We start from the raw sequence: 55,521 nt of genomic DNA on the forward strand, positions 1-55,521 counted from the left end.
CCCGGCAAATGCCGCTTCGCACGCGGCAACTGCCGAAAAAGGTGGCGATCGCGGTGGCGAGACCGCCACACTGGACCTACCGCGACGCAGCGCCGCCAGGGGAGGCAGCCATGACCGTCCACGAAACCGCCTGGACCATGACCAGCGACGTGACTCCCGAGTGGGCGTGCCGGGAAACCGGAGACGGCCCGCGCCGCTGGCGGCTGAGCTGGCTACCCGACCGGCTGCTCACCCGCGAACAGGCCCGCGCCGGTATGGAACTCGACGAACTGCTCAGCGACCCCGCCGCCGTCGGCGACCGGTTCGCCCACGCCAGGATGGCCGAGCGCGCCGACCGGCTCGGAATCCTGTGGGAACAGGCGTTGATCCTGATCTCCAAGCGGATCCTGACCCGGTTGCGCACCCGCGAGGGCGAACCCGTGCCGCAACCGCCCGGCTGCCCCGGCCCGGCGGCACCGGAAACCGAGGAGCCCGAGACCCCACTCGACTGGCTCGAAGCCGAACCCGCCTGACCGTTCAGGCGGTATCGGATTGCGCCCGTGCGGGGCGGCCTGCGTGGTGAGCCTGCGCTGCCGCCTCCGGCCGCTGACCCGCTCAGGCGGTGTCGGCCTGGGGTTGGGGCCCGCGGTGTTCGGCGCCGACGGCCTCGGCGAGGCTGGTGTAGCCGTCGCGGCACAGCAGCTCGGCCAGGCCGCGGTGGATCTTCCTGGTCCAGAACGGGCCACCGTAGATGAAGCCGGTGTAGCCCTGCAGCAGGCTGGCACCGGCCAGGACCCGCTGGTAGGCCTGCTCGGGGGTTTCGATGCCGCCGACCGAGATCAGCGCCAGCCGGTCGCCGACGCGGCGGTAGAGCCTGCGCAGCACCTCGAGGGAGCGGTCGGCCACCGGCGCGCCCGACAACCCGCCCGCGCCCATCGCGGCGACGTCCTCGGGGTCGGTGTGCAGCCCGTCGCGGCGGATGGTGGTGTTGGTGGCCACGATCCCGGCCAGGCCCAGCTCCACGGCCAGGTCGGCGACGGCGTCGATGTCCTCGTCGGACAGGTCGGGGGCGATCTTCACCAGCACCGGCACGCTGCGACCGCCGTCGGCGACGGTCTCGAGCACGGTGCGCAGCAGCGGCCGCAGCGACTCGACCGCCTGCAGGTCGCGCAGGCCGGGGGTGTTGGGGGAGCTGACGTTGACGACGACGAAATCGGCCAGCGGACCGAGCAGGGCGGCGCTGGTGGCGTAGTCGGCGGCCGCGCCCGCGGGCTCGACGACCTTGGTCTTGCCGATGTTGGCGCCGATGGGCACGGTGGCGGTGCGGGCGCGCAGCTGCTCGGCGGCGCGGGCGGCGCCGTGGTTGTTGAACCCCATCCGGTTGATCAGGGCGCGGTCGGCGGGCAGCCGGAACAGCCGCGGCGCCGGATTGCCCGGCTGGGCTTGCGCGGTGACGGTGCCGATCTCGGCGAATCCCCACCCGAAGGGCCCCCACACGTCGACACCCTCGGCGTTCTTGTCGAATCCGGCGGCCAGCCCCAGCGGGGCGCGGAAGGGCACCCCGAACACGGTGCTGTGCAGGATCGGGTCGTCGACCACGGCCAGGCGCCGCACCAGCGCCCGGGTGGGGGCGAAGCGGGCCGCCACCCGCATCGCGGCGAAGGCGAGATGGTGGATGCGTTCCGGCGGCACCAGGAACATCACACGAAGCAGCAGCGCATACATCCGGCCGGTCACATCCCCGGTTCCGGCTGGGGTAGTAGCGCCGACTTGCGGCGGCGCAGCAGCACCTTGCGGCTGCCGTCGGTGTAGGCGCGCACGCGGGAGAGCTCCCAGCCGCCGAACTCGGCCTGGATGGCCAGGCGCATCGAGGCGGTCACCCGGGTCACGTCCTTGGGCAGCCGCAGCGGCACGTACTCGTAGTCGTCGCTGTCGCTGCCGGTCTCCCAACCGGCAGGCAACGCTGTGCGGGAGCTCCTGGACGCCATCACTGCCCTCTCTTCAGCCGGTCCGCCGGAATCCGCTGCAGGCCCTCACCGGCCGCGGATCCGACATACAGGTCACCGGTGCGGTCGTCGACGGTCACCGTGTTCGGCTGCCGCACCGTGGGGTAGCGGCCCACCTCCTGCGGAATACCCGTCGACAGGTCGAACCCGACGACCTCGTTGCTCTGCGTGCACGTCACCCACACGGTCTCCGAGCGGCGATCGTAGGCGAGCGCGTAAGGCGACGATCCTACCGGGAAACGCTGACGCAACACGAGCGGTCCGGTCGTGTAGACCAGCAGTTCCCCGTCGGCGGTGTCGGTGACCAGCACCCGGCCGAAGTGGTCGGCGATCATGTTCGCCGCGCCTTCCCCGGCCCGCAGCGCCAGCCCGAGGTGGTCGGCGCCGGGGCTGATCTCGGTGACCGAACTCTGGCGGCGGTCCAGCACGGCCAGCCGCTCCCCGGCCCGAACGACCACGTCGGCGGAGACCAGTCCGTCCAGGCTGTGCTCCACGCGGCCGTCGGCGGCGATCGTGCTGACCTCGCCGTCGGCGGCGCCGACGACCAGGGTGCCGTCGTCGGCGCGGGCGACCGAGCGCAGCTCCCCGGGCACGGGGATCTCGCTCTGCGCGCCGGTGGTGGCGTCCACGCGCACCACGCGGTCGCGCATCGGAATCAGCACCTCCCCGGGGGCGCCCTGCGCGAGCGCGACACCGGCGGCGGGCAGGGTGATCGTCTGCGCCGGCACGTCGGGGACATCGCCGGCGGCGGCGGGGTCGATCAGGAGCAGGGTGGTGGCGGCCTCGCCGCTCGAGGCGAGGACCGCCAGGCGGCCGGTGCCGGATTCGGCGAGCAACGCGCGGACCGGATCGGCCGGACCGAACACCGTGCCTTCGGCGGGGACGGTGGTGGCCGGGGCGGGCGCGGCGGTCGCCGGTTCGCGGGTGGGCACCTTGGAATCGGCGTCCTCGGCGGAGCAGCCGCTCAGCACCAGCAGCGCCACCGCGCCCAACAGGGTCGCCGACATCGTGCCGCCTGGGCGCATCCCACCGAACTCCTTCACCACCGGACCGAACCGCGACACTCCATCTGACCATGCGGGCCCGACACACCGGCCGACCGGGTCCGGCGGGTCGCGGTGTCGGTGACCGGCGTTACGGTGAACAGCAACAGCGTCCGAGCCAGGGAGATCGAATGTGACCGCCGAGCAGCGAGCGGGGTTCACCGTCGAGGATGTGACGGTCGGCCGGTTCGCGCACGGTTTCGGCACCACCGAGGACGGGCGACCCTTCGCCTTCCGCACCGTGCGCGCCACGCTGACCCTGGAGATCTACCGCGCCGACCTGGACACCGCGGTGCCCGCCCCCGAGGACGTGGTCGCCGTCGCCGAGGCGACGGTGACCGATGTCGACCTCGACGACGAACGCAGCGTCGTGGCCCTGGTCCGGGATCTGATCCCGGTGGCCGCGCCCGACGGCGACGGCCGCGGTGTCACCGTCCGCGCCCTGCTGGGACGACTGGGATCCGTCCTAGATGGTATGTAGGTAGTGATGCACTCCACACGATCGACCCGAACCGCGCTCGCCGCGGCCGCCCTGCTCACCGTGGGCGTGGCCGCCGCCTGCAGTTCGGGCCCCGACGAGGCCGCCGTCGACGCCGCCCGCTCCAAGGCCGTCGCCGCGCTGTCCTCCTCGGCGGCGGCGACCTCGAGCGAGATCGCCAACCGGCACATCCCCACCGCCGCCGAACTCGACGCGCAGATCAAACGCGCGCTCGATCCGGCCCTGCCCGACAGTGAACGCACCGCCCTCATCGAGGACGGGGAGGCCTTCCGCGACGCCATCCCCGACATGTACCGGGCGTTGCAGGACAATCCGCGCGCCGTCTACGGCGTCACCGACCCGGTCTTCGACAACCGCGACGGCACCCTGACCGCGACGATGAAGCTCGACAAGGACGGCACCGGCACCGCGGTGCGCACGACCGTCGTGCACTTCGTCTACCTGGACGGGCGCTGGAAGATCTCGCGCACCGACCTGTGCGGCATCCTGCGCTCGGCCGACTATCGCACGCCCGCCTGCGGGTAGCGCCCGGCGCCATGCTGCATGCGGGGTCCCTGCGGTGGGGGCGTTTCGTCCACCGGCATCGCTTTCTCGTGCTCGCCGTCGTCGCCGTCGCGGTGCTGCTGTCGGGTTACTTCGGCCGCGACCTGAACCAGCGGTTCACCCAGGAGGGCTGGTTCGACGAGGCCAGCGAGTCGGTGGCGGCGGCGAAGCTGGCCGATTCCACCTTCGGCCGCGACACCGACAGCGACCTGATCCTGCTCTACACCGCTCCGGCGGGCCGCACCGTCGACGACGCGGAGGTGCGCGGGCCGGTGACCGCCCACCTGGCCGAGCTGCTGGCCCGCTATCCCGACCGCGTCCTCAAGATCGACAGCTACTGGGACAGCCCGTTCGCCGCCCAGGCCACCGACGCCTCCCGCACGCACGCCTTCGCCAGCGTCGGGCTGCGCGGGGACGGCACCGCCACGGTGGAGAACTACCTGGCGATCAAGGACGCGCTGGCGGCGAACGACCCGGGCGGCGGGCCGGGCGGCACGACGGTGCAGCTGGCCGGGTTGCAGCCGATCGTCGAGGGCATCAACATCGGCATGCAGACCGACATCCACCGCGCCGAGCTGATCGCGTTGCCGTTGGTGGCGATCCTGCTGTACTTCGTGTTCGGCGGGGTGATCGGCGCGCTGTTGCCGGTGCTGATCGGCGGCATGACGATCCTGGGCACCCAGGGCATCCTGCGCGCGCTCACCGACCACATCGATGTCAACGTCTTCGCCAACGCGGTGATGACGCTGGTCAGCCTGGGGCTGGCCATCGACTACGGGCTGTTCACCGTCACCCGGTTCCGGGAGGAGCTGGCGGCAGGCCGCAGTGTCGAGGAGGCCACCGCGCGCACCGTGGCCACCGCGGGCCGCACGGTGCTGTTCTCGGCGGCGATCATCGCGGTGAGCCTGGCGGCGCTGTTCATCTTCCCCAACGGGGTGCTGCGCTCGGTGCCCTACGGCGGCATCAGCTCGGTGCTGCTGGCGGCGGTGCTGTCGGTGACGGCGCTGCCCGCGGCGCTGGCCATCGTCGGGCGGCGCATCGATTTGCTGGGCTGGCACCGGTTCGCCCGCGGCAAGACCGACGCCGAGATCGATGCCGGGTTCTTCTCGCGGCTGGCGCGGTTCGCGATGCGCAGGCCGTGGGCGGTGTCGGTGTCGATCGTGCTGGCGCTGCTGGCGTTGGCGATCCCGTTGCGCCACATCGAGTTCGGCGGTATCAGCGAACGTTATCTGGCCCAGGACAATCCGGCCAGGGTGGCGCAGGAACGCTTCGACGAGTTGTTCCCCGGTTTCCGCACCGAGCCGCTGAAATTGGTGGTGGTCGGCGCCGACGCCGCCCAGCTCGGCGAGATCCGCCACGCCGCCAACCAGGTGCCTGGCCTCACCGGCCGTTTCGAACCCGCCGCGGCGACCACCGACGGCATCAACGTGCTCAACGCGGGCCTGGTCGACAAACGCGACGCCGACGCGGTGATCGCGGCGCTGCGCGCGATCCCCGAACCGCCGGGGGTGCAGGTGATGGTGGCCGGGGTGCCCGCGCTCGAACGCGACAGTATCAACGGACTGCTCGAGGGGCTGCCCGCGCTGCTGGCGATCCTGGTCACCACCGCGCTGCTGATCATGTACGCCGCGTTCCGTTCGGTGGTGCTGGCGGTCAAGGCGGTGGTGATGAGCGCGCTGAGCCTGCTGACCACGCTCGGCATCCTGACCTGGATCTTCGTCGAGGGGCACGGGGCCGGGCTGTTCCATTTCACCCCGGGGCCGTTGATGTTCGCGGTGCTGGCGTTGATCGTGACGGTGATCTTCGGGCTGTCCACCGACTACGAGGTGTTCCTGCTCTCGCGGGTCGCGGAGGCCCGTGCGGGCGGCGCCGACCCGCCCGAGGCGATCCGCTACGGCATCGCCCACACCGGCAGCGTCATCACCTCCGCCGCCGCGATCCTCATCGTGGTCACCGGCGCGTTCGGGTTCTCGGATCTGGTGCTGATGAAATACATCGCCTACGGCATGATCGCGGCACTGCTGATCGATGCCACGGTGATCCGGCTGCTGCTCACCCCGGCCGTGCTCAAACTGATCTGGAGGTGACCATGCGCCGCGCCGCCACCGACGTCGTCCTGCTGGTGATGTTCCTGCTGGAGCTGGGGGTGATCGCGGGCGCGGCCTGGTGGGGGTTCACCCTGCCCGCCGGTCCGCTGACCCGGGCCGCGGCCGGTGTGCTGGCGCCCGCGGTGTTCATCGCGATGTGGGCGCTGTTCGGCGCCGCGGCCGACGCGCGCTTCCCGCTCACCGGCGGCTGGCGTGTGGCCCTCGAGTGCGTGTGGTTCGGCGGCGGCGCGATCGCCTGGGCGGTGGCGTGGCATCCGCTGGCCGGCATCGCCTTCGCCGGGGTGTGGGCGGTCAACGCGCTGGCGCGGGTGCTGACGCAGGGCACCTTGACGGTGCGGATGTCCCCGCGCGAGAAGGCGATCGCGCGCGAGCTCGACCGCGAGGACGAGGGTCGCTGAGTCTCGTTGCGGCGCACCGCTTCCGCTTGTAGGCGGTTTCGCGCTGGTGCGGAGTTGTCCGCGGCGCTTTCCGCTCTCAGGGGTGGGCGCGCATTCCGGTGAGGGTGAGGGTGACGAGGCGGTCGGCGCCGGGGCGGGGCAGGTGTTCCCGCGCCCAGGCCGCGGCGTTCATCAGGGCGAACAGGTCGTCGGCGGTCACGTCGGCGCGGACCGCGCCCACGGTGCGGGCGCGCGCGAGGATCGCTTCGCCGAGCGCGTTCATGCGGGCGCAGGACTCGTGCAGTTCCGAGCCCTCGTCGCCGAGCCCGTCGGCCAGCAGCGCGGCCAACCCCTGGTAAGCGGCGGCGTGCTCGATCACCGCGTGCACCCAGCGGGTCAGCGCCGCGCCGGGGTCGGGGTCGGCGAGCAGGTCCTCGGCCGCGGCGAACAGGGCCGTGTTGCGCTCGCGCAGCAGCGCGCCGACCAGGGCGCGCCGGGTGGGGAAGTGGCCGTAGAGGGTGCCGATCGCGACACCGGCGCGGCGGGCGATCTTCTCCAGCGACGCGTGCGCGCCCTCGGCCCGGAAGACGGCGTCGGCTTCGGTGAGCAGGCGTTCGTAGTTGCGGCGGGCATCGGCGCGCGGTCTGCGGGTGCGGTCCATCGTCTCCCTTGCCAAGTCGAGGCACCCTCGACTTCAATAGGTCGAGGCACCCTCAGGTTATCCGGTGGGCGGGTGCCAGATCGGCGAAGGGACGACGCCAGTGATCCTGGTGACCGGAGCGACCGGCTCCATCGGCAACCATCTGGTCCGCGCACTGCACCGCGACGGCACTCCGCTGCGCGCACTGGTCCGCCACGACGCCGGCGGACGCGCACTCGGATGTGACTATGTCGTCGGCGATTTCGACGACCCGCGCGCGCTGGCCGCGGCGCTGGACGGGGTGGACCGGCTGTTCCTCAACAGCACCGGCGCCATCCCGGTCGACGGCGAACAGCCGATGATCCGATGGCACCGAGCCGCGATCGACGCCGCGCGGGCGGCCGGTGTCGAGCACGTGGTCAAGGTGTCGGTGTGGCACGCCGCATCGGGCGCGCCGCTGTCCCGAGGTGCGCACTTCGAAACCGACGAGTACCTGAAGGCCAGTGGCCTGGGCTGGTCACTGCTGCGACCGACCGGTTACATGCAGAACTTCCTGTCCCCGGCCGCGTTCACCGCCGACGGCAAACTGGTCGCCTCCTACGGCGAAGCCCCCGTCGCCTACATCGACTGCCGCGACATCGCCGCCTGCGCCGCCGCCCTGCTCACCGCCCCGGCCCCCGGCAGCTACGAACTGACCGGCCCGGCCGCACTGACCGACGCCGACATCGCGGCCACCCTGGCCACCGCCCTCGACCAGCCGCTGTCGTGCGCGCCGCTACCGGCCACCGCCCTGGCCGCCGCCCTCGTCGACCGAGGACTGCCCCCGCGCTTCGCCGCGGACCTGGCCGTCCTGGTCGGGCAGGTCGCCGACGGCGACCAGTCCACCACCACCTCCACCGTGGCCGACCTGACCGGCCACCCACCCCGCACCTTCGCCCGATTCGCCACCGACCACCGCCCCGCCCTCCTCGCGGCAGTCGAAGCCGCCCGATCCCAGCCCTGAACCGGCACGGGCCCGCAGCCGCGAGGCAGCTCGCCAGGTTCGAGCACCGGTGCTGCGGCGACCACCCACCCCGCAATCAACCGCTCTCGCAACCGATCCCGTCGTTGTCCCGGTCGAGGTCGTACTCGTCGGGACCGACGACCCGCACCCGCCCGGTGTAGGCGGGCCCGTTACCGCTGCCGCCCGAAACCGACACCGCCGCGCACACCAGCGGCGCTGCCAGTATCCGGAGGGCGCGACCGGGCATGGTTGCCTCGTCGAGAAGGAGGGTCAGGGTTGTGCCCTGTTCATCGTCGGCGAGCAACCCGGTGCTACGCGGTCGCGCTCGGCCCTAGTTCCGGACGGGAAGGACGAGTTGGGCGCCGGTGACGGGGTGGTCGAGGACTTCGACCGGGTGCTGGTAGACGCGGGTGAGCAGGTCGGTGGTGAGGACGGCTCGGGGTGGGCCGTCGGCGGCGACGCGGCCGGAGTCCAGGACCGCGACGCGGTCGGCGTAGGCGGCGGCGATACCGAGGTCGTGCAGGACCACGACCACGGCGGCGCCGTCGCGGGCGCGGTCGGCGGCCAGGCGCAGCACGGCCTCCTGATGGCCGAGGTCGAGGGCGGCGGTGGGTTCGTCCAACAGCAGCGTCGGCGTGTCCTGGGCCAGTACGCGGGCCAGCGCGACGCGGGCGCGTTCACCGCCGGAAAGGGTGGGGAACGCGCGCCCGGCCAGGTGCGTGACGTCGGCGGCGGCCATGGCGGCGGCGATCAGGTCGTCGTCGCGGTCGGCGCGTGGCGTGCGCACCCACGGCGCGCGTCCCATCGCGACGACTTCGCGGGCGGTGAACGGGAACCCGACGGTGTGGGTCTGGGGCAGTACCGCGCGCCGGCGCGCCATGTCCAGCGGAGACCAGTGGGTCAGCGGATGCCCGTCGAGTTCGACACCGCCCGCGGCAGGTGTCAGTTCCCCGGCCAGGGCCGCCAGCAGGGTGGATTTGCCCGCGCCGTTGGGGCCGACGAGGGCGACGATCTCCCCGGCGGCGACGGCGAAATCGACCTGGTCGAGCACCCGGCGCGCGGGCCCGGACCCGCCGCGGCGCTCCACCACCAGCCCGCGCGCACGCAGGGTGACCTGCCCGCGCACGGGCGCGGTGGGCAGCTCGTGGCCGCGGGCGAACAGCGAGCCGAGGCGGGAACGGTCGAGGTCGGTGCTCACGGGCGCTTCCTTGGCGGCGATGCGGGCGACGGTGCGGTGCTCGGGCTCATCCCCACCCTCCGGCACGGGCGCGGGTGCGGCGCAGCAGCCAGAAGAAGAACGGTCCGCCGACCAGGGAGGTGAGCATGCCCAGCGGCAGGTCGGCGTTGTCGACCAGCGAGCGGGCGCCCACGTCGGCGGCCAGCAGCACCACCGCGCCGACGACGGCGCTGAGCGGGATGAGCACCCGGTGCGCGGGCCCGACGATCATGCGCACCAGATGCGGCACGATCAGGCCGACGAACATGATGATGCCGGTGAACGCCACCCCGGCGGTGGCCAGCACGGCGACGATGACGATCACGTTGCGGCGCAGGCGTTCCACGTCGACACCCAAGTGCCTGGCCGCGGACTCGCCGAGCGCGAGCAGGTCCAGCCGGGGCGCGACCAGCACGGCGGCGGCGACCCCGCAGGCGGTGAGGATCGCCACCACGCCGACCGATTCCCAGGTGGCGCCGTTGAGGCTGCCCAGCTGCCAGAACACGATCTGGTCGCGGGCGGCGGGGGAGGCCACGAACAGCAGGAACGCGATCAATCCACCGGCGAAGGCGTTGATCGCCACACCGGTGAGCACCAGCGTCACCACTTCGGTGCGGCCGTTGGCGCGGGCGAGCACATAGACGAGCATCGTGGTGAGCAGTCCGGCGACGAACGCGGCCGCGGCCACCGACCACGCCGCCACGAACGCCCCGCCGAGCACGATCGTCGCCCCCGCGCCGACCGCCGCGCCCGAGGACACCCCGATGACGCCCGGTTCGGCCAGCGGATTGGCGAACACCCCTTGCAGCAGCGCGCCCGCGGTCGCCAGCGCCGCACCGACCAGCATCGCCAACAGCACCCGCGGGAACCGCACCTCCCAGAGGGTGACGTCCCCGGCGGGATGAGCGGGCATCGGACCCCAGTCCAGGCCGATGCGGTGCAGCACGCTACCGAGCACTTCGGCGGGAGTGGTGGGCACCTGCCCGATGGTGGCCGAGGCCAACGCCAACGCCACCAGTGCCAGGACCGCGACGGCGAAAGCGATCACCGCCCGCGACCGGGTGCGGCCCCGCGGCACGGGTCCGGCCGCCTCGGGACCGGCGACGGGAGCGGCGGTGCTCGCCGGGCGCGCTCCGGTGCGGTCGGTGAGTTCGGGGGCCGGACGCGGTGCGCTCATGCGGGCACGGTGCCGTAGACGGCGGCGCTGAGCGCCTCCACCACCCGGCCGGTGTTCGGGCCGAAGCTGAGCAGCACCGCATCGGACATGTCGACGATCCGCTTGCTGCGCCCGGCCGGGGTCTGGGCGATGCCGGGCACCTTCAGCAGTCCCTCCACACCGCCGACCGATTCCAGTCCGTCGGTCATCACCAGCACCACATCCGGCGCCGCGCCGATCATGGCTTCGCTGGTGATCGCGGTGAACGGTTCGGTGAGCCCGGCGGCGGTGCCCGCGTCCTGCCCGCCGATGGCGGTGATCAGTTCGTCGGCACCGGAACCGGGACCGGCCAGCATGGTGATGGCGGTGCTGCGCAGGTACAGGAACGCGATGCGCAGCGGCTGGTCGGGGGCGGGCACCGCGGCCGAGGCGGCCTCGATCTCCTGCCGGGTGCGCTGGGCCAGCGCCTGCCCCTGAGCGGGCACCCCGAGCGCGGCGGCGACGGCCTCGATCTGCGGCACCACCCCGGCCATGGTGCGTTGCGGGTCGAAGTAGACCACGGTGACGCCCGCGGCCCGCAGTTGCTCCCGCACGGCCGGGGCGGCGCTGGTGGTGTCGGTGAGGAACACCGTCGGGCGCAGCGCCAGGATCGATTCGACGTTGAGCGACCCGCTGCCGCCGGTGACGTTCGGGACGTCCCGCACCGCCGGGAAGGCCGCCGAGGTGCTGCGGCCCACGAGCCGGTCCCCGAGACCGAGCGCGTACACGGTCTGGGCGAGCGTGCCGTAGCGGTCGGCGGCGATGATCCGGTCGGCGGAGGTGACGGTGACCTCGACCCCGTCGAAGGAGCGCACCGTCACCGGCAGCGCGGGGCTGGGCGCGGGGCCGACGGGGACGGGGTCGAGATCGGGCAGCGTCGCGGTGGCCGGGCCGCGCCCGGCGCCACTGTCGGCGGTGTCGGACCCGCCGCAGGCGGTCACGCCCGCGACCAGTGTCACGGCCAGCGCCGCCAGCAGCATTCGCATCGACAGCACTCGCATCGACAGCACTCGCATCGACAGCACTCGCATCGACAGCACTCGCATCGACCTCGACCGGACACCGTCGCGCACCATCATGTAGGCAAGCCTAATAGGACGCCCGGGATGCTCGGTCCGCTCAGTCCGTGCGTGCGCTCACATCGTCGAGCGCGGCGGCGATGGCGCGCGGCAACTCCAGCGTTTCCGCGGCCAGCACACCGGTGAGCTGACCGATGTCGCGGGCGCCGACGATCATGCTCGCCACGCCGGGCCGGTCCCGGATCCAGGCCAGCGCCACCGCCAGCGGCGAGGTGCCCAGCCCGTCGGCGGCGGTGACCACCGCGTCGACCACGCGGGTGGCGCGTTCGTCGAGGCGGCGGCGGATCTCGGCGGCGGTCGCCTCGTCGGCGCCGCGCGAATCCGCGGGCACCCCGTCGCGGTACTTGCCGGTGAGGATGCCTCCGGCCAGCGGCGCCGAGGCGATCACCCCGACCCCGTGGTGGGCGGCGGCGGGCACGAAATCGGTTTCCGCGCCGCGCGCCAACAGCGAATACGGGGTGTGCGCGGTGACGATCGGCGCGATCGCGGCCAGGCTGGCCAGCTGCCACGCCGAGAACCCGCGCACCCCCACATACCGGGTCTTGCCCGCGCGCACCGCCTGCTCGAGGGTGTCGGCGACCTCCTCGAGCGGGGTGCGCGGATCCCAGGCCGCCACATGCCAGATGTCGAGATGATCGGTGCCCAGCTCGAGCAGGGTGCGGTCGAGCTGGCGCAGCAGCCCGCGGCGGGAGGCGTCCACCCACGGCCGCGGCGCCGACGGCAGATCCGTGGCCGCCGGCGTCACCCCCGGCTGCACGCCCGCGCAGCCGCTGAGCACCAGATCCTCCCGCGACACCAGATCACCGAGCAGGTCGGCCAGGATCCGCTGCGCCGCGCCGCCGGTGTAGGACGGGGAGGTGTCCACCAGCGTGCCCCCCGCCTCCGCGAACGCCGACAGCTGCACCGCGGCGTCGTCGGCGTCGGTCTGGGCACCCCACGTGTGGGTGGCCAGCCCGATCCGCGACACCCGCAGCCCGCTGCGCCCGACCGTCCGCTGTTCCATCACCTGATCCCCGTCTTCGTCACGCGCCAAGCGTAAGGCGTGGGCCGCACGGGCGGGCTCACCCGCGCCCGTGCAAGCCTGTACTGTCGCTGCGTGATCGCGGCGCCCACCCGGCGCCGAGCCGGTCGCGGAACCAATTGCCCAGCGGCATAAGGATTTTTCGGGCAGACAGCAGGAGGTTGTGTGGGCGAGTCGATGACCTGGGTGCAGGCGCTGGTGCTCGGGCTGGTCCAGGGATTGACCGAATTCCTGCCGATCTCCTCCTCGGCGCACCTGCGCATCGTGTCCTCGGTGTTCTTCGGCGAGGACGCCGGCGCCTCCTTCACCGCCGTCACCCAGCTGGGCACCGAGGCCGCGGTGCTGGTGTACTTCGCCAAAGACATCTGGCGCATCCTGGTCGCCTGGACCACCACGCTGTGGGACAAGGCGCGCGCCGCGACCGGGCCCCGGGTGCCGATCCACGACCGCCCCACCACCCGGCTGCCGGTGCTGACCGCCGACAACGAGCACCGCTTCGCCGCCGAAGCCCAACGCGAACTCGACTACCGCATCGGCTGGTACGTGATCATCGCCACCATCCCGATCGGCGTGCTGGGCTTCCTGTTCAAGGACGAGATCCGCACCGGCGCCCGCAACCTGTGGCTGGTGTCGTTCATGCTGATCGCCTTCGCGCTGGTGATCGCCGCCGCCGAACACTACGGCGCCAAACGCCGCCCGATCGAACAACTCACCACCCGCGACGGGCTGGTCATGGGTTTCGCGCAGTGCCTGGCGTTGATCCCCGGTGTCTCGCGCTCGGGCGCCACCTCCTCGGCGGGGCTGTTCCTGGGGCTGGAACGCGAGGCCGCGGTGCGGTTCTCGTTCCTGCTGGCCATCCCCGCGGTCACCGCCTCGGGCCTGTTCAGCCTGCCGGACGCGTTCGAACCCGCCGGCGAGGGCCTCAACGCCTCGGGCCCGCAGCTGCTGGTGGCCACGATCGTGTCCTTCGTCGTCGGCTACGCCTCGGTGGCGTGGCTGCTGAAGTTCGTCGCCCGCCACTCGCTGAACTGGTTCGTCGGCTACCGCATCGTGCTGGGCCTGGTGATCATGGGCCTGCTCGGCGCCGGGGTGATCTCGGCGACATGAGCGCGGCGATGCCGGTGCACCCAGGCCACGCCCGCCCGGCGGCTAGGCTGGCGCCATGACGGTGATCCTGTTGCGCCACGGTGTGTCCACCTCGAACACCGCCCGCACGCTGGCGGGGCGCAGCGCGGGTGTCGACCTCACCGAACGCGGCCAGGAGCAGGCCCGCGCGGTGGCCGAACGGCTCGGCGGCCTGCCCATCCGCCACATCGTGCATTCCCCGCTGCTGCGCTGCCGGCGCACGGTGGGCCCGCTGGCGGAGAAGCTGGGCCTGGACCCGCAGGACGACGACCGGCTCATCGAGGTCGACTACGGCGACTGGACCGGCAAGGCGATCGCCGACCTGCTCACCGAACCGCTGTGGAAGGTGGTGCAACGGCACGCCTCGGGAGCAGTGTTCCCCGGCGGTGAGGGGCTGGCGCAGGTGCAGACCAGGGCGGTGGCCGCGATCCGCGAACACGACCGGGTCTTCGCCGAACGTCACGGCCACGACGTGCTGTGGGTGGCGTGCACGCACGGCGACGTCATCAAATCGGTGCTCGCCGACGCGCTCGGCCTGCACCTGGACGGGTTCCAGCGCATCGTGGTGGAACCGGCCTCGCTCAGCGTCGTCCGCTACACCCCGCACGCGCCGTACGTGTGGCGGCTCAACGACACCGGCTCGGACCTCTCGGCGCTCGAGGCGGTGCGGGAACCGGCCCCGAACGCCGACTCCGACAAGGACCGTCCCGACACCTCCGGCCCGGTGCCCGGCGGCGAGATCGGTGCTACCGGTGGTGCGGATAATGGGAATGCGGAGCGGTAGAGCACCGCGCGCCGCGGGTAGTCGATCAGGGTCAGTAGCAGGAGGTGCAGATGGCACGAGCAATCCATGTATTTCGCACCCCCGATCGTTTCGTCGCCGGGACCGTCGGTGAGCCGGGCGATCGCGCGTTCTATCTGCAGGCCGTCGAACAGCCGCGGGTGGTCAGCGTGCTGCTGGAGAAGCAGCAGGTGAAGGTGCTCGCCGACCGCATGGGTCTGCTGCTGGACGAGGTCGCCCGCCGTTTCGGCGCGCCGGTGCCGCCGCAGGCCGAGGACGTCTCCGACACCGACCCGCTGGTCACCCCGATCGACGCCGAGTTCCGGGTCGGCACGATGGGCTTGGGCTGGGACGCCGACGCCGGCGCGGTGGTGGTGGAACTGCTGGCCATCACCGAGACCGAGGTCGACGAGTCGGTGGTGCTCGACGACACCGAGGAGGGCCCCGACGCGGTGCGGGTGTTCCTGACCCCGGTGCAGGCGCGGGAGTTCGCGCTGCGGTCGGCGAAGGTGATCGCCGCGGGCCGTCCGCCGTGCCCGCTGTGCGGGGAACCGCTGTCGCCGCGCGGGCACATGTGCGTGCGCACCAACGGATACAAGCGCGGAGAGATCTTCGGCGCGGCCGAACTAGAGGAGTGATGCGTGGCGGGCGGCGACGACGGGTTCCACAGCGGTGAGCTGAGCGTGATCGGGCGGATCAGCACCGCCTCCAACGTGACCCTCGTCTGCGAGGTCGTCGGCGCCGAGACCGCCCAGGGCACGCCGCTGCGGGTGGTGTACAAGCCGGTGCGCGGCGAGCGGCCGCTGTGGGATTTCCCCGACGGCACGCTCGCCGGCCGCGAAGTCGCCTCCTATCTGGTGTCGGAGGCGATCGGCTGGGGCGTGATCCCGCAGACGGTGCTGCGCGACGGCCCGTTCGGGCCCGGCATGGTGCAGCGCTGGGTGGAGTCGGTGGACCACCACACCGGGCGCGGCGACCGGCTCGACCTGGTGGACCTGTGCCCGCCCGCGGCGGTGCCGGACGGGTTCTGCGAGGTGCTGCGCGCGATCGACGAGACCGGCGAGGAGGTCTCGCTGGTCCACGCCGACGACCCGCGCCTGCAACGGGTGGCGGTACTGGACGTGTTGCTCAACAACGCCGACCGCAAGGGCGGGCACGCGCTCGAGGGGGTCGACGGGCAGGTGTACGGCGTCGACCACGGGATCTGCCTGCACAGTGAGCACAAACTGCGCACCGTGTTGTGGGGGTGGGCCGGGCAGCCGATCGATGCGGCGCTGGTGGAGGACATCGCCGCGTTCGCCGACACGTTGCCGGGGCCGTTGGCCGACGAGCTGGCCGTCCACATCACCGACGCCGAGATCGACGCTCTGGCCGCGCGCACGAAGGATCTGCTCGAACGGCCGGTGATGCCGTTGCCGCGCAGCACCCGCCCGATTCCCTGGCCCGCGTTCTGAAACGTTCACTTCCGGCGGATCGCAACCGTTGACGGCGCCCGGACCGGCCGGTACCGGCTGGTCGCGGACCCGGCCGGACGGGCAGGCACCGTCGCGGCGACCGGGGTGTGCGCCGGGGCGCGCGCGGCGACCTCTACCCTCGAAGTCATGCAGTCCTGGTCCGATACCGCCCTACCGACCGTCCCCGGAGCAGGGCCGCCGTTGCGGTTGTACGACACCGCCGACCGTCAGGTGCGCCCCGTCGCCCCCGGTGCGACGGCGACCATGTACGTCTGCGGCATCACCCCCTACGACGCCACCCATCTCGGGCACGCCGCCACCTATCTCACCTTCGACCTGGTGAACCGGGTGCTGCGCGACGGCGGTCACGACGTGCACTACGTGCAGAACGTCACCGATGTCGACGATCCGCTGTTCGAGCGCGCCGCCCGCGACGGGGTGGACTGGCGGGAGCTGGGCAGCCGCGAGATCGAGCTGTTCCGCACCGACATGGCCGCGCTGCGGGTGCTGCCGCCGCGCGAGTACGTCGGCGCGGTCGAATCGGTCGAGGAGGTGGTCGAATTCGTGCAGAAGCTGCTGGCCACCGGCGCGGCCTATGTGGTCGACGACCCCGACTTCCCCGACATCTACTTCCGCACCGACGCCACCGAGCAGTTCGGCTACGAGTCCGGCTACGACCGGGCGACGATGGAGCGGTTGTTCGCCGAGCGCGGCGGTGACCCCGATCGTCCCGGCAAGCGTGACCCGCTGGATGCGTTGCTGTGGCGTGCCGCGCGGCCGGGGGAGCCGTCGTGGCCCGCGCCGTTCGGTGCGGGCAGGCCCGGCTGGCACATCGAGTGTTCGGCGATCGCGTTGAACCGGCTGGGCCCGGAGTTCGACATCCAGGGCGGCGGCAGCGATCTGATCTACCCGCACCACGAATATTCCGCCGCGCACGCCGAATCGGTGGTGGCGGGTCGCCGCTTCGCCCGCCATTACGTGCACGCCGGGCTGATCGGTCTGGACGGGGAGAAGATGTCGAAGTCCCGGGGCAACCTGGTGCTGGTGTCGACGTTGCGCAAGGACGGGGTGGATCCGGCCGCGATCCGGCTCGGCCTGCTCGACGGGCACTACCGGCAGGACCGGATGTGGACCGACGCCGTCCTCGAGGCGGCGCTCGCGCGGCTGGCGCGCTGGCGCTCGGCCACCGCCCTGTCGGCGGGCCCGGCCGCCCACGACACGATCGCCCGGCTGCGCCAGCACCTGGCCGACGACCTGGACTCCCCGAAAGCTCTTGCCGCGGTCGACAACTGGGTCACCGAAGCGCTCGACTACGGCGGTTCGGACAGCGGCGCGCCCGCCGCGATCGCCGAGGCGGTGGACGCGCTGCTCGGCGTGCGCCTGTGACGGTCCGGTTTGCTCACCGGGGATCCGGCGTGATGTGGTGCTGAGGTGTGCAGCATCGATCCTCGTCGTCTGATCGGACGCGCCGCCGCCCTGGGCGCGGGCCTGCTGGGTGGGCCGGCGCCGCTGCAGGCGGTGCAGCCGGGGTCGCCGCGGTGTGTGGCCGCGCGGGTGCGGTTCTTCGGCGCCGACGTGGTGGACCCTGTCACCGGTGCGGTGCGCGCGGATCGGGTGGTGCTGTCCTGGGTGGGGTGCACGACCTACGCCGTCGCGATCGGCGGGGCGGTGCTGCTGCTGGATGCCTGGGTGCCGCGGCTGACCAGTTCCGGGTATGTGCCCGCGACACCGCAGGATCTGGCGGATCTGCGGCCGGAGGCGATCTTCATCGGGCACGGCCACTTCGACCACGCCGGGGACGCGGGCCGCATCGCCCAGGCCTGCGGCGCCACCGTCTACGGCACCGCCGAGCACTGCGCGGCGGTGCGCGCCCAGGTTCCCGAGGCGAGTTTCCCGACCGTCGGGCTCGGTGACGCGCAGACCCCGATCGGGCGGCGCGAGGACCGCACGGTCGGGCCGGTGTTGCTGACCGCGGTGCGGCATCTGCATTCGGCCCGCACCCCCGCCGATCCGGCCGCCGGTTCGCCGCGGTTCTTCCCGCTGCCCGAACCCGGCCCGATCCTGCGGCATCCGCCCACGCCGGCGGATCTGCGCCGCACGGTGCCGCGGCTGCTCGACGCCGAGGGCGGGGTGCTGCTCTACCAGTTCCGTATCCCCGGGTTCAGCCTCACCTGGCACGACTCGTCGGGGCCGCTGACCGAGCGGGCGCCGCAGGTGTTCGACGTGCTGGCCGGGCTGCCCGCCACCGACGTGCACATCGGCGCGGTGCAGGGCTACAACCAGCTCAGCAACGGCCTGCGCGACCCACGCACCTACATCGAGGCCCTCGCCCCGGCACTGTTCGTGCCCAGCCACCACGACAACTGGTTGCCCGGATTGACCTCCTCGGCGGCGGCCTACGAACCGCCGCTGACCGCGGAACTGGCCCGCATCCCGGCCGGGCGACGCCCGGAGCTGCGGTCGCTGCGGGATCCGGCCGATTACGTCAATCCGGGACGGCTGACCTTCGCGGTGTAGCGCCGCGGTTCGTAGCATGGCGGTATGACCGAGCGGAAACCCGTCGAGCACACCTTCGAGTCGTGGGTCGACAAGCAGATCCGCGAGGCCACCGAGCGCGGCGAGTTCGCGAACCTGCGCGGCGCGGGCAAACCGATCCCGGGCGCGGGCACCCCGGTGGACGAGAACTGGTGGATCCGCGACTATCTGCGCCGCGAGGGCGCCCCCACCGACGGGCTGCTGCCCGATTCGCTGCTGCTGCGACGGGATCTGGAGCGATTGCCCGCGACCGTCGACGAGCTCGACAGCGAGACCGAGGTGCGCGCGGCGGTGAGCGCCCTGAACCGGCGCATCGCCGCATGGATCCGCACACCCACCCCGCCCCAGGTACCGCTGACCCTCGCCGACGCCGAGGAGGTGGTGGCGGGTTGGCGGCAGCGCCGCGCACGCAGGACCACCGGTGTGTCAGGTGTGTCGAGGCCCCGTCCAGAGTCCGGCGGCGGGCCCGCATCGCGGTCGCGTCGCGGTTGGTTTCTGATCCGCTGGTGGCGGCGCCTGTCCGGCTGACCCGGCCACGCGGACCGGAACGGTTCGGACGCCCCGCTCGCCCTTGCTCGATCCCGTCTCGCCGGACGCATGGTGTCTACACTCGGCGGCCGTGACGGTGACCCCGGTGTACAGCATTGCCAAGATCTTCACCGCGGCCGCGGTGCTGCGCTGTCTGGACCCGGAGCGGGAGATCGGCGCGGTGGCGCCGGTTCCGGCGCGGCTGGCAGGGTTGCGGGTGGGGGATCTGCTGACGCATCGCTCGGGGCTCGGCGATTACGGCGCGTGGCCGGAGTATCGGCGCGCCGTGGCCGAGCGCGGGGACGCCTGGTCCGAGGAGGTGATCCTCGAACGGGTGGAGCTGGCGCGGCCGGGGCTGTTCCGGTACTCCAATCCCGGCTATCTGCTGGTGCGCCGCGCGCTCGAGGAACAGCACGGCGACCGCTTCTTCCCGGTCCTGCGCCGCCTGGTGCTCGACCCGCTCGAGCTGCCCGCCCACCCGTTCGCGTCCCGGGCGGACTGGGCGCACTGCACCGTCGAGATCCCCGCCGGCGTGCGCGCCTACGATCCGCGCTGGGTCTACCCCGGCACCTTCTGCGCCGATGTCACCGATACGGCGGCGGCGCTGGCGCGGCTGCTGTCGGGCACGCTCGGCGCCGAGCTCCCGACCGTCATGTGCCGCACCCACCCGGTCGACGCGCCCGGTCACCCGCTGTCCGACCCGGGATACGGCGCGGGCCTGATGACCTCCGGGAACCCGCCCGCGATCGTCGGGCACGGCGGCGGCGGACCGGGTTTCACCCTGTTCGCCGCCGCCCGCGTCGACGGTTCGGCCGCCCACGGCACGGTCGAGGCCCGCGAGTGCGACGACGCGCCGTTGATCCGCCGCTGCCTGGCCGCCCTGCGCTGACGGGCGCTCACTGCCAGGTGGCGGTGTCGGGGTCGATGCCGTGCGCGCGGGCGGCGGCGTCGATGCTGCGGCGCAACCAGCTCGCCAGGCCCGCACGGATGCCGTCGTAGTGGGCGGTGAAGCTGGGATCGGTGTCGAACATGCGCCCCAGGCACACCTGCTGGGCGCGATCGATCGGAAAGTAGGCGCCGAAGATCGCCCGATGCCGGTCGACGAGGTCGTTCGCCTCGGGACTGCCGGGCGCGATCCCGGCGTCCATCGCCGCGCCGAGCGCCTGCTCGAGATCGGTCATCTCGGCGGCGACGGCCTGCCAGTCCTCCGGGCTGCGGGTGGCCGCGCGCTCGGCGAACTGCTGCCACTGCGGGCCCGCCCCGTAGCGGCGGCGGGCCTCGGCGGCCCAGCCGGGATCCCAGCGCGGCCCGAACAGCGCGGCCTGCTGCTCGGCGGTCAGCAACAGGCCGCGCTCGTGCGCCTCGATCATCCGGTCCAGCCCGGCGGCGAGCTGCTCGAGCCGGGCGATCCGCTCCCGTACCTGGGCCCGTTGCGCACGCAACGCGGCGGGCACCTCGGTGGCCGAGTCGTCCAGGACGGCGCGGATCCGGTCCAGGCCGAGCCCGAGTTCGCGGTAGACGACGATGCGGTGCAGCCGTTGCAGATCCGCGCCCGTGTAGAGCCGGTACCCGGTGGCTGTGCGCAGCGACGGCGGTGCCAGGCCGATCTCGTCCCAGTGGTGCAGCGCGCGCACGGTCACTCCCAGCCGGGCCGCGGCCTGGCCGACGGTCAGGCCGTCACTGTCCTCGGGCATGCTCTGCATTGTCGCCCGCAACCTCCTCCGGGGCGGTGATGCCCACCGCCGCGAGATTGCGGGCCTCCGGCCCGGCCGGGTCGAACGGCTTGGCCGCGGTCATGATCACCCGCGCGTTCTCCGGCGTGCGCACCTCGATGTCGCGGGTGTTCCACGGGGTGTCGCGCGGGCCGTCGACCGAATCCGGGCGCAGCGCACGGCAGGCCTCGACCAGGGAATCGATCTGGTCGAGCACGCACGCGAAACTCACGCTCATCGCCGGTGGTTGCGTCGCGGCCGCCGACGCCGGCACCAGCAGCACGTCCTGGAACGCCCACCGGCGCAGATGCGCGACCGCGCCGGGGATGGTGAACAGCTCGATGAAGCCCAACCCGCGGGTCCAGAAGTCCAGCGACGCCGCCACATCGGTGGTCGGAATCGTCACGAACGCGGGCATGCCGTAGATGCCGCGGAACGGCTCCGGCGCGACGACGTCCGGGCCCGGCGTGGGAACGGGGCTGATCTCGAAGGCATTGAAGTAGTCGCTCATGCACCCCACCTTCGACCCTCACGCAACGTCAGGGTCAAGCCGAACACGAACAGGTTCGCGCGTTCCCGCGGCGCTTCGGAAACCGCCGAGGCCGACGACAAAGACCGGGCGTGAACGCTTGCTTGGTCTTCTCACGACGTCGGCTCGGTCAGCGGTGTAGTCGATAGGTGCGGGCAGTGAGGCGTTCCATCGTGCTGCGGGGGAGTATCCGGTGGAGTGCGAAGGCGGCCGGAGCGTTGCTGCCGACGGCGTAGAGCGGGCGGGGGCGTGCTGCCGTCACCGCGGTGAGGATCGTGCGTGCGACCCGGTCGGGGGTGATGCCGGCGGCTTGTTTGCGGTCGAGTGTGGTCACGAAACGCTGGAATTCGGCGGTGTGTGGCGAATCGTCGGCGAGGTATTTCGTGCGTCGTTCACGGAGGCCGGAATCGACCTGCCCCGGTTCCACAGTGGTGAGCCAGACGCCGTACGGCGATTCCTCGAACCGTGCCGCGGTGGCGAATCCACGGAGCGCTGCTTTGGTGGCGACGTAGGAGGAGCGGTAGGGCAGCGGGAAGCTGGCCAGCATCGAACCGACCATCACCACCCGCCCGGCCCGGCGTCGGCGCATGCCGGGCAGCACCGCTCGGGTGAGTGTGATCGGGCCGAGCACGTTGAGTTGGAACAGCCGGGCCACGGCGTCGTCAGGCAGGTCGGTCAGCGGCCCGGCTTGGCTCTCACCGGCGTTGTTGACCAGGACGTCGACGTCGTCCAGCGTTGAGACGAACTGTTGGATGGAGTCGTGGTCGGTCAAGTCCAGCGGCCGGTAGTCGATGCCCGGCAACAGATCTCGGTCCGGGACGGCGTGCGGGTTGCGGCTGGTCCCGATCACCCGGTAGCCGTGGTCGGACAGGGCCGCGGCGGCGGCCCGGCCTATTCCCGACGATGCGCCGGTCACGACGGCGATACGTGTAGTGGACATGTCCATCCTGATTATTCGTCGGCCGATGGCCGTGCACGGTTGCCCGCGCAGGCGACGGGATTTCTCGGTGGGGTTCAGTGGAAGGCGGCGCGGAACGATTTCAGTCCTTGCAGACAGTTGTTGCGCAGGGGCTGGGGGTCGGAAACGGAGACGTGGTTGATCCGCGGGACCATCGCGTGTAGCAGGGTCTGCATTTCCATTTTGGCCAGTTGCATGCCGACGCAGGTGTGTGCTCCGTTTCCCCAGCCCAGATTGCTACCACGGCGGTCCAGCGAGAACTGCTCGGGCCGGTCGAAGCGGCGCTCGTCGCTGTTGGCGGCGGCGTAGATCAGGGCGACGCGCTCACCGGCGTGCAGTGCGACCTCGCCGAGCACGGTGTCGACGGCGATGGTCCGGGTGAAGGCGCGCACCGGGGAGGCCAGCCGCACCGCCTCGATCACGGCTCGGGGGATGAGGGCCGGATCGGCGCGGATCTGTTCCCACACCTCGGGCTGTGCGCCCAGGCTCCATAACAGTTGCCCGGTCGCCAGGATGGTGGTGTCGAGGCTGGGCGCGACGAAATCGATGATCATGTTCTTGGCTTCGAGCCGGCTGATCCGGCCGCGGTCCGCGGCGTCGAAGACGCTGGCGGCCCATCCGTGCGGGGTGACGTGTTTCCTTCGTAGCCGCAGGGTGTAGAGGTAGAGCCCCAGAGCACTGGTGGCGGCTGTGCCCGCGCGCGGGTTCGCCGGTCCCAGCCCGTCGAAGGTGGCGCGGCCCCACGTCAGCATTTTCGCCGCGCTCACCCGGACCCCGACGAGCTCGGCGACCACCTGGACGGGTAGGCGGGTCGCCAAGTCCGCTATTCCGTCGAAGGATTGCCGTCGACGCAGCCGCTCGACGGTGGCCACGGCTTCCTGCTCCATCGCCGGTAGCGCGGGGCGGATCGCCCGCGAGGCCAAGGACTGCATGAGGATCGCGCGACGGTTGGTGTGGGCTCGGTCGTCGCTGGCGAGAGTGGTGTAGTGACCCAACGTGTTGGCGATCGGGTTGGCGGCCACGCCGTTACCGCTGCGGAAGGTGAGGTCGTCGCGCAACGCCGCGCGGACGTCGTCGAATCGCCCCATGGCCCAGAGCCGGTGGCGCGGCAGCCACACCAGAGGCCCGGCGTCGCGGATCCGCCGGTAGACCGACTGTGGGTCGGTGACGACCTGCCTGCCGTAGAGATCGACGTCGACGACGGGCGCGCCACGGTATGTCGAGGGCCGCGACGCCGGGGTGAGCGGCCCGCTCATCGGATCTCCGCGGCTGCCGAGGCCGGATGTGGCGCCGTCGGATGCTCAGGGTTCATCGTCGATCGCTTTCGTGAGGATGTCGCTCGCCCGCCGGGGTGGGAGGAGGGTGAGGATGTCGGGGATTCGGGAGGGGGTGCGCGCGGTGGCCATCACGACCCGGTCCGGGCGCAGCAAGACCGCGAACGCGGAATGTGTGCTGAGCCACCGGGTGAGGATCTCGACGCCGGTCGGTGGCCAGTCCAGGACGCTGAGGTCGAGGTGGGTGACCCGGTCGGGGACGGTGCAGGTCGGGGGCAGCGGTCCCCGCGTCAGCAGCGCATAGCCGGGGCCGAGGACCTCGTCGAAACGGGCGCCGCCACCCTCGCCCGCGATGACCGGTTGAGGACACAGTCGCCCGTTGAGCCGATGTCGGATACCCCGTCGCTCGACCAGGGGACCAGCCGCCAGCGGCGGTGAGACAGTCGCGAGCAGGGCCTGCGACACTCCCGGAATGCGGCACAACAGCCCCAGCGAAGCACGTCGCACCGCGGCCGCGCGGTCGTGGCCACCGGTGAGCATCCATCCGACGGCAACGGCCGTGCGGATGGTCCGGGTCGCATGTGGGCGGCGTTCGGCGGTATAGGTGTCGAGAATCGACTCCGGCGCGGTGCCGCTCAGAACCTCGGCGAGTTTCCAGCTCACGTTGAACGCGTCCCGTAACCCGGCGCCCAAGCCTTGCCCGATGAACGGCGGGGTCTGGTGTGCGGCGTCGCCGGCGATGAACAGTCGTCCTCGACGCCAGTGTTCGGCGACGCGGGCACGGAAGGTGTACTCGGCGTGACGAACGATGTCGGCCCGGTCGAAGGTGTCCGCGTCCATCCAGGGCCGCAGCAGTCGGCGCAAGTTGTCGGCGGCTGCCAGCTCGTCGGCCCGTTCGCCCGGCTCGATGCGGAACTCCCATCGATACCGGGTACCGGTGACGGGCATGAAGGTCGCGGCACGCCGCGGGTCACAGATCTGCTGGACACCTCCCCACACCGGAAGGGGAGCCGCGGTCCGCACGTCGACCACGAGCCAGTTCTGTTGGAAGTGCAGGTCACGCAGGCCGGTGCCGATCCGGTCGCGGATCAGGCTGCGCGCGCCGTCGCAGCCGATCACCGCGGCAGCGGTCAGCCTGTGCGTTTCGGTGTCGGTGGTGTACTCGACAACGGCCGAATCGCCGTGGTCGGCGGCGTCGATCACCTCGCATCCGCGTCGCAGGTCGACGAGCGGGTCGGCGTGGGCGAGGTCGAGCAGTATCGCCTCGAGTTCGGGCTGGTCGAACATGCTCGCCTGCGGAAAACCGTGGGGGCCGTTCATCGAATCGCGCGCGAACTCGGCCAGCACCGTGTGGTTGTGATCGAGCAGGCGCATTCCGGGCATGGGACGACTGATCTCGGCGAATCGCTCGTAGGCTCCGACGGCAGCGAGAATCCGGCACACCTCGTCGTCGGCGTGGACCGCGCGCGGCAGCGGGTAGGAGGTGGGGTGGCGCTCCAGAACAACGGTGGCGATGCCGTGTCCCGCCAGCAGCAGCGCCGCGGTGAGGCCGACCGGGCCGGCGCCGACGATGACGACCGCGACGTCGACCGGGTTGGACGATCGAGCCATCACCTGTATCGGACCCGGTTACGCTGCCGGCCCAGGTCGAGGGCGCCGTCGTCGGTGGCGATCCGGGCTTCGACGATGTCGCCGTCGCGGAGATAGCGAGGGTTGGCCGCCTGTTTGCGGAAGAAGATCTTCCACTTGAGGTGCGGGGGCAGCAGCGCGCCGAGCAGTTCGACGGGTTTCGCAGGTGCGGACAGCGCGGTCCCGCCCGGCGTGCCGGTCAGCAGAACGTCTCCGCGGTCGAGACGCTGGAATCGACTGAGCGCGTGCAGGGCCTGGAGGGGTTCGACGAGCATGTCGTCTCCGACGACACCGTTCTGTCGGCGTTCTCCGTTGACCCACAGCTGTAGCCGCAATCGATGGAATTGCGCCCATTCGGGTGGGTCGAGCAACACCAGTCGCGGACCGGCCGGGGTGAATCCGGGGTAGGACTTCGATTCGTAGAACTGGGTTTTGGGCAGTTGCACGTCCCGGGCGCTCACATCGTTGGCGATGATCAGTCCGGCCGCGTACTCGGGCAGGTTCTCGGCGGTGATGGTCGTTCCGACCGGCACCGCGGCGCCGAACACGATGCCGATCTCGACCTCGTAGTCGAGCAGTCGCACGTGGGCGGGTTTGACGATGTCGTCGTAGGGTCCGCAGATCGATCCGGAGGATTTGCGGAAGAAGGTCGCCGATACCCGTCCGGGGTCGATGTTCGACTCGCGGGCATGGCTGGCGAAGTTGACCATCTGGGCCACGACACGGCACGGCGCGGTCACCGGTGACACCAGTTGTAGTTCCGACACCGGAGTCCAGTCGGTGGCGTCGTGCGCGGCCCGGATCGCGTCGAGGTCGCCGAGCAATTCCGCGGTGGTGGCCGCCGGGGTGTCGATGGGCGTGGCACCGTGCGGGGTTTCGAGGTACCAGTGCGAGCGGGTACGGACAATGGTGGTGCTCATGTGCGGGCTACTTTCATCAGGCCGAGCAGGCGCCGGATATCGAACTCGTTCGCTTCGTCACGCAATGCGGAGAACACCGCGCGCAGCAATTGCGGATCGGGGTTCACTCCGAGGAAGTCACGGGTGACCGGCGGTCCCCATTGGGCCAGGCCGCTGGCGCTCATATGCGTCCAGCCCGCCTCGACCGAGGAATCGAACAGGTCGCCATCGGCGAAGTGCTCGACCAGGAAGCGGTCCGGGTCGCGCCAGTAGTCGAACAACTGGCTGCCCTGGATATGGCGGCCAACACCCCAGGAACGACGGTAACCACGCTCGGCGAGATACGCCCCGCCCGCCGCGATCGAGTCGAGATCGGCGACTTGATAGGCGCTGTGGACATATCCCGCCCGTGGCCCCAACGTCATCGCCAGCGTGTGATGGTCGGCGGGGGTCGACCCGCGATCGCAGCGCATGAACGCCATGGTCGGGCCGCGGTCCCGCTGCCCCGGAAAGTAGAGGAAGTCGCTGACGATCAGGCCCAGGTGTTCGAGATACCAGTCCAGGCATTCCAGGAATCGCGGCGTTTCGAGTACCACATGGCCCAGACGTTGCACGCGCGCGGGCTCACGGGGGCGGCGTTGCACCGCGTTGATCCGATACCGCGCCGCGCCCAGATTCCAGGTCAACGGTGGCTGGTCGGGAAGCGCTGGCAACTCCGGCACATCGGCGACGACCCGCACCACCTGCCCGCTCGGATCACGGAGGGTCACCACCCGACCACCCAGCACGTCCAGCGGCTCCATCGCATGCCCGGTCGCGGCAGCCAGCCGTGCCAGGTCGGCGCGTTCCCCGGCGCGGTAGGCCGTGCCGACGAACCGGGCCACCGGCGCGCGCCGGACGATCACGCAGACCGAGCCCGCCCAGGTGCCGCGCAGATGCAACTCGTCCGGCGTGCGGATCACGGTGCTCAGACCGAATGCAGCGGCGAAGCGTTCCGCACCGTCGAGATCGGGCTTGTCGAATTCCAGCCACGCGATGTCATCGACCTTGATCAGCGGATTCTTCGCCCTGTCCGGGTGCTCACCGGTGAGCGCGCCCTGCGCACTGTGCAGATCGACGTGCGGATCGTCGTATGCGGGCACTGTCATCGCTGTCCTCCTTGACTACTGAAGAAATGTTCAGCAATGATGGGCGCTTCCGTCAATGACATTCAGAGTTGGAATGTCATTCAGAATTGAAGGTGACAGGAGTTCTCCCGTGCCGCACTCGAATCGCACCGACCGCAAACGAGCCCGCACCCGCGCGGCGTTGATATCGGCCGCGGCCGAGTTGTTGGCCAGCCCGGGCGGCCTCGACGCCAGCGTGCAGCAGATCACCGACCGCGCGGACGTGGGCGTCGGCTCGTTCTACAACCACTTCACCAGCAAGGCCGAACTGTTCGACGCGGCCATCGCCGAGACCCTCGACCGCTACGGAGAACTGTTCGACCAGGCCTCAGCGGGAATCGAGGATCCCGCCGAGGTGTTCGCCAACGGCATCCGCATGACCATGCACCTGACCAAGACCCACGCCCAACTCACCGGGACACTGCTGACCATCGGCTTCCGTCTGATGACCTCCGATGGGGGCCTCGCCCCGCGCGCCCTGCGCGACCTGCGCCGAGCGGGTGAGACCGGCCGCCTCCGAATCACCGACTACTCCGCCGCACTCGCCTGCACGGCCGGTTCGCTGCTCGGCTGTCTTCAGCTCCTCGCCACCGACCCCGACACCGACATCGACACCCTCGCCGACACCCTCGCCACCAACCTGCTGTGCATGTTCGGCCTCAGCCTCGACGACGCCCGCGCGGTAGCCACGAAACCGCTGAAAATGCCGTCCCCCGCTGCGGTCAGGCGGGCCAGGTGATCTCGGCCGGGTCCTTGTCGATGCGCAGCCCGCGCCAGCTCGGGTGGCGCAGTCCTTCGGCGGTGGCTTCGCGGTATTCGATGTCGGCGACGAGTTCGGGGGAGACCCAGTGGGCGAGCGCGGCGACCGGGCGGGGCGCGGGCACGTCGAACGGTGAGTCCGGGCGGGCGATTTCGTCGAGCCGCTGCCGTAACCGGGTGCGCTCGGACTGCTTCCATCCGGTGCCGACGTTGCCGATGTGCACCAGCCGCCCGTGTGCATCGTGTGCACCGAGAACCAGTGACCCGAACGACTTCTGGAACGGACCGTTACCCGGCAACCATCCGGCGATCACCGCTTCGGTCGTTCTGCGGAACGGCATCTTGAGCCAGGCGCGGCTGCGCTCCCCGGGCTGATACACCGAATCGAGCCGTTTGGCGACCAGCCCTTCCAGGCCGTTGTCGGTGGCGGCCGCGGCCAGCTCGGCGGGGTCGACATCGGTCCAGCTCGGCGACAGCTGCAACGGCGGGCGCGCGATGTCGAGCCGGGCGAGCAGGTCGCGGCGCTCGGTGTAGGGCAGGCGTACGGTGGCGTGCCCGTCGAGCGCGAGCAGATCGAACAGCATGTACAACACCGGCACCTCGCGGATGAGCTGCGGTGTCGGGGCGCGCACGTGCATGCGGCGCTGCAACCGGGAGAACGACGGCGCGCCCCGGGCGCCTTCGGGGGCGATGATCTCCCCGTCGAGGACCACCCGGTGCGGGCCGACCGCGGCCGCGACGGCCTCGGCGATCTCGGGGAACGATCCGGCGACCTGTTTGCCGTTGCGACTGTAGAGCAGGCACTGCCCGTCGGCGGCGTCGGCCACCGCCCGCATCCCGTCCCATTTCATCTCGAAAGCCCAACCGCGCGGATCCTCCGGCGGTCGTCCAGCGGTGGCCAGCATCGGCGACGGCGCGGGCGCCATCACCAGAGCATACAGCCAGCAAACCGCTGTTTTCGATCATCCGCACCCGAATCGGGACCCGGCCGCCCGCGCCGGCGAGCGGATTCGCCGCATCGGGCGCCGCACGCTCGACGCCGCACCGGCAACCCGCTCGCCGGGCCGACCAGAGCACACCGGTGCGCGGAACCGGCCGTGCGGCGCGCCGAGGGCCTAGATTCGATCCATGCAGACCATCGACCTGCCCGCGCCCGACGGCCCCATCGAAGCACTGCTGGCCCGCCCCGATACGCCGGGCCCGTGGCCAGGGATCGTGATCATCCACGACGCCCTCGAGTTCGGCGCCGACATCCGCACCCACGTGACGATGCTCGCCGAGCGCGGCTACCTGGTGATCGCGCCCAACCTGTTCTCCCGCGGCAAGGCCCGCTGCATCCGGGCGGTGATGCGCGCGCTGTGGTTCACCGGCGGCCGCAACCACGCCGAGGCGGTGCCGGTGCGCGACATCCTCGCCGCCCGCGACCACCTGCTGGCCGACCCGGACTGCACCGGACGCACCGCGGTCGCCGGGTTCTGCATGGGCGGCGGCTTCGCCCTGCTCACCGCCCCGCACGGCTTCGACGCCGCCGCCCCGTTCTATCCCGGCCTCTACGGCGACTACCGCACCCTGCTCGAGGGCGCCTGCCCGGTGGTGGCCAGCTACGCGGGCCTGGATCCCTCACTGATCGGCGCCGCGGGCAAGCTCGACCGCGCGCTCACCGACCTGGGCGTCCCGCACGACATCAAGACCTACCCGCGCACCACCCACGGTTTCGCCAACACCTTCGGCAGCGAGCGCCTGCTGCGGGTGGTGGGCCTGGGTCACGACGAGGCCGCCACCGCGGACGCGTGGCGGCGCATCTTCGCCTTCTTCGACCAACACCTCACCGCGTGAGGGTCATTCGCCTCGCCACTGCGGCGCCCGCTTCTCGGCGAACGCGCGCGGACCTTCGGCGGCGTCCTTGCTCAGGAATACCGGCATGGTCTGTTCCATGTTCATCTGCCAGATCGGCGCGTCCCAGTCCGAACCGAACGCGGCGGCGCGGTGGATGATGCGCTTGGAGGCGCGCACGGCCAGCGGCGCGTTGGCCGCGATCGTCTCGGCCAGTTCCAGCGCCACCGCCAGCACCTGATCGGCGGGCACCACCCGGTTGACCAACCCCCACCGCGCCGCGGTCTCGGCGTCGACGGGCGCACCGGTCAACGCCATCTCGAGGGCGATCTTGTGCGGGATCTGGCGCGGCAGCCGCAGCAGCCCACCCGCGGCCGCCAGCAACCCGCGCTTGACCTCGGGCAATCCGAGCGAGGCCTGATCGCTCATCACCGCCAGATCGCAGGCGAGCACGATCTCGGTGCCCCCGCCCAGGGCGAATCCGTTGACCGCGGCGATCAGCGGCTTGTCCACGAAATGCTGGACGAGTCCGGCGAACCCGTACTCCGGATGCTCGGGGTCACCGATGTTCTGCCCCGCGGCCAGCGCCTTGAGGTCCGCACCGGCGCAGAACGCGCGCCCGGCGCCGGTGATCACACCCACCCGCAGCTGCGGGTCCTCGGCGAGCTGTTCGAGCGCCGCGCCGACCGCCCGCGACAGCGCGGAGTCGACGGCGTTCATGGCGTCGGGACGATTGAGGGTGATGAGGGCGACGGAACCCCGGCGCTCCAGGGTGGCGGCATCGGACATGAACAGACCTCCTCGTGCGGCCCGCCCCGGTGCGGGCCCGCCGTCCAACCTACCGGTCACGGTGGTGGGCGCACCCCGCGTCGCACCCACCACCGCCCGGGCGGTCACGCCGCGCGCAGCGCCGCCACCGCACCGGCGAACATGGTGTTCTTCACCGCCGCCAGCGTGCCGGAATCCTTGCCGCCCAACGGCGCCAGCATCGCCAGCGCGGCCGCGGTCACCTCGCCCTCGGCGGCGGTGGCATCGACCAGCCCGATCGCCGCGGCCTCACCGCCGCCGAACCGGCGCCCGGTGGTCATCGACGCGATCGCCGCGGCCGGGGTGAGCTTGGCCTGGATCAACGCCGCCATGCCCGGGGTGAACGGGATGTGGATGTCGACCTCGGGGAAACAGAAGTAGCCGCGGTCGGCGCGCATCACCCGGTAGTCGTGCGCCATCGCCAGCATCGCGCCCGCGCCGAAGGCGTGCCCGGGCAGCGCGGCCGCGCTGGGCAGCGGGAAGGTCAGCACCCGCGCCAGCAACGCCTGCACCTGCTCGACGTACCAGGGCATCCGCTCACCGTGGGCGGCCACCCAGTCCAGATCCAGGCCGTTGGAGTAGAACTTGCCGCCGGCGGTGGTCACCAGCGCCAGCGCGCCGTCGGACAGCGCGGTGTCGAGGTGGGCGTTCACCTGCTCGAGGAAGGCGGGGGAGAAGCGGTTCTCGCCGTCGCCGAGGTCGAGCACGGCGATGCCGTCGTGGAATTCCAGGGTGGTCACGATGATTTCCTTTCCGGGGGACCGATGTCGAGCACCGCGCGGACCGCGGCGCGCAGCTGATGACGGGCGTGGGGATCGGCGAGCTGGTCCCGGCGCAACAGGATCGCGGTCGGCAGGTCGACCAGGCAGGTGGTGAGCACCTGCACCGCGCGCCGGTCCCGGCGACCCCACCGCCGCTGCGCCAGATCCACCAGCACAGCGACGAGATCGCGTTCGGCGCCGCGGAGTTCGGCGGCGAGCTCGGCGGGCAGGTCGGCATCGAGCAACTGCTCGCGCGAGACCGTCAGCACCAGCCGGGCCGAGTCGGGGAAGCGCTCGGCGAACACACTGGGCGCCTCGGCGGCCGCCACGATCGCCGCGGTGACTGCCGCTTCGGCATCCGAACTACCTTGTGCCTCAGCCGTTTCTGGGAAGGCGAGCGCGCGTTGCACGTCGAGGAACCGGCGCGCGGCACGCACCCACGCGCGCGCCAGCAGCGCGCCCCGCGAGCCGAAGGTGTGGTAGAGCGCGCCGTTGGACATCCCGGTGGCCGCGGCGACCGCGCGCACCGTCACCGCGGCGGGCCCGGCGCGGACCGCCAGCGCTTCGGCGGCATCGAGCACGGTGTCGGGGTCGTGCACTCGGGGACGTGGCATGACCGAACTATAACAGAGCAACTGCTCTGTTATAGCGGCACGGGGCGTTTGCCCACGCCCACTACGGTTTTCACCTACCGTCCGGTCCGTGTGGAATTCTCCCGGGCCGTCCCGCCCCACCCCCGTGATGCGGTAGTCTTCGCCTGCCTCCCACCCCTGTCCGCACGAAGAGAACGGCGCCGCATGTCACGAGTCGTCATCAAGGAGCAGTACTTCGACACCGCTCTCGAGGTGCTGGCCGAACTCGGATTCAAAGGACTCAACATCGGCCTGCTGTGCCGGCGCCTCGGCGTCACCAGCGGCTCGTTCTACCACCACTTCGGCAGCTGGCAGGGCTTCGTCGACGCCCTGCTCGAACACTGGGAGAACCGCCAGATCCGCATCCTGCGCACCCTGAACTTCAACCAGGGCAACCCGCACGACGACATCGCCGCCATGGCCGACCTCGCCCTGGGCCTGCACCACGCCGCCGAAGCCGCCATCCGCGCCTGGGCCGCCAACGACGAATCGGTCAACCTCGCCCTCAAACGCGTCGACGAATCCCGCCGCCGCACCGTGCACAAAGCCGTCAAAGGCATCGTCGGCGACGACGCCACCACCGCCGTGCTCACCTCCATGGGCATGGCGATGCTCATCGGCTACCAGCAGATCGCCGCCGGCGGCGACGACGTCTCCCTGCACGACCTGCTGGGCCAATACCAGCGACTGATCTACTCCTACACCCGCCGCTGACCGCTCACACCGTCGCCGGATCGCTCACCACGACCGAATCGCTCACCATGTCCGCGGCCGCACGATCTGGCTCGCCCGTCGCCCGCGCCACCCGCACCCAGGTGTTGTTCACCGCCGAATTGCCCGAGAACCGGTCCGTCAACGCCGGATCCGGCAGCAGATTCACATTCGCCCCCGGCAACGAAGCCGCCACCGACCAGCCGACCCCCGGCTCCCGATGACCCCACCCGTGCGGCACCGCCACCGCACCGGGACGGATCTCGTCGCTCACCTCCAACGTCACCACGATCGACCCGGTACTCGAGGTCACCTCCACCTGCTCACCGTCGACCAGCCCGCGCGCCTGCGCGTCCCGCGGATGCATCAGCGCCGTGCAGCGATCCTTGCCCTTCACCATCGACGGCAGATTGTGCAACCAGGAGTTGTTGCTGCGCAGATGCCTGCGCCCGATCAACTTCAGATCGAACCCGTCCGCCGGCGCGGTCAACGCCCGGCCCGCCCGCGCCTCGGCCACCAATTCCGCCGCCGCCGACACGAAATCCGCGGGCGCCAACTGCACCTTGCGGTCCTTCGTCGCGATGATCGACCGCAACCGCGGCTGCAACGGGCCCAGATCCACCCCGCCCGGCGTGCGCCGCAGCTTCGCCACCGTCACCCCCTTGCGACCGCGCCGCAGCACCCCGTGCGGGCCCACCGCCATCCCCAGCGCCGTCAACCGCAACGGACTGGCCACCTCGAACAGCGCGTTCAACAGCCGCCCGGTGAACCGCCGCGCGGGCAACGGCACCAGCTCGGTCACCAACCGCGCCAGGATCTGCCAATCCTCGAGCCCGTCGGCGGGCGGCTCGAACACCCGCGCGTCGAAGCGCACGTTGTTGCGCACACTGAACACCGGGAACAGGAAATTCAGGTCCTCCCGCTCCAGCTGGGAGATCGGCGGCAGGATGATGTCGGCGTGCCGGGTCGTCTCGGTGACATACATGTCCACCGCCACATAGAACTCCAACGAATCCAGCGCCGCACCCAACCGGCCGCGTTGCGGCGTCGACAACACCGGATTGCCCGCGTAGGTGATCATCGCCCGGATCCGCTGCGGGCTGTCGGTGCGGATCTCCTCGGCCAGCACCGCCACCGGCAACTCGCCACGGAACGACTTGAACGTCCCCGTGCTGTCGGTCCACGCGCCGTACCCCACCCGCGACAGCCGCGCGAACCGCAACGCGTCGACGGGGGGAGTGGTGAACATCTGTCCGCCCGGACTGTCCAGATTGCCCGTCACCGCGTTGATCGTGTTCACCAGCCAATGCGTGAGCGTGCCCGTCACCTGCTGGCACACCCCGATCCGGGCGTACATCACCGCCGAGGACGCCGCCGCGTGCTCGCGCGCCAGCCGCCGGATCGTCGCCGCGTCCACCCCGGCATACGGCGCCATCGCCTCCGGCGTCACCTCGGCCACCAGCGCCCGCAACTCGTCCCAGCCCGCACAGCGGTCCCGCACCGCGCGCTCGTCGCACAACCCCTCGGCCACCAGCACATGCAGCATCGCCAGCAGCAGATACACGTCACCGCCCGGGGCCACCGCCACGTGCTCGTCGGCCAATCGCGCGGTCTCGGTGCGCCGCGGATCCACCACCACCACCGAACCGCCGCGCTTGCGCACCTCCCGGATCCGCAGCTTGGCCCCCGGCATCGTCGTCACCGACCCGTTCGACACCGCCGGATTCGCGCCCAGGATCACCAGCCGGTCGGTGCGATCGATGTCGGCCACCGGCATCAGCAGATTCGAACCGAACATCTGCCAGGCCGCGAACTCCTGCGGGAACTGATCGATCGAGGACGCGGTGAAGAAGTTGCGGGTCAGCAGCGCCGTCCGCAACAGCACCCCGTAGATCACCGAGGAACTGTGCGCGGCCGGATTGCCCAGATACATCCCGATCGCGCTCGGCCCGTGCGCGGCCCGCACCGCCCGCAACCGACGCCCGATCTCGGCGAACGCCTCGTCCCAGCCGATCGGCTCGAACCGGTCACCCACCCGCCGCACCGGCGTGCGCAACCGGTCCGGGTCGTGATGCAGCCCGCCCATCGCCGTCGCCTTCGGACAGATGTAGCCCTTGGACAGCACGTCCTCCGGGTTGCCTTCGATCCGCGTGACCTTCGCATCCTCGACGGTCACCAGAATTCCGCAATGCGCCTCGCACAGCGTGCACTGCCGGGCAATGGTGGTAGCGCTCATGGGATTTCGTCACCTTCCACGGTCGTTCCGCTCAGGCTACCGCCGCCCCCACCCACCGGAGAGAGAAATTCGGCCAAATCGTCTCATCTTCTCGCGTCCGGCTGGTTCGCCAACGCCCGCACCCCCGGACTCGACGACTCCCGCACGAACGCACTCTCCGCCACGTCCAGACCACCGCAGCTCACCGTCAACTCCACCGCCGGCGCCAACCGATACGGACGGCTCTCCACCACCGACCCCACCACCCGCCGCAACCGCGACAACTCCGCCCGCACCGCCACCGCATGATCGGGATCGCCGTACAAGGCCGCACTCAACGCCGCCACCGTCATCCCCGCCGCACCACACCGATCCAACAACAACAGGATCTCGGCATGCCGCGTGGACAGCGTCCGCCGCCAATCCGATTCACCCCGCGCCACCAGCACCGGCGCACCCGACAGATCCAACGTCAACCGGATCCGATCATCGGCCGACCGCGGCCGCACCAGCCACCCGCTGTTCAACGGCTCCGCCTCGCACAACCCCAGACCCGGCACATGCACCGCCCGCACCGCATCCGGCACCGCGATCCGCCGACCCGCCGCCACCCCCACCGCGTGCGCCACCCACCCGTGCTCGTCCACCAGCAACGCAGGCCCGCGCACCGCCGACAACGCCGGCATCGACGCCGTCCGCAACCGCTCCAAACGCTCCTGCTGATACCGGGCCAACTGCCCCTCCGCCAACCGCACCGCAGCCCCGATCAACGCCGTGATCGTCGGATGCAACGTCAACGCCGGACCGCTGACGTCCACCACCCCGATCAACTCGCCCGTGCGCGGATCGTGCACCGGCGCCGCCGTGCAGTACCAGGGATGCTGCGACTGCTCGAAGTGCTCACCGGCGACCAACTGCACCGGCTCGGCCTCCGCCAGCGCCGTCCCGATCGCGTTCGTCCCCACCGCGGGCTCGGTCCAGCGCGCACCCTCCTGGAACCCCAACCCGTCCGCGCGATGACGCACCTTCGTCGACCCGGCCCGCCACAACACCACCCCGTCCGCGTCACTGACCACCATCAGCATCTGCGCGGCATCGGCGATCCCCTCGATCAGCTGCGTCACCTCACCGATCACCGCGCCCAACGGCGACTCCCGGCGCCGCCGCTCCACCTCCGACAACGGCAACACCATGCGCTCGTTCGGCCGATCCGGCACCAGCCCCGCCGCCAGCACCCGCGACCAGGACCGCGCCACCACCGTGCGCGGCCGCATCGGCGAACGACCACCGCCGATCACCGCATCGTGCATCCGCACCAGGTCACGGGCATAGCGGGGGAGGTCCGTCCCCGGAGTGATCGCACTGAATTCGCCCATGATGCCTGTCCGCCTTCTTGCTCGAGGTGCGCCGAACGCGACCCGGGCCCCGGCGCACGACCACCGATGATGCAACGCCCTGCAACGATTGTTACTCGGATTTCCGTGCGTTGTGCTGTAGCTCACACAACAACGTGGGAAGGAACATCCGATGACTCGGACACTCGAACCGTCGGCGGCACCCGAGGAAGCACTCGACCCCCAGACCAGGGTCGAGACGTGGCTGCGCGAGTTCGAAACCGCCCTCGCCGCCCGCGACATCGAGGCGGCGGCGGGCATGTTCGCGGTGGACAGCTTCTGGCGCGACCTGATCGCCTTCACCTGGAACATCAAGACCGTCGAAGGCCGCGACGGCGTCACCGACATGCTGCGCGCCCGCCTCGACGACACCGACCCGCGCGGCTTCCACACCACCGAACCCGTCACCGAAGCCGACGGCGTCATCACCGCCTGGATCGGCTTCGAAACCGCCGTCGGCCGCGCCGCCGGACACCTGCGCCTCACCGACGGCGGCGCCTGGACCCTGCTCACCTCACTGCGCGAGCTCAAGGGCCACGAGGAGAACAAGGGCCCCCGCAGGCCCAAAGGCGTCGAACACGGCGCCAACCGCGAGCGCGTCACCTGGTCCGAACAGCGCGAGCAGGAAGAACGCGAACTCGGCGTGACCCGCCAGCCCTACGTGGTCGTCGTCGGCGGCGGCCAGGGCGGCATCGCCCTCGGCGCCCGACTCCGCCAGCTCGGCGTGCCCGCCCTCGTCGTCGACAAGCACGACCGTCCCGGCGACCAGTGGCGCAAACGCTACAAGTCGCTGTGCCTGCACGACCCCGTCTGGTACGACCACCTGCCTTACCTGCCGTTCCCGGACAACTGGCCGGTCTTCACCCCCAAGGACAAGATCGGCGACTGGCTCGAGATGTACACCAAGATCATGGAGGTGCCGTACTGGTCCAAGACCGTCTGCCGCAGCGCCACCTACGACGAGCAGACCGGCGAATGGACCGTGCACGTCGAACGCGACGGCGAACCCCTGGTCCTGCGACCCAAGCACCTCGTGCTCGCCACCGGCATGTCCGGCAAGCCCAACATCCCGAACTTCCCGGGCATGGACCGCTTCCAGGGCGACCAGCACCACTCCAGCCAGCACCCCGGCCCCGACGCCTACGCCGGCAAGCGCGCGGTGATCATCGGCTCCAACAACTCCGCGCACGACATCTGCGGCGCCCTGTGGGAAGCCGGCGCCGACGTGACGATGGTGCAGCGCTCCTCGACCCACATCGTCAAGTCCGACTCGCTGATGGAACTCGGCCTGGGTGACCTGTACTCCGAACGCGCCCTCGCCGCGGGCATGACCACCGACAAGGCCGACCTCACCTTCGCGTCCATGCCGTACCGGATCATGCACCAGTTCCAGATCCCGATCTACGACGCCATCCGCGAACGCGACGCCGACTTCTACGCCCGCCTCGAACGCGCCGGCTTCCAGCTCGACTGGGGCGACGACGGCTCCGGCCTGTTCATGAAGTACCTGCGCCGCGGCTCCGGCTACTACATCGACGTCGGCGCCTCGGAGCTGGTGGCCAACGGCGACATCAAACTCGCCCACGGCCAGGTCCGCGAGCTCACCGAACACTCGGTGATCCTCGAGGACGGCACCGAACTGCCCGCCGACCTCGTCGTCTACGCCACCGGCTACGGCTCGATGAACGGCTGGGCCGCCGACCTCATCGGCCAGGACGTCGCCGACAAGGTCGGCAAGTGCTGGGGCTACGGCTCCGGCACCACCAAGGACCCGGGCCCGTTCGAAGGCGAACTCCGCAACATGTGGAAGCCCACCCAGCAGGACGGCCTGTGGTTCCACGGCGGCAACCTCCACCAGTCCCGCCACTACTCCCTGTACCTGGCCCTGCAACTCAAGGCCCGCTACGAGAACATCCCGACCCCGGTCTACGGCCTCCAGGAGGTCTACCACCTGAGCTGAGGCAATCCCGGATGCCGGGTCGCTCCCACAAGGAGCGGCCCGGCATTGCCGTGCTCACGGTGCCGGTCGCGCGCCAGGCGCGGTAGCGCACTGATGATCGGGCGCGTGGGGGATTTCCGAAGTGTTCCTGCCAGCCGCTTTTATCGTCACGTGACGATTCGTGGAACAAGGGGGAGGCAGAGGGGAGTGGCTTCCCGGGTCGCGGCACGAGGCGACCTGGACGGTGGGTCGCACCACGCCGAGATCAGGCTGCCACGATACCGATGACCGGAAAAATTCCGGCGGCGCGGAAGGCTGGGTGCGCGAGAACAAGGATCCGCTCCACAGTTCCCACGCAACGCAGCGTGGAGGTGTTCGCCAGGGATCCATCCACTCGGCCACCGCAGGGGTCAGAGGTCGGCGGCCATCGAACACGGGCCGCACACAGGGGCGCGACAGTAATGCCGACAGCTGGCGACAGCCCCTTCCGCCACCATCGTTTCTACGCCGATAATCTACATTATGTTAAGTAGAGGCTGCACCGCCGGGAACCGGCCGGCGCGGCGCCACCGCCTCCTCCCCGCAATGGCCTCGAGGCTGATTCGCGGGATTGACAGGGATCGACATCAGGACCGTGATGCGCGGGTGTACAGCCTCGGGTGACATGAACTTCGCGGGTCACCGCGCGCCGTCCCATGCTGCTGACCAACCTCGCTTCCGTCCGCGCCGAGGCCGCGCACCCACACCATCCTGGGCGCTCATTCCACCTCCGACGCCGCATGTCGTACCGGCCGCCGTGCCGGCTTCCGGATACTCCAAAACCGATCGCACGGTTGACCGCTACGACGCCGTCACGTTCTGCTCCTCCGGACGGATTCGGCCGCCACCGCGCACTCGTGCTCCGGAGCGCGTCAAGAACCTTGCAGCATCACCCCCGGCCCGACCTGCCCCCGATAGGCCGAATCGCCCGACGACCGGCGCAGATTCGCGACCGTCTCCCCCGATCCCTGAATCCACGTACACAGTCCGGTCGGCGGACTACGGTCAGCACCACGGGCATCACCGTGTGTTCACGATCATTTTTCCGCGATTCACTGGTGCTCCAAACTTGAATGTGTAAACTTTCGGAGTGTGTCCAAGGTTCCCGATTTCGAGCAGCTCCTGCGCGGCGCGTCCCTCCGGGTCACCGCGCAGCGGCTGGCCGTGCTGAGCGTGGTGCACGAGCATCCGCACTCGGACACGGACTCGATCCTGGGACGGGTGCGCGAGAGCGTCGGAGCGGTGTCCCACCAGGCGGTCTACGACGTGTTGCGCGCACTGACCACGGCCGGACTGCTGCGTCGCATCCAGCCGATGGGCTCTGTCGCCCGCTACGAGACCCGGGTCGACGACAACCACCACCATCTCGTCTGCCGTGACTGCGGCGTCATCGTCGACGTCGACTGCGCGGTGGGCGAAGCGCCCTGCCTCGATGCCTCCCACGACCACGGTTTCGTCGTCGACGAGGCGGAGGTCATCTACTGGGGCCACTGCCCCGACTGTTCGAAAGCTCTGTCCGCACCACCGAAGTGAGCACAGCCTGCTTACTCGCTTCTCCCCCGAAAGGAAACACCGTGTCTGTGGAACACCCGCCCATCGGTGAAGCCAATACGGAACCCGCCGCCGGCGGCTGCCCGGTCACCGGCCGCCTGCGGCACCCGCTGCAGGGCGGCGGCAACCACGAGTGGTGGCCCAACCAGCTCAACCTGAAGGTGCTGGCCAAGAACCCCGCCGAAGGCAACCCGCTCGGCGACTTCGACTACAAGGCCGCGTTCAACTCCCTCGACCTGGCCGCGGTCAAGGCCGACATCGCCGAGGTGCTGACCACATCCCAGGACTGGTGGCCCGCCGACTTCGGCAACTACGGCCCGCTCATGATCCGCATGGCCTGGCACAGCGCGGGCACCTACCGCTCCTCCGACGGCCGCGGCGGCGCCAACACCGGGCAGCAGCGCTTCGCTCCGCTCAACAGCTGGCCCGACAACGGCAACCTGGACAAGGCCCGCCGCCTGCTGTGGCCGGTCAAGAAGAAGTACGGCCAGAACATCTCGTGGGCCGACCTGATGATCCTGGCCGGCAACGTCGCGCTCGAGACCATGGGCTTCAAGACCTTCGGTTTCGCGGGCGGCCGCGTCGACGTGTGGGAGCCGGAGGAGGACGTCTACTGGGGCCCCGAGGCCGAGTGGCTGGGCGACAAGCGCTACAGCGGTGAACGCGACCTGGAGAACCCGCTGGCCGCGGTCCAGATGGGTCTGATCTACGTCAACCCCGAAGGGCCCAACGGCAACCCGGATCCGCTCGCGGCCGCGGTGGACATCAAGGACACCTTCGGTCGCATGGGCATGACCGTCGAAGAGACCGTCGCGCTCATCGCGGGCGGTCACACCTTCGGCAAGACCCACGGTGCCGGTGACGCCGCGCTCGTCGGCGCGGAGCCCGAAGCCGCCCCGCTCGAGCAGATGGGCCTGGGCTGGAAGAGCTCGCACGGCACCGGCAAGGGCGCCGACGCGATCACCAGCGGCCTCGAGGTCGTCTGGACCACCAAGCCCACCCAGTGGAGCAACGACTTCTTCGAGATCCTCTTCGGCTACGAGTGGGAACTCACCAAGAGCCCGGCCGGGGCGAACCAGTGGGTCGCCAAGGACGCCCAGCCGATCATCCCGGATCCGTTCGATCCGGCGAAGAAGCGCCTGCCCACCATGCTCACCACCGACCTGTCGCTGCGCGTCGATCCCGAGATGGAAGTCATCTCCCGGCGGTTCAAGGACAACCCGGACGAGTTCGCCGACGCCTTCGCCCGCGCCTGGTTCAAGCTGACCCACCGCGACCTGGGTCCGGTCACCCGCTACCTCGGCCCCGAGGTGCCCAGCGAGGTGCAGCTGTGGCAGGACCCGATCCCCGCGGTCGATCACGAACTCGTCGACGCCGCCGACATCGCCGCGCTCAAGGAGCAGATCCTGGCCTCGGAGCTGTCGATCTCGCAGCTGGTGAAGACCGCCTGGGCGGCGGCCTCCTCCTTCCGCGGCAGCGACTACCGCGGCGGCGCGAACGGCGGGCGCATCCGGTTGCAGCCGCAGCTGGGTTGGGAGGTCAACGAGCCCGACGAGCTGGCCCGCGTCATCGCGGTACTGGAAGGCATCCAGGAGCAGTTCAACGCGGCCCAGACCGGCAACAAGAAGGTCTCCTTCGCCGACCTGGTCGTCCTCGGCGGTGTCGCCGCGGTGGAGCAGGCCGCCCGCAACGCCGGCGTGGCGGTCGAGGTGCCCTTCACCCCGGGCCGCGCCGACACCACGCAGGAGCTCACCGACCCCGAGGGCTTCGCGGTACTCGAGCCCAAGGCCGACGGCTTCCGCAACTACCTCGGCAAGGCCAACCCGCTGCCCGCCGAGTACCTGCTTGTGGACAAGGCGAACCTGCTCACCCTCACCGCGCCGGAGATGACCGTGCTGGTGGGTGGTCTGCGCGTGCTCAACGCCAACTACCAGCGCTCCCCGCTGGGCGTGCTGACCGAGACGCCGGAGTCGCTCACGAACGACTTCTTCGTCAACCTGCTCGACATGGGCGTCGTGTGGGAGCCCTCCCCCGCCGACGACGGCACCTACGTCGGCAAGGACGCCGCCACCGGCGCCCAGAAATGGACCGGCAGCCGGGTCGACCTGCTGTTCGGCTCGAACTCGGTGCTGCGCTCGCTCGCCGAGGTCTACGCCACCGACGACGCCAAGCCGAAGTTCGTGCAGGATTTCGTCGCCGCGTGGAACAAGGTGATGAACCTGGACCGGTTCGACCTCGCCTGATCCCCCACGCCCGATCCCCTCGGGCACGGCGCCCCGTGGACCTCGCGTCCGCGGGGCGCCGTCGCGTTACCGGCAAGCGCCGCACCGGCATCCACGACAGCGGGAACGTTGCCCGCGGGAACGAACCGGACCGGCGTTCAACTACTCTCGACGCGGTGCTCGGACATTCTCATGCGACCAGCGGCGCGCTCGCCTGGTCGGTGGCGGCGGCGACGCTGCCGCTCGCGGTGGTGACCTATCCGGTGATGCAGGACGTGGACGCCCGCCTCGGGCCCGTCGACGTGCTGCTCGGCGTCTTCCTCACGGCCGGTGCGGCGCTGCTGCCCGACGCCGATCACCCGAAAGGCACGCTCGCGCATGTGCTCGGGCCGCTGTCGTATTTCGCCTGCAAGATCATCGCCAAGGTGTCCGGCGGGCACCGCCAAGGCACCCACTCCCTGCTGTTCGTGGTCGCCGCCGCCTACGGCACCTGGGCCGGAATGCACTGGATCGGACGACCGTTCACCCTCGCCCTGGCCTTCTTCCTGCTCGCACTCGCCGTGCGGGCCCTGCACCTGTACCCGCCGGGAGACGACATCCGCAGCTGGGGCACCGTCGTCGTGCTGGCGGCAGCGGGCACCTTCGTGATGGACCACTGGATCAGCGACAAGCCCGCGTGGCTGCCCTTCTGCGTCGGCCTCGGCGCCTTGGCCCACCTGCTCGGCGACTGCCTCACCGACCGCGGCTGTCCCCTGCTGTGGCCGTTCAAGCCACGCACCTGTTTCCCCATCATCGAGCGGACCGGCAACAAGGTCGAAACCTGGGTGCTCGCACCGCTGTTCACCGTCGGCACGTTGGCCGTGCTCTGGCACGTCTTCACCGTGCCCGCGTGAGCGATGCTGTCCCGGCGGCACCGTATGGCCGCCGGGGGTCTGGTCCCCTGGCGCTCCTCAGCTTTTCGGGAGGTGAGGAGTGTGGGTTTCGTGTGTGATGTGTTGGAAAGGCGTTGTATGCATTGATGCGCATATCTTCGTATAGGTATCTTTAATCGGTACCGGGCTCGCCGATCCGGTCGATTCCTTCTCCTCGTCTCGGAATCAGCCTGCAATACCAGAAATCCTGCTGTGCCGCCGATTCACTCACAGGCCGATCCCTGGCTCCCCCCTCGCTCCACAGGTCCTCCGAGCACCCCTCCCCTCCCCCGCCGCCCGGTGGCACCCTTGGCTCATGACTCTCGATCACGGTGATCCCGGCGACGCCCCTTCGGTCCCCCAGCCCATCGCGCCGGTGGTGGATGCCACCCGCCCCTCGGCGGCCGAGGAGGCCAGGACGGTGGTGGCCGCCACCAATATCGCCACGCTGGCGAGCCTGTCCGAGGACGGCGGTCCCTGGGCCTCGTTCGTCACCTACGGCGAACTGGGCGGCCGGCCGGTGCTGTGTGTGTCCCGGCTGGCCGAGCACGGGCGCAATCTCGCGGCCGATCCGCGGGCGAGCCTGTCGATCGTGGCGCCGGACGTGCCCGCCGACCCGCTGGCCGGCACTCGGGTGACGCTGGCCGGCGTGGTCGAGCAGCCGACCGGGGACGAGGCCGATGCGGCACGGAACGCACACCTGGCAGCCGTGCCCGCCGCGCGCCATTACATCGACTACAGCGACTTCACGGTGTGGATCCTGCGGGTCCACCGGGTGCGGTGGGTCGGTGGTTACGGGCGGATGGATTCGGCCACCGCCGAGCAGTACGCCGCAGCCCGTCCCGATCCGATCGTGCCCGCCGCGGCCCGCGCGGTCGCGCACCTCAACGACGATCACGCCGACGCGTTGGCCGATATGGCCCGGGCGCTGGGCGGCTACCCGGACGCCACGGCGGCGCGGTGCGAACGGGCCGACCGCTACGGCCTGGACCTGCGGGTGGAGACACCGCGCGGGGTGGCGCGCACCAGGGTCGGTTACCTGGCGCCGCTCGACGACGTCGGCGAATTACGCGCGGCGACGGTCGAATTGGCGCGACGCTCACGCAGCGGGAACCGGCCTTGACGGCCACCGGGGCCGGGTGATTGATTGGGCGGACACGGTGTGGCCGCGATCACGCTGCCCGCCGCGAACAGGAAGGCTGTGGCATGCGGTTCACCTACGCGGAGACGATGACCGACCCCTCGTTCTACGTGCCCCTGGCACAGGCGGCCGAGGCGGCGGGGTATACCTCGATGACGATCGCCGACAGCATCGCCTATCCGCGGGATTCCGACGCCACTTACCCCTACACCCCCGACGGCAGCCGGGAGTTCTTGGAGGACAAGCCGTTCGTCGAGGCGTTCGTGCTGTCGGCGGCGATCGCGGCGGCGACCACCCGGCTGCGGTTGACCCCGTTCGTGCTCAAACTGCCGATCCGCCCACCGGTCCTGGTGGCCAAGCAGGCGGCATCGGTGGCGGCGTTGAGCGGCAACCGGCTCGGCTTGGGCGTCGGGATCAGTCCGTGGCCGGACGATTTCGAGATCATGGGCGTGCCGTTCGAGAAGCGCGGCGCGCGGATGGACGAGTGCATCGATATCGTGCGCGGGCTCACCGCGGGCGGCTACTTCGAGTACCACGGCGAGTACTACGACCTGCCGCCGATCAAGATCAGCCCGGTGCCGACCGAGCCGATTCCGATCCTCATCGGCGGTCACAGCAAGGCGGCGCTGCGGCGGGCGGCGCAGCGCGGGGACGGCTGGATGCACGCGGGCGGTGACCCGCAGGAGCTGGACCGGCTGCTGGCGGAGTTGGACGCGCTGCGTGCGGAGTACGGCGCGCGCAAGGACTTCGAGATCCACGTCATCTCGGTGGACGGGTTCACCGTCGACGGGGTGAAGCGGCTCGAGGACAAGGGCGTGACGGATGTGATCGTGGGCTTCCGCAATCCCTACACCCGGGAGCCGGACAACGAGAGTCTGGACACCAAGATCGCGAATCTGGAGCGGTTCGCGGAGAAGGTCGTCGCACGCACCTCCTGAGGGTTTTCGTCTCGTAGCGTGGCGGGCATGGAGATCGCGAGCAGGGTGGGTTCGGCGGTCGGGTGTGCCGTCACGGAGGTGACCGATCTGGGGTCGAGCCACGGGTGGCGGTTGGCGCGCGTGCGCTTGGCGGACGGGCGTGCGGTGTTCGTGAAGCACACGGCGGCGCACGGGCCGGTGCTGGCAGCGGAGGCGGCCGGGTTGCGCTGGCTGGCCGAGGGGGATGCCGAGCTGCCGGTGCCGGTGCTGGCCGACGGCGAGGGGCTGCTGGTGTTGCCGTGGCTGTCGGCCGCGGCGCCGAGTGCCGAGGCGGCGGAGCGGTTCGGTCGTGGGCTGGCGCGGCTGCACACGAGCGGGGCGGAGTGGTTCGGTGCGCCGTGGCAGGGGTGGATCGCCGAGCTGCCGCAGGACAACACGCGGTCGAGCGGTCCGTGGTCCTCGTGGTTCGCCGAGCGGCGGGTGGTGCCGTACCTGCGCCGGGCCGCCGGTGTGCTGGGCGCGGAGGGGGTGCGGGTGGTGGAGCAGGTGGTCGACCGGATCGAGGTGCTGGGCGGGCCGGCGGAGCCGCCGGCGCGGATTCACGGTGATCTGTGGTCGGGGAACGTGGTGTGGACGGCGGAGGGTGCCCGCGTGATCGATCCGGCGGCGCACGGCGGGCATCGGGAGTCGGATCTGGCGATGCTCGCGTTGTTCGGTGCGCCGTACCTGGATCGGATCCTGGGGGCGTATCAGGAGGTCGCGCCGCTGGCGGAGGGGTGGCGGGCGCGGGTGCCGGTGCATCAGTTGGCGCCGCTGCTGGTGCATGTGGTGTTGTTCGGCGGGTCGTATCGGGGGCAGGTGATCGCGGCGGCGCGGGCGGCCTTGACCGGATGAGGCGGTCGACACCGGGGGTGTTCAGCGGTTGATGTCGTCCAGCTCGGTCAAGTCCTCCTCAGCGAGGGTGAGACCGGCGCCGGCGATGTTCTGGCGCAGATGTGCCGTCGATGACGTGCCGGGGATGAGCAGGATGTTCGGTGATCGCTGCAGCAGCCAGGCCAGCGCGACGGACATCTGTGTCGTCTCCCGTCGAGCGGCGACCGCCGAGAGCGCCGAGGACTGAAGCGGGGTGAAGCCCCCGAGGGGGAAGAAGGGCACGTACGCGACGCCGTCGGTGGCGAGCCGGTCGATGAGCTTGTCGTCGTGGCGGTGGGCGAGGTTGTACATGTTCTGCACGCACACGATCGGCGCGATGCGCTGTGCCTCGGTGACCTGCTCCTCGGTGGCGTTGCTGATCCCGAGGTGGCGGATGAGGCCCTGCTGCTGGAGTTCGACGAGCGTCTCGAACGCCTCGGCGAGCGAGCCGGGCTGGGGACCTTGGGCGTTGCCGAGTCGGAGGTTGACCAGGTCGAGTACGTCGAGGCGGAGGGACTCGAGGTTGTCGTGGACCTGGCGGCGCAGATCGTCGGGTCGACGGGCTGTCGGCCAGCCGCCCTGTTCGTCGCGGGTCGCGCCCACCTTGGTCACGATGTGGAGCGAGTCGGGATAGGGGTGCAGTGCCTGGCGGATCAACTCGTTGGTGACGCGCGGCCCGTAGGCGTCGCTGGTGTCGATGTGTGTGATACCGAGGGCGACCGCTTCACGCAGCACGGCCAGGGCACCCTCGCGATCGGCGGGCGGCCCCATCACCCCCGGGCCGGCCAGTTGCATGGCGCCGTAGCCGAACCGGGTGACGGTCAGGTCACCGAGCGTCCAGGTGCCGCCGGGAAGAGGGAGGGAGGGTGTGCTCATCGTGGTGCCTTTCGTCGTGCACTCGGGGGTGGGTGGCCCCTGCTGGATTCCTACATCAGCATTGGAGAGAAACTTCCTGTCGGGAAGTAGGCACTCGGGAGTGCGTAACCCACCCAGTGGTGAGAGGTGCGATCAGTGACGACGATGAAGGCGGCCGAGAAGAGGGCGCAGGCCAAGGTGGAGTACAACGCGTTCTTGGCTGGGTGCCCCAGCCGGCAACTGCTCGAGCGAATCTCGGACAAGTGGGTCGTCCTGATCCTGTGTGCGCTGGGCGGCGACAACAGTTCCGGCCGGCCCGGTGCCGCGGACGCAGACGGTCCGAAGCCGATGCGTTACTCCGAGATCTCTCGGCTTCTCGCCGGAGCCAGCCAGAAGATGCTGACCCAGACGCTACGGTCGCTGGAGCGCGATGGTCTGCTCACCCGTACCGTGACGCCGACCGTCCCTGTCACGGTCTCCTACGAGCTGACAGACCTCGGCCTCTCGCTCCACCACATGACCCGCGGGCTCAGACACTGGGCGCAGACACACATGGCCGAGGTACTCGCCCACCGCGAGAACTACGACACGCGCACCCCCTGACGACTCACATCCAACCGTCCGACAGCTCGACGAAAGGGCTACCGCCCACGGCGCGGTCGGGCGGCCCGGATCTCACTGTCGGCGGGCGCGGCGGGAAGCTGGTGGCCGCGGGGCCGGCGGGTGGGGTGCGCGAGGGGTAGCCGGGCGATCGCGGCACCCCCGGGGGCGCGGCGGTCCGTGGCCGTGGGGGTGCGCGATGATCGGGGTGAGGGAAAGGATTTCGATGACCACTACCGCGCACGCTTTCGACGTCGATACCGCGAGCACCCCGGTGGGCGAGCATGTGTATGCGCTCGAGTTGACCGATCGGTGGAACACTCCGGCCGGGACGGCCAACGGCGGGTATCTGTTCGCGGTCTGTCTGCAGGCGCTGGCGCGGGAGGTGCCGCAGCCGGACCTGTTGTCGGCGTCGGGGCATTTCCTGCGGCCGGGGACGCCGGGTTCGGCGCGGGTGTCGACGGAGACGGCGCGGATCGGGCGGCGCACCGGGACCGGGGCGGCGACGTTGCTGCGCGAGGATCGGGAGATCGTGCGGGTGCTGGCGACCTTCAGCGATCTCGGTGCGGCGCAGGGGCCGACGATGGAGGCCGGGGTGGCCCCGGTGCTTCCGGCGCCACGGGAGTGCGTCGATCCGCACGAGGGGCGGGATCGCGGCGACGGCATCGGGGCGCGGGTGGAGTACCGGATGCCGGAGTTGCCCGGATTCTTCCGCGGGACGCCGGGCGGGGCGACGACGTGGGAGTTCTGGATGCGGTTCGCCGACGGGCGGGAGGCGGATCCGATCGCGCTGGCCGCGTTGGTGGACGCCGCTCCCCCGGTGGTGTTCGATCACGGGATCGGCGGGTCGTCGACGATCGAGTTGACCGCGCACATCCGCAGGCGTCCGGCGCCGGGCTGGCTGGCGTGCCGGGTGAGCACGGAACACCTGGTGAACGGCTTCCACGAGGAGGATTTCGAGATCTGGGACAGCAGCGGCGCGCTGGTGGCCCAGTCCCGTCAGTTGGCGCTGGCCTTCTGAGGCGATGACCTAGTGTGGGCCGTATGACGAGCGCACCGATCGCGGACCTGTCGACGGCGGAGAAGGCGGCGCTGGGCAGCGGCGCGGATTTCTGGACGACCAAGGCGATCGGTCCGGTCGGCTCGGTGACGATGACCGACGGCCCGCACGGGGTGCGCAGGCAGGTGGGCGCGACCGATCATCTGGGGTTGGCCGAGAGTGTGCCTGCGACGTGTTTCCCGCCCGCGGTGGGGCTGGCGCAGAGCTGGGATGCGGATCTGGTGCGCCGGGTGGGTGTGGCGCTGGGGCGCGAGGCGCGGGCGGCGGGGGTGGATGTGTTGTTGGGGCCGGGGGTGAACATCAAGCGGGATCCGCGCGGTGGGCGCAATTTCGAGTACTACTCGGAGGATCCGGTGCTGACGGGGGTGTTGGCCGCGGCGTGGGTGGCCGGGTTGCAGAGCACCGGGGTCGGGGCGTCGGTGAAGCACTTCGCGGCCAACAATGCCGAGCACGATCGGATGCGGTCGAGTTCGGACGTCGATGCGCGGCCGTTGCGGGAGATCTATCTGCGGGCGTTCGCGCATATCGTGCGTGCGGCGCGGCCGTGGACGGTGATGTGTTCCTACAACCGCATCAACGGGGTGTACGCGGCCGAGAACCGGTGGTTGCTGACCGAGGTGTTGCGCGGTGAGTGGGGGTTCGACGGTGTGGTGGTGAGCGACTGGGGCGCGGTGGCCGATCGGGTGCGGGCGGTGGCGGCGGGGCTGGACCTGGAGATGCCCGGTGGGGGCGGTGATTCGGATGCGCGGGTCGTGGCCGCGGTGGAGGCCGGTGAGCTGGATCCGGCGGATCTGGATCGGGCGGCGGCGCGGATGGCGGCGTTGGCGGAGCGGGTGGCGGCGGGCCGGGAGTTGTCCGCCGAGCCGGTGGATGTGGCGGCGCACCATGCGTTGGCGCGGGAGGTGGCCGGGCGGTGTGTGGTGCTGTTGAAGAACGACGGGGACATTCTGCCGTTGTCGGCGGGGCGGTCGCTGGCGGTGGTGGGTGAGTTCGCGGAGGCGCCGCGCTATCAGGGCGGTGGGAGCTCGCATGTGAACGCCACCCGGCTCGACATTCCGTTGGCCGAGATCCGGGCGCTGGCGGCGCCGGGGACGGTGGCGTATGCGCGGGGGTTCACCACCGACGGCACCGGTGATGCGGCGGCGTTGCGGGCCGAGGCGGTGGAGACCGCGGCGGCGGCCGAGGTGGCGGTGGTGTTCCTGGGGTTGGCGGCGAGTCAGGAGTCGGAGGGGTTCGACCGCGAGGACATCGAGCTGCCCGCCGAACAGCTGCGGTTGTTGCAGGAGACCGTGCGGGTGCAGCCGAAGACGGTGGTGGTGCTCGCGCACGGCGGGGTGGTGCGGTTGACGCCGGTGGCGGCGGCGGTGCCCGCGATTCTGGACGGCGGCCTGTTGGGGCAGGCCGGTGGTGGTGGGGTGGCGGATGTGTTGTTCGGGCGGGTGGATCCGTCGGGGCGGTTGGCGGAGACGGTGCCGTTGCGGTTGCAGGACTGTCCGGCGTATCTGAACTTTCCCGGCGAGCATTCGCATGTGCGCTACGGGGAGGGGTTGTTCGTCGGGTATCGCTGGTACGACGCGCGGGAATTGGCGGTGGGCTTTCCGTTCGGGCACGGGTTGTCGTACACGAGTTTCGACTATTCGCAGTTGTCGGTGGAGTCGGACGAGTCGGGTTGCACGGTCGGGGTGACGGTGACCAACACCGGGGCGCGGCCGGGTCGTGAGGTGGTGCAGGTGTACACCGCCATGCCGGGGTCGGCGGTGGTGCGGCCGCCGCGGGAGTTGAAGGGTTTCGCGACGGTGGATCTGGAACCCGGTGCGAGCGAGCGGGTGTGGGTGACGATCGGCCGGGCGGAGTTGGCGTACTGGGACACCCGGGTGGATCGGTGGCTGGTGGAGGGCGGCGACTACGAGGTGCTCGTCGGTGCGTCCAGTCGCGATATCCGGCTCACCGGCACGGTGTCGGTGGCCGGGGACGGGGTGCGGGTGCCGATCACACTGGAGTCGACGTTGGGTGAGGCGTTGGCCGATCCGGCGGCGGCCGCGGCGATCGGTCAGGTGGCGGCCGGGAAGGGGGCGATGGTCGGCGGTGGTGACGCGCTGGGGGTGGACATGATGCGGATGCTGGAGTCGATTCCGTTGGGCAGGCTGGCGAATTTCGGGATGGACACCGAGGCACTGGCACGCGCGCTGGGCGCGGCCGATGGCGGAGCGTCCGCGTAGGGCGCCGCGGCAGCGGCGCTCCCGGGAGACGGTGGACACCCTGTTGGAGGCGGCGGCGCAGATGTTCACCCGGCGGGGACTCGCGGCCACGACCAATCACATCGCCGAGCGGGCCGGGCTGTCGATCGGCACCCTGTATCAGTACTTTCCGAACAAGGAGGCGTTGCTGCATGCGCTGGCGGCCCGGCATCTGGCCGAGGCGCAGGCGCGGTTGATGCCGCTGCTGGCCGAGTTGCGGCGCAGCGCACCGGAGTTCGAGGAGACGGTGCGCCAGGTGCTGGAGGTGGTGGTGGATCTGCGCCGGTGTGGTCGGGGTGGCGAGGACCCGGTGTATGGGGGTGCCGGTACGGATCGTGTTATCAGCCGCAAGTCACAGAGCCACCGCCTGTGGATGACCCAGCAACCCCAGCCCGGGTGTTCCGTGAACTGTTCCGGTGAGCCCCCGTTATATGGAACAATACGCGGGTGAACGAGCCGTTTCGCGTCGGGTACAGCCGCTGCTCTTCCGATGAGCAGGACGTCGAAGTTCAAACAGAGCGGCTTCGGACCCTTGGAGTGCCGCACGACCGAATTTTCATCGACACGGGGTTCTCCGGAACGACGCGCAAGAACCGAGCGGGTCTCGACAGTGCACTCGCCGCCGCGTCGGCGGCGGCAGTTGCCACAGGCCGACCGGCAGTGCTGACTACGACAAAGTTCGACAGGTTCGCGCGGAGCATGGCCGAAGCCGGTGAAGTCCTCACTGGCCTACGCGAGCGTGGCGTGCTGTTCGGCCTCGGTAGCTCGATCTACGACTGGGATGACCCGTTCGGCGAACTGTTCCTGCAAACGCTGGCGATGGTCGCCGAGTTCGAGGCGAACCTGAACCACCTACGGACCCGTGAGGGGATGGCAAACGCTCGCGCGAAGGGCCGTCTCAAGGGCAAGCGACCGAAGTTGCCGCTTGCAGCCCGGAGGACGATCTATCGCCGCTACCACGACCCTGGAGACGACGCCAGCTTGGCGGACCTTGCCGAGGAATACAGCGTCGGCCGATCCACCATTCATCGGATCGTGAGCAGCGGCATGCCGCAGGCGTAGCTGTGGAATCGAATCGAAACGTACGGAGAGGACGAATAGGGTGCTGACAACCCTGAGCGTGGCGAACTATCGGTCGCTGCGGGAGTTGGTGGTGCCGCTGGGTGAGCTGACGGTGATCACGGGCACCAACGGCGCCGGGAAGTCCAACCTGTACCGGGCATTACGGCTCCTGGCCGACACGGCCCGCAACGGAGCCGTGGGCGCTCTGGCGCGGGAGGGCGGCCTACCTTCAACGTTGTGGGCCGGCCCGCCGAACGGTGCCCGCAGCGTTCGGCGTGGGCAACCGAGCCTTCAGAGTGGTCCGGTCACGTTGCGGCTGGGATATGCCGGTGACGAGTTCGGCTACGCAGTGGATCTGGGCGTACCGGGCGGAGACCTCGACGGCTCCGCCGAGACCCGCACGATGTTCGGACTGGACCCGGAGATCAAGTCCGAATGTGTGTGGGCGGGCCCGGTGCTTCGACCGTCCGCGGTTCTGGTTGAGCGATGCAACAGTCGCGTGCTGGTACGCGACGGCTCGGACATTGCCGACTACGCGATCGCCCCGTTCGACAGCATGCTCTCCGAATTCGCCGACCCGGCGACAGCGCCGGAGCTGCTCGTCTTGCGGGACCGGATGCGGGGCTGGAGATTCTACGACCACTTCCGCACTGACGCCGATGCCCCGGCCCGTCTCAGCCGGGTCGGCACTCGGACCCCGGTCCTCGCCGCAGATGGTGCCGACTTGGCGGCGGCAATCCAGACGATCCGCGAGATCGGGGACCCTGAGCTGCTGGATGAAGCGATCGACGACGCGTTCCCGGGATGTCAGGTGTTCGTCGACGACCGCAACGGCCGATTCGACCTGCAATGGAAGCAGCAAGGACTCCTACGGCCGCTCGGTGCGGCGGAGCTGTCCGACGGCACCTTGCGGTACCTGCTGCTCGTTGCCGCCCTGTTGACACCCCGGCCGCCGGAGCTTCTGATCTTCAACGAACCGGAAACCAGCCTGCATCCGGACCTGTTCGCTCCGCTCGGACACCTGATCGCCGCGGTATCGCAGGACACCCAGATCATCGTGGTTTCTCACGCTCAGATGGTGATCGACGCACTGATCCGAAACGGCCACAGCGTGACCGCGATCGAGCTGGTCAAACAGTCCGGAGAAACGACAATCTCTGGACAGGGACTCCTGGACCGGCCCCAGTGGAACTGGTACGAACGCTGACCCGGGGCCCGATCCCGAATCCGGCAACCCTATCGCTGTCCTGCGGACACCGAGACGACCTCGGACAGGTCCTTGCCCTCGACATCGGGCCGAATGCTGCTGTGATAGGCAGTGATTTGCCCCCCGGTGACTACGGCCGTGTGCGCGGTGCGCATCGTTCCGGGGTGCGGTGACGGCATCGTGATCACCGCCTCCAGATAGGCGAGCGTCACGCCTGGAGCGAGTTCCCGCTGCTCGGATACCTCGATGGTGACCGTGCTGTCACGGTAGAGGGTGGCGAACCAATGCTGGTGCGCGTCAGCCATCGCGTCGCGACCCTGACGGACCGCCCCGATCTCGTCGACGAATGTGACGTCGTCGGTGAAGTGCTCTGCCCATCGGCGGGCATCGCCATCATTCCACGCGCCGGCGAGGCCGGTGATCACACCGTGGATGTCCATTCCATCCCTTTCATTGTGTCCGTAGTAGGTGGCTGGCTGTGCCGAACGCGACGATCGCGACGGGCGCCGGCACAGCCGGGTATTGCACCCAGGTGTCTCAGGGCACCATGACCAGCCAGGATCCACTGCTGGAGGGCTGGCAGTATCCACCCGGATAGTGGACGGCCAGGCTGCGGCACTCGTTCGCCGACCCGGTCACTCGGGCCACCTTGCCCCAGTTGATCGAATCATTCGGATTCTGTCGCAGAACCATATCCGAGGCGGCGAAATCCTGCGTAGCCACCGCCACGCCGGCACCGCCGGCGACGATTCCGACTACCACCGCTCCGACGGACAGCAGCGTCACCACACTGCCCAGCGTTGCCTTGAACTGCACCGATGCCGACTTTGTTGACATGTTCTGAAACCCCCGGATCGTGAATCTATTTGTAACCCTTACATTCCGGTAGGACGCAGCACAGCACGATCCAGTTCCATCGAACATGTCCAGACCACTTGATGCGAAGACATCGACGTCGCCGATCTTCGCCCTCAATCAGCGCCAGGCGGCGCGATCCGCTGCGCCGACCAGTACGACTCCGTCTCTACGGCGTTCGGTCAGCGGCCTTCCTCATCCGCCGAGGGCAAGGCGGGTATTCATGTTGAGCTTGACCTTGCCGTAGGGGAGCACATGGGACCAGAACAGCCGGGTTAGGCCGCGTTGGTCCTCGGCGGTGAGGACCGCGTCCCAGTCCGGGTCGGCGAGGACGTCCTGGATCATCAGGGTGTTGACGTAGACCATGGCGGCCTGTCAGATCCGCAGGCACAGCACCGACTTCTTCTGTTCGTCGCGGCGGTTGGAGGCCAGTTCGGCGTTCTTACCGTAGAAGATGATGCTGTTGGCTCGGTTCCAGGACTCGATGACGTTGAGCCCGTCGTTGATCTCGCGTTGCAGTCCGCGACTGCGCAGGTAGCGGGCCAGATCGCCTTCTGTGCCCGACCGAGTCCGATCATGGCCTGGTAGGTTGGGTGGGCAGAGTTGGCTTTCATGAACCGGCGCAGGATCGCTTCGGTGGAGGCGCTACCGGTGCGGATCGCTGTGGTGTACTTGAGCATCTGGTCGTACTGCTCGCCGATCTTCGCCCGGTTGATCGGCCGGGTCATGGCCGGTTTCAACCCCGGCCACAGGTCCGGCTCCCCGGCCGCTGGCCGGTACAGCTTCACCTTGTTGATCCGCTTGATCCGTGGCAGCAAATCCAACCCGAGCAGTTTTGTGATGCCGAACCCGATCTCGGACTGGCCGTGGGTATCGACGTAGTTGCCCGACACCGTCATCTCGGTCCCGTGGTGGATCGCGCCGTCGACCATCGCGTGCACCTCAGAGGCCGAGCAGTCCAGCAGCTGGGAGTGCACGACCACCGTGGCGATCTCGATCGCGATCCGCCGCGCCGCCTCGGTGTTCAGGTAGCGGCGGCGCGCGTAGCGGATCTCGTCTTCGCTGTGGCGATCGGTGCTGCCGGCCACCGCCCGGATACCGGTGTTGGTGCCGTAGGCGTAGATCGCCAGCAGCAGCCGTTCGACCAGCACCTCCTCGGCCAGGTGGCCGCGGTCGGCGACCGAGGTCACCGCCCGCAGGCACCCGGTGCGCAGAACGGCCTCCTTGACGATGTCGATCAACGGCACTACGCCCCACACTCGCTCGTCGGGCGGGTAGTAACGCAGGTTCGCGCCCGCATACTTGCCGATGAGCTCCAGTGCGTCGAAGACCGGCCGGTGCATGGTGTTGTTGCTGCAGAATTCCAGCACACTCAACAGCTTGATCAGCCTGGACCGGTAGTGGTTGGCATAGGACGAACGCAGCGTGGCCTTCACCGTCGCCTCTGCCACCTTGAACAGCAAGTTCTCCTTACCGGTGACCTTCTTGAACTTTGATCAACTCGTTGGTCACCCGCACCTCGGCGCGGGCGTTGATCCGGTGCACCGTGGAGTTCAGCAGCTCGACCAGGGGTGTCGGTGATCTCCCGGCACCGGCACTGCA

The 55,521-nt window shown here is 70.3% G+C and carries 55 protein-coding genes and 1 pseudogene; 30 read left to right on the forward strand and 26 right to left on the reverse strand.

From position 1 onward, the window contains the following. The first annotated feature begins 110 nt into the window (after positions 1–110). Entirely contained in the window at positions 111–512 is a 402-nt protein-coding gene (locus CRM89_RS07520; protein WP_070108886.1) for a hypothetical protein, read from the forward strand. Positions 513–594: 82 nt separating this feature from the next. Here CRM89_RS07520 and CRM89_RS07525 read toward each other — a convergent pair whose 3' ends face one another. Genes CRM89_RS07525 through CRM89_RS07535 form a run of 3 tightly spaced genes read right to left on the reverse strand, consistent with a single transcriptional unit; the run spans position 595 to position 2,992 of the window. Next, a complete protein-coding gene (locus CRM89_RS07525) occupies positions 595–1,704 on the reverse strand; it encodes a quinone-dependent dihydroorotate dehydrogenase (RefSeq protein WP_098086909.1) in 1,110 nt (369 codons plus the stop codon). 8 nt (positions 1,705–1,712) lie between these two features. Further along, positions 1,713–1,967: a DUF5703 family protein gene (locus CRM89_RS07530; RefSeq protein ID WP_011209449.1), complete on the reverse strand. Its 255-nt coding sequence runs from the start codon at positions 1,965–1,967 to the stop codon at positions 1,713–1,715. Continuing rightward, positions 1,967–2,992, reverse strand: a complete 1,026-nt coding sequence (locus CRM89_RS07535; RefSeq protein WP_228804404.1) for a YncE family protein — start codon at positions 2,990–2,992, stop codon at positions 1,967–1,969. Before CRM89_RS07535 ends, CRM89_RS07530 begins: the two co-directional genes overlap by 1 nt. A 169-nt stretch (positions 2,993–3,161) precedes the next feature. On the opposite strand from CRM89_RS07535, the gene CRM89_RS07540 reads away from it, so the two are divergent. The 4 genes from CRM89_RS07540 to CRM89_RS07555 are packed head-to-tail and all read left to right on the forward strand — an operon-like array spanning position 3,162 to position 6,576. Then, positions 3,162–3,509 carry a hypothetical protein gene (locus CRM89_RS07540; protein WP_060591032.1) on the forward strand — a complete coding sequence of 116 codons (348 nt, stop codon included), beginning with the start codon at positions 3,162–3,164 and terminating at the stop codon, positions 3,507–3,509. Positions 3,510–3,515: 6 nt separating this feature from the next. After that, positions 3,516–4,052 (forward strand): hypothetical protein, encoded by a 537-nt coding sequence (locus CRM89_RS07545; RefSeq protein ID WP_011209452.1) that lies wholly within the window; start codon positions 3,516–3,518, stop codon positions 4,050–4,052. Between the two features lie 11 nt (positions 4,053–4,063). Further along, the gene (locus CRM89_RS07550) at positions 4,064–6,157 is read left to right on the forward strand and encodes an MMPL family transporter (protein ID WP_098083587.1); all 2,094 of its coding nucleotides are present in this window, start codon (positions 4,064–4,066) and stop codon (positions 6,155–6,157) included. A gap of 2 nt (positions 6,158–6,159) precedes the next feature. Further along, on the forward strand, positions 6,160–6,576 hold the full coding sequence (locus tag CRM89_RS07555; protein WP_098083588.1) for a YrdB family protein: 417 nt from the start codon (positions 6,160–6,162) through the stop codon (positions 6,574–6,576). 76 nt (positions 6,577–6,652) lie between these two features. Here CRM89_RS07555 and CRM89_RS07560 read toward each other — a convergent pair whose 3' ends face one another. Further along, positions 6,653–7,231, reverse strand: a complete 579-nt coding sequence (locus tag CRM89_RS07560; protein WP_228786471.1) for a TetR/AcrR family transcriptional regulator — start codon at positions 7,229–7,231, stop codon at positions 6,653–6,655. A gap of 94 nt (positions 7,232–7,325) precedes the next feature. On the opposite strand from CRM89_RS07560, the gene CRM89_RS07565 reads away from it, so the two are divergent. Beyond that, the gene (locus tag CRM89_RS07565; RefSeq protein ID WP_229435022.1) at positions 7,326–8,198 is read left to right on the forward strand and encodes an NAD(P)H-binding protein; all 873 of its coding nucleotides are present in this window, start codon (positions 7,326–7,328) and stop codon (positions 8,196–8,198) included. A 76-nt stretch (positions 8,199–8,274) separates the two neighbouring features. Here the strand turns inward: CRM89_RS07565 and CRM89_RS32190 are convergent, their stop codons facing one another. The 5 genes from CRM89_RS32190 to CRM89_RS07590 form a co-directional block, all read right to left on the reverse strand. Further along, complete coding sequence (locus CRM89_RS32190) at positions 8,275–8,445, reverse strand: hypothetical protein (protein ID WP_172964405.1); 171 nt, start codon at positions 8,443–8,445, stop codon at positions 8,275–8,277. Positions 8,446–8,529: 84 nt separating this feature from the next. Next, positions 8,530–9,396: a heme ABC transporter ATP-binding protein gene (locus CRM89_RS07575; RefSeq protein ID WP_098086910.1), complete on the reverse strand. Its 867-nt coding sequence runs from the start codon at positions 9,394–9,396 to the stop codon at positions 8,530–8,532. Between the two features lie 46 nt (positions 9,397–9,442). Further along, positions 9,443–10,591: an iron ABC transporter permease gene (locus CRM89_RS07580; RefSeq protein ID WP_220275410.1), complete on the reverse strand. Its 1,149-nt coding sequence runs from the start codon at positions 10,589–10,591 to the stop codon at positions 9,443–9,445. Beyond that, positions 10,588–11,640: a hemin ABC transporter substrate-binding protein gene (locus tag CRM89_RS07585; RefSeq protein ID WP_228809295.1), complete on the reverse strand. Its 1,053-nt coding sequence runs from the start codon at positions 11,638–11,640 to the stop codon at positions 10,588–10,590. The genes CRM89_RS07580 and CRM89_RS07585 overlap by 4 nt, the downstream gene beginning before the upstream one ends. An 88-nt stretch (positions 11,641–11,728) precedes the next feature. Continuing rightward, positions 11,729–12,691, reverse strand: coding sequence for an aldo/keto reductase (locus tag CRM89_RS07590; protein WP_011209461.1), 963 nt, complete (start codon positions 12,689–12,691; stop codon positions 11,729–11,731). A 183-nt stretch (positions 12,692–12,874) separates the two neighbouring features. Between CRM89_RS07590 and CRM89_RS07595 the strand changes: the two genes are divergently transcribed. From CRM89_RS07595 to CRM89_RS07630, 8 genes are all read left to right on the forward strand, one after another. Next, positions 12,875–13,816, forward strand: a complete 942-nt coding sequence (locus CRM89_RS07595) for an undecaprenyl-diphosphate phosphatase (RefSeq protein ID WP_011209462.1) — start codon at positions 12,875–12,877, stop codon at positions 13,814–13,816. A 55-nt stretch (positions 13,817–13,871) separates the two neighbouring features. After that, positions 13,872–14,618, forward strand: coding sequence for a histidine phosphatase family protein (locus CRM89_RS07600; protein WP_011209463.1), 747 nt, complete (start codon positions 13,872–13,874; stop codon positions 14,616–14,618). A 50-nt stretch (positions 14,619–14,668) separates the two neighbouring features. Continuing rightward, positions 14,669–15,253, forward strand: coding sequence for a DUF3090 domain-containing protein (locus CRM89_RS07605; RefSeq protein WP_011209464.1), 585 nt, complete (start codon positions 14,669–14,671; stop codon positions 15,251–15,253). 3 nt (positions 15,254–15,256) lie between these two features. After that, positions 15,257–16,069, forward strand: coding sequence for an SCO1664 family protein (locus tag CRM89_RS07610; protein WP_060591021.1), 813 nt, complete (start codon positions 15,257–15,259; stop codon positions 16,067–16,069). A gap of 147 nt (positions 16,070–16,216) precedes the next feature. Next, the gene (mshC, locus tag CRM89_RS07615) at positions 16,217–17,455 is read left to right on the forward strand and encodes a cysteine--1-D-myo-inosityl 2-amino-2-deoxy-alpha-D-glucopyranoside ligase (protein WP_060591019.1); all 1,239 of its coding nucleotides are present in this window, start codon (positions 16,217–16,219) and stop codon (positions 17,453–17,455) included. Positions 17,456–17,500: 45 nt separating this feature from the next. Beyond that, positions 17,501–18,586, forward strand: coding sequence for an MBL fold metallo-hydrolase (locus tag CRM89_RS07620; RefSeq protein WP_011209467.1), 1,086 nt, complete (start codon positions 17,501–17,503; stop codon positions 18,584–18,586). Between the two features lie 24 nt (positions 18,587–18,610). Beyond that, complete coding sequence (locus tag CRM89_RS07625; protein WP_098083592.1) at positions 18,611–19,132, forward strand: DUF1992 domain-containing protein; 522 nt, start codon at positions 18,611–18,613, stop codon at positions 19,130–19,132. A gap of 91 nt (positions 19,133–19,223) precedes the next feature. After that, positions 19,224–20,021, forward strand: coding sequence for a serine hydrolase domain-containing protein (locus tag CRM89_RS07630; protein WP_172964460.1), 798 nt, complete (start codon positions 19,224–19,226; stop codon positions 20,019–20,021). Between the two features lie 7 nt (positions 20,022–20,028). Here CRM89_RS07630 and CRM89_RS07635 read toward each other — a convergent pair whose 3' ends face one another. From CRM89_RS07635 to CRM89_RS07665, 7 genes are all read right to left on the reverse strand, one after another. After that, a complete protein-coding gene (locus CRM89_RS07635; protein ID WP_098083594.1) occupies positions 20,029–20,826 on the reverse strand; it encodes a MerR family transcriptional regulator in 798 nt (265 codons plus the stop codon). After that, entirely contained in the window at positions 20,810–21,355 is a 546-nt protein-coding gene (locus CRM89_RS07640; protein WP_098083595.1) for a VOC family protein, read from the reverse strand. The genes CRM89_RS07635 and CRM89_RS07640 overlap by 17 nt, the downstream gene beginning before the upstream one ends. Positions 21,356–21,503: 148 nt before the next feature. Beyond that, positions 21,504–22,313, reverse strand: a complete 810-nt coding sequence (locus CRM89_RS07645) for an SDR family oxidoreductase (RefSeq protein ID WP_098086912.1) — start codon at positions 22,311–22,313, stop codon at positions 21,504–21,506. Between the two features lie 74 nt (positions 22,314–22,387). After that, positions 22,388–23,587 (reverse strand): cytochrome P450, encoded by a 1,200-nt coding sequence (locus CRM89_RS07650; RefSeq protein ID WP_098083596.1) that lies wholly within the window; start codon positions 23,585–23,587, stop codon positions 22,388–22,390. Positions 23,588–23,632: 45 nt separating this feature from the next. Then, positions 23,633–25,216 carry a bifunctional 3-(3-hydroxy-phenyl)propionate/3-hydroxycinnamic acid hydroxylase gene (locus CRM89_RS07655; protein ID WP_098083597.1) on the reverse strand — a complete coding sequence of 528 codons (1,584 nt, stop codon included), beginning with the start codon at positions 25,214–25,216 and terminating at the stop codon, positions 23,633–23,635. Next, entirely contained in the window at positions 25,216–26,154 is a 939-nt protein-coding gene (locus CRM89_RS07660) for a fumarylacetoacetate hydrolase family protein (RefSeq protein ID WP_060591002.1), read from the reverse strand. The genes CRM89_RS07655 and CRM89_RS07660 overlap by 1 nt, the downstream gene beginning before the upstream one ends. Beyond that, positions 26,151–27,281, reverse strand: a complete 1,131-nt coding sequence (locus tag CRM89_RS07665) for a VOC family protein (RefSeq protein WP_098083598.1) — start codon at positions 27,279–27,281, stop codon at positions 26,151–26,153. The genes CRM89_RS07660 and CRM89_RS07665 overlap by 4 nt, the downstream gene beginning before the upstream one ends. A gap of 109 nt (positions 27,282–27,390) precedes the next feature. Between CRM89_RS07665 and CRM89_RS07670 the strand changes: the two genes are divergently transcribed. Then, positions 27,391–28,038: a TetR/AcrR family transcriptional regulator gene (locus CRM89_RS07670; RefSeq protein WP_229435024.1), complete on the forward strand. Its 648-nt coding sequence runs from the start codon at positions 27,391–27,393 to the stop codon at positions 28,036–28,038. Here the strand turns inward: CRM89_RS07670 and ligD are convergent. Next, entirely contained in the window at positions 28,022–28,984 is a 963-nt protein-coding gene (ligD, locus tag CRM89_RS07675) for a non-homologous end-joining DNA ligase (RefSeq protein WP_098083600.1), read from the reverse strand. The genes CRM89_RS07670 and ligD overlap by 17 nt on opposite strands. A gap of 202 nt (positions 28,985–29,186) precedes the next feature. Between ligD and CRM89_RS07680 the strand changes: the two genes are divergently transcribed. Next, positions 29,187–29,894 carry a dienelactone hydrolase family protein gene (locus CRM89_RS07680; protein ID WP_098083601.1) on the forward strand — a complete coding sequence of 236 codons (708 nt, stop codon included), beginning with the start codon at positions 29,187–29,189 and terminating at the stop codon, positions 29,892–29,894. A 3-nt stretch (positions 29,895–29,897) separates the two neighbouring features. On the opposite strand, the gene CRM89_RS07685 is transcribed toward CRM89_RS07680, so the two are convergent. The 3 genes from CRM89_RS07685 to CRM89_RS07695 all read right to left on the reverse strand — a co-directional run bounded on the left by CRM89_RS07685 (position 29,898) and on the right by CRM89_RS07695 (position 32,073). Next, a complete protein-coding gene (locus CRM89_RS07685) occupies positions 29,898–30,680 on the reverse strand; it encodes a crotonase/enoyl-CoA hydratase family protein (protein ID WP_098083602.1) in 783 nt (260 codons plus the stop codon). A 104-nt stretch (positions 30,681–30,784) separates the two neighbouring features. Continuing rightward, entirely contained in the window at positions 30,785–31,441 is a 657-nt protein-coding gene (locus CRM89_RS07690; protein ID WP_060593307.1) for an enoyl-CoA hydratase-related protein, read from the reverse strand. Continuing rightward, positions 31,435–32,073, reverse strand: coding sequence for a TetR family transcriptional regulator (locus CRM89_RS07695; protein ID WP_098083603.1), 639 nt, complete (start codon positions 32,071–32,073; stop codon positions 31,435–31,437). The genes CRM89_RS07690 and CRM89_RS07695 overlap by 7 nt, the downstream gene beginning before the upstream one ends. A gap of 183 nt (positions 32,074–32,256) precedes the next feature. On the opposite strand from CRM89_RS07695, the gene CRM89_RS07700 reads away from it, so the two are divergent. After that, positions 32,257–32,805, forward strand: coding sequence for a TetR/AcrR family transcriptional regulator (locus CRM89_RS07700; protein ID WP_060590993.1), 549 nt, complete (start codon positions 32,257–32,259; stop codon positions 32,803–32,805). A 4-nt stretch (positions 32,806–32,809) separates the two neighbouring features. Here CRM89_RS07700 and CRM89_RS07705 read toward each other — a convergent pair whose 3' ends face one another. Together CRM89_RS07705 and CRM89_RS07710 are read right to left on the reverse strand one after the other, a co-directional pair. After that, positions 32,810–35,038, reverse strand: a complete 2,229-nt coding sequence (locus tag CRM89_RS07705) for a molybdopterin oxidoreductase family protein (RefSeq protein WP_098083604.1) — start codon at positions 35,036–35,038, stop codon at positions 32,810–32,812. Positions 35,039–35,121: 83 nt separating this feature from the next. Beyond that, positions 35,122–36,393, reverse strand: a complete 1,272-nt coding sequence (locus tag CRM89_RS07710) for a GAF domain-containing protein (RefSeq protein WP_098083605.1) — start codon at positions 36,391–36,393, stop codon at positions 35,122–35,124. A 151-nt stretch (positions 36,394–36,544) separates the two neighbouring features. On the opposite strand from CRM89_RS07710, the gene CRM89_RS07715 reads away from it, so the two are divergent. From CRM89_RS07715 to CRM89_RS07745, 7 genes are all read left to right on the forward strand, one after another. Continuing rightward, complete coding sequence (locus CRM89_RS07715; RefSeq protein ID WP_060590986.1) at positions 36,545–38,371, forward strand: NAD(P)/FAD-dependent oxidoreductase; 1,827 nt, start codon at positions 36,545–36,547, stop codon at positions 38,369–38,371. 1,110 nt (positions 38,372–39,481) lie between these two features. Beyond that, a complete protein-coding gene (locus CRM89_RS07720) occupies positions 39,482–39,922 on the forward strand; it encodes a Fur family transcriptional regulator (RefSeq protein WP_011209481.1) in 441 nt (146 codons plus the stop codon). A gap of 41 nt (positions 39,923–39,963) precedes the next feature. Beyond that, complete coding sequence (katG, locus tag CRM89_RS07725; RefSeq protein ID WP_011209482.1) at positions 39,964–42,183, forward strand: catalase/peroxidase HPI; 2,220 nt, start codon at positions 39,964–39,966, stop codon at positions 42,181–42,183. 155 nt (positions 42,184–42,338) lie between these two features. Beyond that, positions 42,339–43,055: a metal-dependent hydrolase gene (locus tag CRM89_RS07730; RefSeq protein WP_011209483.1), complete on the forward strand. Its 717-nt coding sequence runs from the start codon at positions 42,339–42,341 to the stop codon at positions 43,053–43,055. A 334-nt stretch (positions 43,056–43,389) separates the two neighbouring features. Next, positions 43,390–44,196 carry a HugZ family protein gene (locus tag CRM89_RS07735; RefSeq protein ID WP_098083606.1) on the forward strand — a complete coding sequence of 269 codons (807 nt, stop codon included), beginning with the start codon at positions 43,390–43,392 and terminating at the stop codon, positions 44,194–44,196. 83 nt (positions 44,197–44,279) lie between these two features. Continuing rightward, positions 44,280–45,152, forward strand: coding sequence for a TIGR03619 family F420-dependent LLM class oxidoreductase (locus CRM89_RS07740; RefSeq protein ID WP_011209485.1), 873 nt, complete (start codon positions 44,280–44,282; stop codon positions 45,150–45,152). Positions 45,153–45,179: 27 nt separating this feature from the next. Beyond that, entirely contained in the window at positions 45,180–46,025 is an 846-nt protein-coding gene (locus tag CRM89_RS07745; RefSeq protein ID WP_172964461.1) for a fructosamine kinase family protein, read from the forward strand. Positions 46,026–46,046: 21 nt separating this feature from the next. Here CRM89_RS07745 and CRM89_RS07750 read toward each other — a convergent pair whose 3' ends face one another. Then, positions 46,047–46,919, reverse strand: a complete 873-nt coding sequence (locus tag CRM89_RS07750) for an aldo/keto reductase family oxidoreductase (RefSeq protein ID WP_086844480.1) — start codon at positions 46,917–46,919, stop codon at positions 46,047–46,049. Positions 46,920–47,054: 135 nt separating this feature from the next. Here CRM89_RS07750 and CRM89_RS07755 point away from each other — a divergent pair, with 135 nt between their 5' ends. The 6 genes from CRM89_RS07755 to CRM89_RS07780 all read left to right on the forward strand — a co-directional run bounded on the left by CRM89_RS07755 (position 47,055) and on the right by CRM89_RS07780 (position 53,064). Next, positions 47,055–47,501, forward strand: coding sequence for a helix-turn-helix domain-containing protein (locus CRM89_RS07755; RefSeq protein ID WP_060590976.1), 447 nt, complete (start codon positions 47,055–47,057; stop codon positions 47,499–47,501). Positions 47,502–47,724: 223 nt separating this feature from the next. Beyond that, positions 47,725–48,519 carry a thioesterase family protein gene (locus tag CRM89_RS07760; protein WP_098083608.1) on the forward strand — a complete coding sequence of 265 codons (795 nt, stop codon included), beginning with the start codon at positions 47,725–47,727 and terminating at the stop codon, positions 48,517–48,519. Positions 48,520–48,542: 23 nt separating this feature from the next. Then, positions 48,543–50,777 (forward strand): glycoside hydrolase family 3 C-terminal domain-containing protein, encoded by a 2,235-nt coding sequence (locus tag CRM89_RS07765; protein WP_098083609.1) that lies wholly within the window; start codon positions 48,543–48,545, stop codon positions 50,775–50,777. A gap of 43 nt (positions 50,778–50,820) precedes the next feature. Continuing rightward, complete coding sequence (locus CRM89_RS32195; RefSeq protein WP_228833814.1) at positions 50,821–51,246, forward strand: TetR/AcrR family transcriptional regulator; 426 nt, start codon at positions 50,821–50,823, stop codon at positions 51,244–51,246. Then, the gene (locus tag CRM89_RS07775; RefSeq protein ID WP_098083610.1) at positions 51,243–51,857 is read left to right on the forward strand and encodes a recombinase family protein; all 615 of its coding nucleotides are present in this window, start codon (positions 51,243–51,245) and stop codon (positions 51,855–51,857) included. Before CRM89_RS32195 ends, CRM89_RS07775 begins: the two co-directional genes overlap by 4 nt. Before the next feature lie 40 nt (positions 51,858–51,897). After that, positions 51,898–53,064: an AAA family ATPase gene (locus CRM89_RS07780; protein ID WP_098083611.1), complete on the forward strand. Its 1,167-nt coding sequence runs from the start codon at positions 51,898–51,900 to the stop codon at positions 53,062–53,064. Positions 53,065–53,093: 29 nt separating this feature from the next. On the opposite strand, the gene CRM89_RS07785 is transcribed toward CRM89_RS07780, so the two are convergent. The 3 genes and pseudogenes from CRM89_RS07785 to CRM89_RS31295 all read right to left on the reverse strand — a co-directional run bounded on the left by CRM89_RS07785 (position 53,094) and on the right by CRM89_RS31295 (position 55,262). Next, the gene (locus tag CRM89_RS07785; RefSeq protein ID WP_060590970.1) at positions 53,094–53,504 is read right to left on the reverse strand and encodes an SgcJ/EcaC family oxidoreductase; all 411 of its coding nucleotides are present in this window, start codon (positions 53,502–53,504) and stop codon (positions 53,094–53,096) included. A 97-nt stretch (positions 53,505–53,601) separates the two neighbouring features. After that, positions 53,602–53,880, reverse strand: coding sequence for a hypothetical protein (locus tag CRM89_RS07790; RefSeq protein WP_060590969.1), 279 nt, complete (start codon positions 53,878–53,880; stop codon positions 53,602–53,604). A 234-nt stretch (positions 53,881–54,114) separates the two neighbouring features. Continuing rightward, positions 54,115–55,262, reverse strand: a pseudogene (locus tag CRM89_RS31295) (Tn3 family transposase). Between the last annotated feature and the right edge of the window lie 259 nt (positions 55,263–55,521).

Source organism: Nocardia sp. FDAARGOS_372 (assembly GCF_002554515.1).
Classification (GTDB): domain Bacteria; phylum Actinomycetota; class Actinomycetes; order Mycobacteriales; family Mycobacteriaceae; genus Nocardia; species Nocardia farcinica.

Bases quoted from the DNA above. Each gene is read 5' to 3' on its own strand.
- CRM89_RS07520 (WP_070108886.1), top strand. From the start codon at position 111: ATGACCGTCCACGAAACCGCCTGGACCATGACCAGCGACGTGACTCCC.
- CRM89_RS07525 (WP_098086909.1), bottom strand. From the start codon at position 1,704: ATGTATGCGCTGCTGCTTCGTGTGATGTTCCTGGTGCCGCCGGAACGC.
- CRM89_RS07530 (WP_011209449.1), bottom strand. From the start codon at position 1,967: ATGGCGTCCAGGAGCTCCCGCACAGCGTTGCCTGCCGGTTGGGAGACC.
- CRM89_RS07535 (WP_228804404.1), bottom strand. From the start codon at position 2,992: ATGTCGGCGACCCTGTTGGGCGCGGTGGCGCTGCTGGTGCTGAGCGGC.
- CRM89_RS07545 (WP_011209452.1), top strand. From the start codon at position 3,516: ATGCACTCCACACGATCGACCCGAACCGCGCTCGCCGCGGCCGCCCTG.
- CRM89_RS07550 (WP_098083587.1), top strand. From the start codon at position 4,064: ATGCTGCATGCGGGGTCCCTGCGGTGGGGGCGTTTCGTCCACCGGCAT.
- CRM89_RS07555 (WP_098083588.1), top strand. From the start codon at position 6,160: ATGCGCCGCGCCGCCACCGACGTCGTCCTGCTGGTGATGTTCCTGCTG.
- CRM89_RS32190 (WP_172964405.1), bottom strand. From the start codon at position 8,445: ATGCCCGGTCGCGCCCTCCGGATACTGGCAGCGCCGCTGGTGTGCGCG.
- CRM89_RS07580 (WP_220275410.1), bottom strand. From the start codon at position 10,591: ATGAGCGCACCGCGTCCGGCCCCCGAACTCACCGACCGCACCGGAGCG.
- CRM89_RS07585 (WP_228809295.1), bottom strand. From the start codon at position 11,640: ATGCGAGTGCTGTCGATGCGAGTGCTGTCGATGCGAGTGCTGTCGATG.
- CRM89_RS07590 (WP_011209461.1), bottom strand. From the start codon at position 12,691: ATGGAACAGCGGACGGTCGGGCGCAGCGGGCTGCGGGTGTCGCGGATC.
- CRM89_RS07600 (WP_011209463.1), top strand. From the start codon at position 13,872: ATGACGGTGATCCTGTTGCGCCACGGTGTGTCCACCTCGAACACCGCC.
- CRM89_RS07605 (WP_011209464.1), top strand. From the start codon at position 14,669: ATGGCACGAGCAATCCATGTATTTCGCACCCCCGATCGTTTCGTCGCC.
- mshC (WP_060591019.1), top strand. From the start codon at position 16,217: ATGCAGTCCTGGTCCGATACCGCCCTACCGACCGTCCCCGGAGCAGGG.
- CRM89_RS07625 (WP_098083592.1), top strand. From the start codon at position 18,611: ATGACCGAGCGGAAACCCGTCGAGCACACCTTCGAGTCGTGGGTCGAC.
- CRM89_RS07635 (WP_098083594.1), bottom strand. From the start codon at position 20,826: ATGCCCGAGGACAGTGACGGCCTGACCGTCGGCCAGGCCGCGGCCCGG.
- CRM89_RS07640 (WP_098083595.1), bottom strand. From the start codon at position 21,355: ATGAGCGACTACTTCAATGCCTTCGAGATCAGCCCCGTTCCCACGCCG.
- CRM89_RS07645 (WP_098086912.1), bottom strand. From the start codon at position 22,313: ATGTCCACTACACGTATCGCCGTCGTGACCGGCGCATCGTCGGGAATA.
- CRM89_RS07650 (WP_098083596.1), bottom strand. From the start codon at position 23,587: ATGAGCGGGCCGCTCACCCCGGCGTCGCGGCCCTCGACATACCGTGGC.
- CRM89_RS07655 (WP_098083597.1), bottom strand. From the start codon at position 25,216: ATGGCTCGATCGTCCAACCCGGTCGACGTCGCGGTCGTCATCGTCGGC.
- CRM89_RS07660 (WP_060591002.1), bottom strand. From the start codon at position 26,154: ATGAGCACCACCATTGTCCGTACCCGCTCGCACTGGTACCTCGAAACC.
- CRM89_RS07665 (WP_098083598.1), bottom strand. From the start codon at position 27,281: ATGACAGTGCCCGCATACGACGATCCGCACGTCGATCTGCACAGTGCG.
- ligD (WP_098083600.1), bottom strand. From the start codon at position 28,984: ATGGCGCCCGCGCCGTCGCCGATGCTGGCCACCGCTGGACGACCGCCG.
- CRM89_RS07680 (WP_098083601.1), top strand. From the start codon at position 29,187: ATGCAGACCATCGACCTGCCCGCGCCCGACGGCCCCATCGAAGCACTG.
- CRM89_RS07685 (WP_098083602.1), bottom strand. From the start codon at position 30,680: ATGTCCGATGCCGCCACCCTGGAGCGCCGGGGTTCCGTCGCCCTCATC.
- CRM89_RS07695 (WP_098083603.1), bottom strand. From the start codon at position 32,073: ATGCCACGTCCCCGAGTGCACGACCCCGACACCGTGCTCGATGCCGCC.
- CRM89_RS07700 (WP_060590993.1), top strand. From the start codon at position 32,257: ATGTCACGAGTCGTCATCAAGGAGCAGTACTTCGACACCGCTCTCGAG.
- CRM89_RS07705 (WP_098083604.1), bottom strand. From the start codon at position 35,038: ATGAGCGCTACCACCATTGCCCGGCAGTGCACGCTGTGCGAGGCGCAT.
- CRM89_RS07710 (WP_098083605.1), bottom strand. From the start codon at position 36,393: ATGGGCGAATTCAGTGCGATCACTCCGGGGACGGACCTCCCCCGCTAT.
- CRM89_RS07715 (WP_060590986.1), top strand. From the start codon at position 36,545: ATGACTCGGACACTCGAACCGTCGGCGGCACCCGAGGAAGCACTCGAC.
- CRM89_RS07735 (WP_098083606.1), top strand. From the start codon at position 43,390: ATGACTCTCGATCACGGTGATCCCGGCGACGCCCCTTCGGTCCCCCAG.
- CRM89_RS07740 (WP_011209485.1), top strand. From the start codon at position 44,280: ATGCGGTTCACCTACGCGGAGACGATGACCGACCCCTCGTTCTACGTG.
- CRM89_RS07745 (WP_172964461.1), top strand. From the start codon at position 45,180: ATGGAGATCGCGAGCAGGGTGGGTTCGGCGGTCGGGTGTGCCGTCACG.
- CRM89_RS07750 (WP_086844480.1), bottom strand. From the start codon at position 46,919: ATGAGCACACCCTCCCTCCCTCTTCCCGGCGGCACCTGGACGCTCGGT.
- CRM89_RS07760 (WP_098083608.1), top strand. From the start codon at position 47,725: ATGACCACTACCGCGCACGCTTTCGACGTCGATACCGCGAGCACCCCG.
- CRM89_RS07765 (WP_098083609.1), top strand. From the start codon at position 48,543: ATGACGAGCGCACCGATCGCGGACCTGTCGACGGCGGAGAAGGCGGCG.
- CRM89_RS07785 (WP_060590970.1), bottom strand. From the start codon at position 53,504: ATGGACATCCACGGTGTGATCACCGGCCTCGCCGGCGCGTGGAATGAT.